General features: G+C 45.3%; 54 protein-coding genes (1 of these 54 running past the window's edge). 10 read left to right on the plus strand and 44 right to left on the minus strand.

Going from position 1 to position 57,671, the window contains the following annotated elements:
* Positions 1–59 precede the first annotated feature (59 nt).
* Positions 60–347 carry a hypothetical protein gene (locus AC58QT_RS20105; RefSeq protein WP_497410577.1) on the plus strand — a complete coding sequence of 96 codons (288 nt, stop codon included), beginning with the start codon at positions 60–62 and terminating at the stop codon, positions 345–347.
* A 46-nt stretch (positions 348–393) separates the two neighbouring features.
* Here AC58QT_RS20105 and AC58QT_RS20110 read toward each other — a convergent pair whose 3' ends face one another.
* The gene (locus AC58QT_RS20110; protein ID WP_497410578.1) at positions 394–1,182 is read right to left on the minus strand and encodes a TetR/AcrR family transcriptional regulator; all 789 of its coding nucleotides are present in this window, start codon (positions 1,180–1,182) and stop codon (positions 394–396) included.
* 217 nt (positions 1,183–1,399) lie between these two features.
* Between AC58QT_RS20110 and AC58QT_RS20115 the strand changes: the two genes are divergently transcribed.
* The gene (locus AC58QT_RS20115; RefSeq protein WP_497410579.1) at positions 1,400–2,857 is read left to right on the plus strand and encodes an esterase-like activity of phytase family protein; all 1,458 of its coding nucleotides are present in this window, start codon (positions 1,400–1,402) and stop codon (positions 2,855–2,857) included.
* A 62-nt stretch (positions 2,858–2,919) separates the two neighbouring features.
* Here AC58QT_RS20115 and AC58QT_RS20120 read toward each other — a convergent pair whose 3' ends face one another.
* From AC58QT_RS20120 to AC58QT_RS20165, 10 genes are all read right to left on the minus strand, one after another.
* Complete coding sequence (locus tag AC58QT_RS20120) at positions 2,920–5,283, minus strand: helix-turn-helix domain-containing protein (protein ID WP_497410580.1); 2,364 nt, start codon at positions 5,281–5,283, stop codon at positions 2,920–2,922.
* Positions 5,284–5,440: 157 nt separating this feature from the next.
* Complete coding sequence (locus AC58QT_RS20125) at positions 5,441–6,220, minus strand: ABC transporter ATP-binding protein (RefSeq protein WP_497410581.1); 780 nt, start codon at positions 6,218–6,220, stop codon at positions 5,441–5,443.
* A 33-nt stretch (positions 6,221–6,253) separates the two neighbouring features.
* Positions 6,254–7,429 carry an MFS transporter gene (locus AC58QT_RS20130; RefSeq protein ID WP_497410582.1) on the minus strand — a complete coding sequence of 392 codons (1,176 nt, stop codon included), beginning with the start codon at positions 7,427–7,429 and terminating at the stop codon, positions 6,254–6,256.
* Entirely contained in the window at positions 7,426–8,637 is a 1,212-nt protein-coding gene (locus AC58QT_RS20135) for an ROK family transcriptional regulator (protein ID WP_497410583.1), read from the minus strand. The genes AC58QT_RS20130 and AC58QT_RS20135 overlap by 4 nt, the downstream gene beginning before the upstream one ends.
* A 58-nt stretch (positions 8,638–8,695) precedes the next feature.
* Positions 8,696–9,430, minus strand: a complete 735-nt coding sequence (locus tag AC58QT_RS20140) for a glycerophosphodiester phosphodiesterase (protein ID WP_497410584.1) — start codon at positions 9,428–9,430, stop codon at positions 8,696–8,698.
* A gap of 105 nt (positions 9,431–9,535) precedes the next feature.
* Positions 9,536–10,849, minus strand: coding sequence for an ABC transporter substrate-binding protein (locus AC58QT_RS20145; protein ID WP_497410585.1), 1,314 nt, complete (start codon positions 10,847–10,849; stop codon positions 9,536–9,538).
* A gap of 65 nt (positions 10,850–10,914) precedes the next feature.
* Positions 10,915–11,799, minus strand: a complete 885-nt coding sequence (locus AC58QT_RS20150) for a carbohydrate ABC transporter permease (protein ID WP_497410586.1) — start codon at positions 11,797–11,799, stop codon at positions 10,915–10,917.
* A gap of 18 nt (positions 11,800–11,817) precedes the next feature.
* Positions 11,818–12,702 (minus strand): carbohydrate ABC transporter permease, encoded by an 885-nt coding sequence (locus AC58QT_RS20155; RefSeq protein WP_497284686.1) that lies wholly within the window; start codon positions 12,700–12,702, stop codon positions 11,818–11,820.
* A gap of 285 nt (positions 12,703–12,987) precedes the next feature.
* Entirely contained in the window at positions 12,988–13,758 is a 771-nt protein-coding gene (locus AC58QT_RS20160) for an anti-sigma factor (protein ID WP_497410587.1), read from the minus strand.
* Positions 13,755–14,333: an RNA polymerase sigma factor gene (locus AC58QT_RS20165; protein WP_497410588.1), complete on the minus strand. Its 579-nt coding sequence runs from the start codon at positions 14,331–14,333 to the stop codon at positions 13,755–13,757. Before AC58QT_RS20165 ends, AC58QT_RS20160 begins: the two co-directional genes overlap by 4 nt.
* A gap of 167 nt (positions 14,334–14,500) precedes the next feature.
* Here AC58QT_RS20165 and AC58QT_RS20170 point away from each other — a divergent pair, with 167 nt between their 5' ends.
* On the plus strand, positions 14,501–16,117 hold the full coding sequence (locus AC58QT_RS20170; RefSeq protein WP_497410589.1) for a copper amine oxidase N-terminal domain-containing protein: 1,617 nt from the start codon (positions 14,501–14,503) through the stop codon (positions 16,115–16,117).
* Positions 16,118–16,168: 51 nt separating this feature from the next.
* Here the strand turns inward: AC58QT_RS20170 and AC58QT_RS20175 are convergent, their stop codons facing one another.
* The 10 genes from AC58QT_RS20175 to AC58QT_RS20220 all read right to left on the minus strand — a co-directional run bounded on the left by AC58QT_RS20175 (position 16,169) and on the right by AC58QT_RS20220 (position 30,035).
* Positions 16,169–17,590: an ADP-ribosylglycohydrolase family protein gene (locus AC58QT_RS20175; RefSeq protein ID WP_497410590.1), complete on the minus strand. Its 1,422-nt coding sequence runs from the start codon at positions 17,588–17,590 to the stop codon at positions 16,169–16,171.
* An 83-nt stretch (positions 17,591–17,673) separates the two neighbouring features.
* Entirely contained in the window at positions 17,674–18,528 is an 855-nt protein-coding gene (locus tag AC58QT_RS20180; protein WP_497410591.1) for a helix-turn-helix domain-containing protein, read from the minus strand.
* Between the two features lie 71 nt (positions 18,529–18,599).
* A complete protein-coding gene (locus tag AC58QT_RS20185; protein WP_497410592.1) occupies positions 18,600–20,198 on the minus strand; it encodes a response regulator transcription factor in 1,599 nt (532 codons plus the stop codon).
* Between the two features lie 33 nt (positions 20,199–20,231).
* A complete protein-coding gene (locus AC58QT_RS20190) occupies positions 20,232–21,962 on the minus strand; it encodes a sensor histidine kinase (RefSeq protein ID WP_497410593.1) in 1,731 nt (576 codons plus the stop codon).
* A 75-nt stretch (positions 21,963–22,037) separates the two neighbouring features.
* Entirely contained in the window at positions 22,038–23,057 is a 1,020-nt protein-coding gene (locus tag AC58QT_RS20195; RefSeq protein ID WP_497410594.1) for a zinc-dependent alcohol dehydrogenase, read from the minus strand.
* 18 nt (positions 23,058–23,075) lie between these two features.
* Positions 23,076–23,963, minus strand: coding sequence for a carbohydrate ABC transporter permease (locus AC58QT_RS20200; RefSeq protein WP_497410595.1), 888 nt, complete (start codon positions 23,961–23,963; stop codon positions 23,076–23,078).
* 36 nt (positions 23,964–23,999) lie between these two features.
* A complete protein-coding gene (locus tag AC58QT_RS20205) occupies positions 24,000–24,959 on the minus strand; it encodes an ABC transporter permease (RefSeq protein ID WP_497410596.1) in 960 nt (319 codons plus the stop codon).
* Positions 24,960–25,048: 89 nt separating this feature from the next.
* A complete protein-coding gene (locus AC58QT_RS20210) occupies positions 25,049–26,650 on the minus strand; it encodes a type 2 periplasmic-binding domain-containing protein (RefSeq protein WP_497410597.1) in 1,602 nt (533 codons plus the stop codon).
* Between the two features lie 1,357 nt (positions 26,651–28,007).
* Positions 28,008–29,030, minus strand: a complete 1,023-nt coding sequence (locus tag AC58QT_RS20215; RefSeq protein WP_497410598.1) for a LacI family DNA-binding transcriptional regulator — start codon at positions 29,028–29,030, stop codon at positions 28,008–28,010.
* Positions 29,031–29,225: 195 nt separating this feature from the next.
* Positions 29,226–30,035 carry a phytanoyl-CoA dioxygenase family protein gene (locus AC58QT_RS20220; RefSeq protein ID WP_497410599.1) on the minus strand — a complete coding sequence of 270 codons (810 nt, stop codon included), beginning with the start codon at positions 30,033–30,035 and terminating at the stop codon, positions 29,226–29,228.
* A gap of 158 nt (positions 30,036–30,193) precedes the next feature.
* Here AC58QT_RS20220 and AC58QT_RS20225 point away from each other — a divergent pair, with 158 nt between their 5' ends.
* The gene (locus AC58QT_RS20225; RefSeq protein WP_497410600.1) at positions 30,194–30,970 is read left to right on the plus strand and encodes a helix-turn-helix domain-containing protein; all 777 of its coding nucleotides are present in this window, start codon (positions 30,194–30,196) and stop codon (positions 30,968–30,970) included.
* An 87-nt stretch (positions 30,971–31,057) separates the two neighbouring features.
* A complete protein-coding gene (locus AC58QT_RS20230) occupies positions 31,058–31,504 on the plus strand; it encodes a DUF4395 domain-containing protein (protein WP_497410601.1) in 447 nt (148 codons plus the stop codon).
* Positions 31,505–31,567: 63 nt separating this feature from the next.
* On the opposite strand, the gene AC58QT_RS20235 is transcribed toward AC58QT_RS20230, so the two are convergent.
* The 5 genes from AC58QT_RS20235 to AC58QT_RS20255 all read right to left on the minus strand — a co-directional run bounded on the left by AC58QT_RS20235 (position 31,568) and on the right by AC58QT_RS20255 (position 35,606).
* A complete protein-coding gene (locus AC58QT_RS20235) occupies positions 31,568–32,107 on the minus strand; it encodes a QcrA and Rieske domain-containing protein (protein WP_497410602.1) in 540 nt (179 codons plus the stop codon).
* Between the two features lie 298 nt (positions 32,108–32,405).
* Entirely contained in the window at positions 32,406–32,936 is a 531-nt protein-coding gene (locus tag AC58QT_RS20240; protein ID WP_497410603.1) for a GNAT family N-acetyltransferase, read from the minus strand.
* 60 nt (positions 32,937–32,996) lie between these two features.
* The gene (locus AC58QT_RS20245) at positions 32,997–33,524 is read right to left on the minus strand and encodes a GNAT family N-acetyltransferase (protein WP_497410604.1); all 528 of its coding nucleotides are present in this window, start codon (positions 33,522–33,524) and stop codon (positions 32,997–32,999) included.
* Positions 33,525–33,550: 26 nt separating this feature from the next.
* The gene (locus AC58QT_RS20250; RefSeq protein ID WP_497410605.1) at positions 33,551–34,597 is read right to left on the minus strand and encodes a YkvI family membrane protein; all 1,047 of its coding nucleotides are present in this window, start codon (positions 34,595–34,597) and stop codon (positions 33,551–33,553) included.
* A 91-nt stretch (positions 34,598–34,688) separates the two neighbouring features.
* Complete coding sequence (locus AC58QT_RS20255; protein WP_497410606.1) at positions 34,689–35,606, minus strand: aminoglycoside phosphotransferase family protein; 918 nt, start codon at positions 35,604–35,606, stop codon at positions 34,689–34,691.
* A 154-nt stretch (positions 35,607–35,760) separates the two neighbouring features.
* Between AC58QT_RS20255 and AC58QT_RS20260 the strand changes: the two genes are divergently transcribed.
* Positions 35,761–37,173: a discoidin domain-containing protein gene (locus tag AC58QT_RS20260; protein WP_497410607.1), complete on the plus strand. Its 1,413-nt coding sequence runs from the start codon at positions 35,761–35,763 to the stop codon at positions 37,171–37,173.
* Positions 37,174–37,249: 76 nt separating this feature from the next.
* Here the strand turns inward: AC58QT_RS20260 and AC58QT_RS20265 are convergent, their stop codons facing one another.
* Positions 37,250–37,705 carry a protein-tyrosine phosphatase family protein gene (locus AC58QT_RS20265; protein WP_497410608.1) on the minus strand — a complete coding sequence of 152 codons (456 nt, stop codon included), beginning with the start codon at positions 37,703–37,705 and terminating at the stop codon, positions 37,250–37,252.
* Between the two features lie 143 nt (positions 37,706–37,848).
* Between AC58QT_RS20265 and mraY the strand changes: the two genes are divergently transcribed.
* Complete coding sequence (mraY, locus tag AC58QT_RS20270; protein WP_497410609.1) at positions 37,849–38,802, plus strand: phospho-N-acetylmuramoyl-pentapeptide-transferase; 954 nt, start codon at positions 37,849–37,851, stop codon at positions 38,800–38,802.
* A gap of 598 nt (positions 38,803–39,400) precedes the next feature.
* On the opposite strand, the gene AC58QT_RS20275 is transcribed toward mraY, so the two are convergent.
* The 11 genes from AC58QT_RS20275 to AC58QT_RS20325 all read right to left on the minus strand — a co-directional run bounded on the left by AC58QT_RS20275 (position 39,401) and on the right by AC58QT_RS20325 (position 47,968).
* Entirely contained in the window at positions 39,401–39,685 is a 285-nt protein-coding gene (locus tag AC58QT_RS20275) for a hypothetical protein (protein WP_497410610.1), read from the minus strand.
* 38 nt (positions 39,686–39,723) lie between these two features.
* Complete coding sequence (locus AC58QT_RS20280) at positions 39,724–40,737, minus strand: S41 family peptidase (RefSeq protein WP_497410611.1); 1,014 nt, start codon at positions 40,735–40,737, stop codon at positions 39,724–39,726.
* A gap of 193 nt (positions 40,738–40,930) precedes the next feature.
* A complete protein-coding gene (locus AC58QT_RS20285) occupies positions 40,931–41,419 on the minus strand; it encodes an NUDIX domain-containing protein (RefSeq protein WP_497410612.1) in 489 nt (162 codons plus the stop codon).
* A gap of 25 nt (positions 41,420–41,444) precedes the next feature.
* Positions 41,445–42,023, minus strand: coding sequence for a TetR/AcrR family transcriptional regulator (locus tag AC58QT_RS20290; protein WP_497410613.1), 579 nt, complete (start codon positions 42,021–42,023; stop codon positions 41,445–41,447).
* 100 nt (positions 42,024–42,123) lie between these two features.
* Positions 42,124–42,942, minus strand: a complete 819-nt coding sequence (locus tag AC58QT_RS20295; protein WP_497410614.1) for an SDR family oxidoreductase — start codon at positions 42,940–42,942, stop codon at positions 42,124–42,126.
* 159 nt (positions 42,943–43,101) lie between these two features.
* Entirely contained in the window at positions 43,102–43,911 is an 810-nt protein-coding gene (locus AC58QT_RS20300) for a class I SAM-dependent methyltransferase (RefSeq protein ID WP_497410615.1), read from the minus strand.
* Between the two features lie 75 nt (positions 43,912–43,986).
* Positions 43,987–44,754, minus strand: coding sequence for an AAA family ATPase (locus AC58QT_RS20305; protein ID WP_497410616.1), 768 nt, complete (start codon positions 44,752–44,754; stop codon positions 43,987–43,989).
* Positions 44,755–44,786: 32 nt separating this feature from the next.
* Positions 44,787–45,245 carry an NUDIX hydrolase gene (locus AC58QT_RS20310; RefSeq protein WP_497410617.1) on the minus strand — a complete coding sequence of 153 codons (459 nt, stop codon included), beginning with the start codon at positions 45,243–45,245 and terminating at the stop codon, positions 44,787–44,789.
* A gap of 78 nt (positions 45,246–45,323) precedes the next feature.
* A complete protein-coding gene (locus tag AC58QT_RS20315) occupies positions 45,324–45,839 on the minus strand; it encodes a nucleotidyltransferase family protein (RefSeq protein ID WP_497410814.1) in 516 nt (171 codons plus the stop codon).
* Between the two features lie 116 nt (positions 45,840–45,955).
* Positions 45,956–47,188 (minus strand): MFS transporter, encoded by a 1,233-nt coding sequence (locus AC58QT_RS20320; RefSeq protein ID WP_497410618.1) that lies wholly within the window; start codon positions 47,186–47,188, stop codon positions 45,956–45,958.
* 45 nt (positions 47,189–47,233) lie between these two features.
* Entirely contained in the window at positions 47,234–47,968 is a 735-nt protein-coding gene (locus AC58QT_RS20325; protein WP_497410619.1) for an SDR family NAD(P)-dependent oxidoreductase, read from the minus strand.
* Between the two features lie 365 nt (positions 47,969–48,333).
* On the opposite strand from AC58QT_RS20325, the gene AC58QT_RS20330 reads away from it, so the two are divergent.
* Positions 48,334–48,585, plus strand: a complete 252-nt coding sequence (locus AC58QT_RS20330; RefSeq protein WP_310499557.1) for a hypothetical protein — start codon at positions 48,334–48,336, stop codon at positions 48,583–48,585.
* 34 nt (positions 48,586–48,619) lie between these two features.
* Here AC58QT_RS20330 and AC58QT_RS20335 read toward each other — a convergent pair whose 3' ends face one another.
* Genes AC58QT_RS20335 through AC58QT_RS20345 form a run of 3 tightly spaced genes read right to left on the minus strand, consistent with a single transcriptional unit; the run spans position 48,620 to position 51,794 of the window.
* Positions 48,620–50,164: an AMP-binding protein gene (locus AC58QT_RS20335; RefSeq protein WP_497410620.1), complete on the minus strand. Its 1,545-nt coding sequence runs from the start codon at positions 50,162–50,164 to the stop codon at positions 48,620–48,622.
* Positions 50,151–51,017, minus strand: a complete 867-nt coding sequence (locus AC58QT_RS20340; RefSeq protein ID WP_497410621.1) for an SDR family NAD(P)-dependent oxidoreductase — start codon at positions 51,015–51,017, stop codon at positions 50,151–50,153. The genes AC58QT_RS20335 and AC58QT_RS20340 overlap by 14 nt, the downstream gene beginning before the upstream one ends.
* A 39-nt stretch (positions 51,018–51,056) precedes the next feature.
* Positions 51,057–51,794 (minus strand): metallophosphoesterase, encoded by a 738-nt coding sequence (locus AC58QT_RS20345; protein WP_497410622.1) that lies wholly within the window; start codon positions 51,792–51,794, stop codon positions 51,057–51,059.
* A 296-nt stretch (positions 51,795–52,090) separates the two neighbouring features.
* Between AC58QT_RS20345 and AC58QT_RS20350 the strand changes: the two genes are divergently transcribed.
* A complete protein-coding gene (locus tag AC58QT_RS20350; protein ID WP_497410623.1) occupies positions 52,091–54,412 on the plus strand; it encodes a beta-propeller domain-containing protein in 2,322 nt (773 codons plus the stop codon).
* Positions 54,413–54,469: 57 nt separating this feature from the next.
* On the opposite strand, the gene AC58QT_RS20355 is transcribed toward AC58QT_RS20350, so the two are convergent.
* A complete protein-coding gene (locus AC58QT_RS20355) occupies positions 54,470–55,126 on the minus strand; it encodes a hypothetical protein (protein ID WP_497410624.1) in 657 nt (218 codons plus the stop codon).
* Positions 55,123–56,400, minus strand: a complete 1,278-nt coding sequence (locus tag AC58QT_RS20360) for an FAD-binding protein (RefSeq protein ID WP_497410625.1) — start codon at positions 56,398–56,400, stop codon at positions 55,123–55,125. Before AC58QT_RS20360 ends, AC58QT_RS20355 begins: the two co-directional genes overlap by 4 nt.
* Before the next feature lie 182 nt (positions 56,401–56,582).
* Between AC58QT_RS20360 and AC58QT_RS20365 the strand changes: the two genes are divergently transcribed.
* The gene (locus AC58QT_RS20365) at positions 56,583–57,068 is read left to right on the plus strand and encodes a LysM peptidoglycan-binding domain-containing protein (RefSeq protein ID WP_497410626.1); all 486 of its coding nucleotides are present in this window, start codon (positions 56,583–56,585) and stop codon (positions 57,066–57,068) included.
* Between the two features lie 74 nt (positions 57,069–57,142).
* On the opposite strand, the gene murQ is transcribed toward AC58QT_RS20365, so the two are convergent.
* Positions 57,143–57,671, minus strand: the 3' portion of a protein-coding gene (murQ, locus tag AC58QT_RS20370) for an N-acetylmuramic acid 6-phosphate etherase (RefSeq protein ID WP_497410627.1). It continues 383 nt past the right edge of the window; 529 of the gene's 912 nt are visible here — the last part of the coding sequence; its start codon lies beyond the right edge, outside the window — the gene reads right to left on this strand; its stop codon occupies positions 57,143–57,145.

The following is a 57,671-nucleotide window of genomic DNA, read 5'->3' on the forward strand; positions in this document are numbered from 1 at the left end:
CAAGGCGCAAACTAATTTTTTTCGGAAAAAGTTAGTTTTTCAGGTAGTGGGACTTTTTTTTGCCTATACGCATCATTATATCCAATTTGCAACATTTTATTTTCGTATTAATTCGAGTTACAGCAGTGAAAGGCGAGCTTCGGCGTGCTGTAAGTCGAAAAATTCGAGTTACAGAAGTGAAAAGCGAGCTGCTGCGTGCTGTAAGTCAAGGCATAACGCTATTCCCAGTGATAGCCTACAAACAAGCTTCGAGGTTGGGGTGGCTTCGGGGGTCGGGTCGCTTCGAGGTTGGGCTTGGGCTTGGGCTTGGGCTCTGGCTTGGGCTCTGGCTTGGGCTTTGGCTTTAGCTTTGCCTTTGCCTTTGCCTTTGCCTTTGCCTTTGGGGTCGAGGGACTATTCCCCCTGCCCCACTCCCTTCTCCCGCAAATAATGCGCAATCCCATCCAAGATTCGCTCGAGTCCGAAGGCCAGATCATTGCCGATCGGATTCTCCGCCTCATCCGTGTAAGCACCCGCCATTAAGATGGGATGGAGATGGGGAAAACGATCCGGCTTCACCAGCTGTTTGAGTGCTGCCCCATACGTGATGCCGCCAAATGTCTCCGGGCTCGCACCATCACGGATCGCCTTATCCATGTCGCGCGCGATCAGACCGCATGCTCTAGAATAGCTGCTAACGAGCAATAGAAATGACATTTTCTCAAAATCATTCAATGGAAAATCCCGCATGATTCGCAACATCCAGTCGATGACCTGCAGATTATTAGGCGCGAGTGGCACGCTCGTAATCGGAATATCCCCATACCACGCATGTTTGCGGAACACATCTACGCATGCCCAGACGTATTCCCCCATCTCTTCGCGCCACGGCTTTCCTGGCACCTCCGGTGGAATGGGAATATCACAGACTGCATCTTGCATCAGCACGAGCAAGTCTTCTTTGCTTGTGATGTAGCGATAGAGCGACATCGTCGTGTACCCCAACGATTGGGCCACTCTGCTCATGGACACCGCCGCAAGTCCATCGTTGTCTGCAATGTCTATCGCCGCGTCAACGATTTTTTTGATGCTAAGTTCACCTTTTGGCCCTCTGCGGGATGGCTTAATAATTCCCCAACTAAGCGCTACACCTGATGGTAAGCTCTGTATGATTTCATCATCGATCTCGTCGCCGATTTCCATGTTGCTCAATCCTCCATTATCCTTGCAGTTCCGAAAATGTATACATCATATACAGTATATCACACTCGCATCTGGATATATGAGCGGAAGCAACTCCAGATAACGATCTCAAAATTTACATTCCCGTAATATTCAATTTACACAACCCTTACATTGATTTGCTATAACTAAGAAGTCAAACATAAATGCGGACAATAGTGAGGGGAGAATGCTACAAATGAAACGTAAATGGATCGTATTAACTTCTTTACTACTTGCTCTTCCGGTGGCAGTTTCGGGAACAGTAACGGCTCAACAAGTAAGTGGGGAAACTTCCGAGAATGTCATATACTCGAGTAATGGACAAGTGATTAAGCCATCAGCACCTGCTGTCAATTTGGATGGCAGCTTATACATGCCAGTTCGTGCTCTCTCTGAATCTTTGGGTAAATATGTCGATTGGGATGAGTTCCGCAGCAGTGTGTCCTTAACGGACAAGCCTGTTTTAACTGGTAAATACGAGCTCAAAGCACCCAATCTGGCAGAAGGTATCAAAATGGGAGTTGGTTCATCCTTAACGCACATTCCAGGAGACCCTGATAATGTATTCTATACAACGGCTGATCGCGGGCCAAACGGTCAACCTACCATCAACGGTAAAACAGTGCGCACATTCCCGCTTCCAGACTACGTACCGACGATTTATAAAATCGAAGTTACTAAAGGCGAAATCAACATTTTGGACAAATTCCCGTTGAAGCTGTCAGGTACTGACCCTGTATCAGGTAAAGTTACGATTACTGGGCTGCCGAATATTAAAGGACGCGATGAAGAGCCGTATGATGCAAAAGGCGAGAAAGTGTTAGCCTACGACCCGTATGGACTTGATATCGAAGGCTTGGCTTACAATCCGAAAGATGACTCTTTCTGGATTTCCGATGAATATGGTCCATCCATTGTTCATGTGAAGCGTGACGGTACGATTATTGAGCGTATTGTTCCTAAAGGTTGGGCAAGTCAGGCGTCCGCTCCGCTTGTGCCATCCCGTGAGACACTGCCAGACGTGTACAACAAACTTCGCCAGAACCGTGGAGCTGAAGCTGTTGGCATTACGCCTGATGGCAAATATATGTTTATGGCTATGCAAAATGCACTTCGCAATCCAGATAAAGCCATGGATAATTCCCGTCAGGTCCGGATTATTAAATTTGACCTAGCGACACTTAACCCTGTTGGTGAGTTTGTATACGTCCTAGAGGATGCGAAGCAATTTAAAGATCTAGCTCAAGGAGATATCGTTATCTCTGATATGGTTGTCGTGAACGAGAACACACTGTTAATCGATGAGCGGGATAAATTCTCTGGCGATAAAGCACAATTGAAGCGCATCTATGCCATTGACCTTTCAACAGCTACTAATATTAGTGGCAAGTACGACAGTGCGACTGCGGCAGGTAAAACGCTTGAGCAAATGACGATAGCAGATTTGAAAGCAAATGGAATTCTGCCTACGACGAAGAGAACTGTACTGGATGCCGTTCAATTCAAGTTCCCTTATGAAAAAATTGAAGGTGTTTCGCTTATTAATGGTGATACACTTGCTATCACGAACGATAACGATTTTGGCATTGACAGCACGACGCCAGAAAATGGAACACTTCTTTGGACGTTTAAACTGCCGTATACAATTAAATAGGCACACATCAAACAGACCCCGAAGTCCATCATGGACAACTGGGTCTGTTTTCAATTTCAATATCATCGAACCCGCTTCGCCATATACTCCCTGGGCGTCATTCCAAACTTAGCTTTGAACAATTTATAAAAGTAACTCTCATTCTCAACGCCCACACGCTGCATAATCTCTTGGATGCTGAGCTTTGAATTCTCCATCCATTCCACCGCTTTATGAAGCTTGACCTGATTAATATATTCGGGAATTGACATCCCGAGGTGAATCTTGGCTATTTTGCTCAACTTATAAGCGGGCAGTCTCATCATGTCAGAAATACTTGCGGCAGAAAGGGATGAGTCAAAGTAGTTGGAATCGATGATCTCCTTCATCGTATCGGCAACAACTTGGTTGCCTTGGATGCCCTTTTCTTCGCCCTCACTATGGATGGTGCGTACCGCTTCCAACAAGAGCCCCTCGAATTGATCAATCGTTTCCTCCTCATACAGTTCACGACTCATCAGTCTGGCTGGAACAGCAATGGGCTCCTTACTCGTGCGGTTCATCTCAAAAATCGTCATCTTCAAATGGTGAACGACCTGCATACTCAACAGCATGATGCTGCCATAGTCCAATTTGCGAATCTGACTGAATACTTCGCGCAGTCTTTCTTCTGTTTTGGCTGCATGTCCCTTAGGCACTGCATCTGTAAATTTGCTTACTAGCTCCAACACTTGCTCGACATCCACACTCCCCATATTCTCGTCAATTCGTACCTGTCTAATCACAGACTTCGTTCCAAACACGTACCGATAAGAGCTATTCGCTAAGGTTTCGTTGTAGGCAGCAGCGATTGCTGTATACTCCTTAATGCTATTGCTGACGGTTGCCGTGAATGTGATATGGTAATGCTTCTCCATGTAGTTCTGCGCTTCTCGAATCGCTTGTTCCACTTGTTCCACGGCGTTCTCTTGACTATCTACGGTGTTCAAAAGGATCGTGAACGTGTCATCTTTCATATCCACGGTTTGGGCGACACTTATCTGGGATATAGCATCCGTCGTGACATTAGCGATCGCGAAGCGCAGCAACTCCCGTTCTGCTAGGCTTTTGTGGCTTAGGAACTTTTTGTACTCATCGATGCGGAGAACACAAATGATGAAAGGTTTATCTTTGGTTAAGGCATCATTCAACTGCCTCAATACGTCTTCAAATTCAGCTGCATTCATGCTGTAGCTATCGGCTATTAGCTTTTTCAAAAAGTAAATCTTCATGATGCTCGTATTATTGTTCTTCTCGAGGTTGTACTCATAGAGCTGTTCTCGCGACTTCTGATACACCTCGGTCAAATAGGAAAACTCGTCTTTCACACCAGGCTTCAGGAAGCCCTCTTTTCCAGCCCCTCCGGGCGATGTCTGTTCGATTAACCTTCTCACCGGCTTATAAATACCTCGAGAAACCGATAACGTTAACAGCAGCGCACCTACAAAAACAGCTCCCGTGATGATCACAATCGTATCCATCAACTGCTTCAGATTAGCGTACACTTCTTTGTACGGCTTTGCTTCCAACAGGGTCCATCCCGTTTTTTCCAAATAGATATAAGACACGATGAGCTTGTCACCATTCACTTCAGTTTCGTAAAATCCAGCCGACTCTCCCGCATGCATCCGCTCTTGGGAAACCGACGATTCGAAGGCTCGCTTGATTGTTACCGCCGAAGGATTTTCAGCGATCATCTGGTTAGTATCGGTCTCTATGAACTGATTCTTGTTGTCTAAAATGTATAAATCGCTTTGCGTGCGCGCATCAAACTGGTTAATCGTTCGAATGTTATCGACGAGCCAATCTAATTTCACATTGAGAATGATGGCTCCGTCCATTACCCCTTTTGCATCTACATTTTCAAACATGACATAACTCAATACAGTATCGTAGGTAGGACTAGCGGTAGTGCCACCGGTTTGCATTTTCCGCACAATCGCCTTTAACGGGATAACCGGAGCGTTCTGTGCAAGAACCTTATCTAACTCAGCATCCTTATGGTACAACTCACCGAATGTGGAGTAGTACATTTTCTTATGGTTGTTATAGACATAAACGGATTGAACGAACGGATAGTTTGCGACCACCGTCGCATTCAATTTGTTAATCGTATTCATATGATCATACGTCTCTTCGTCATTCAAATACATAAGTGCCTTCACATCATTATTGCCGTATGTAGAAAAAGTCAGTTTACTGATCATCGTGTCCAAATAATCGATATTGTACTTCATTTGAGACAGGAGCTTTTGGCTTCCCTCGTATTCGCTTTGGAACATATTTTTCTCCACATTCACATAGATCAGGCTTGAAAATGGAAGTAAAATGAGCAGGATCATGCAGTTGATCCATAGAAAAATGCGTAGCAAATATTTCTTCTCCCGAACGATTCGCCAAAGTTTCATGCCAGTTCCCCCTTGTGTTCAAACTATAATAGGCACGAATCCCATGTCTCTTATTATAACGCTTTCAACACGAACAGTCCCTACTGATTTGTATTGTGGGGACTTCCTCAGAACGTACAAAGAGACCCTCAGCAAAAGACTGAGGGTCTCCGTTTGTTTAGGGAATGGAAATCCATGCCCGCTGATTCTGCCAATTCACTTCTACAGAGGTTTCAAAGAAAGCGGACAAACTGTCACTAGTCAGTACTTCGCGCGAGTCTCCTTTGGCAAATACACCGCCGCGACGAATGAGTAAAGTTTTGCCAAACACAGGAAGAATCTCTTCAATATGATGGGTGACAAATAGGAGCGTCGGGGCATTCGGACTCTTGACTAGTTCACTAATACTGGATAATAAAGCTTCTCTAGAAAGAAAATCCAGACCGTTTGTAGCTTCATCCAAAATTAACAGCTTCGGTGATGCCATTAATGCTCTAGCAATGAGCAGCTTTTGTTTCTCTCCCTGCGAGCAGGATTGATACGTACGATCATACAAATGCAAGCAAGACAACTGCTGCATATACGCCCTTGCACGGTCGTAATCTTCTTCACTCGGTTTATCATATAACCCTATAGAGGCATGTTTGCCACTGATTACGACATGCTGTGTTCTATCTGAAGCATACAACTTCTCCTGCAAGGATGAACTGACCCACCCAATTGACTTGCGCAATTCTCTTATATCAACGCTTCCAAAAGGATGCCCCAACACGGACAATTGCCCTTTCGTTGGCCAAATGTAGCCATTAATCATGTTGAGCAGGGTTGTTTTGCCTGAGCCGTTTAGTCCAAGAATAGCCCAATGCTCGCCCTTGGCAACTTGCCAAGTTATATCTTCCAAGATGATCTTGTTATCTCTATTCCAACCTATTTCGTTCATTTCAATCACATGAGTCATACATTCGCCACTCCTTTCCGAGTTTCATTCCTCCTACATTCCTGGACGTGTATGAACGAGCCGTGGGCTTTTATTCCGGTGTACACCTGCTAATAGCAGGACAAAAGCTGCTCCCGCAAGTAAGACACAGACGGCAAATAATTCCAAGGAGTAACCCTTATTCATCAGCCATCCCCCCATGCCACTGCCTAACACACCTGCGAGACTGAACATCCACATCGAAAGCAGCATTTGTCCTGTTGATCGCAACGCTGTTGGGACAATAGATCGCACGTAATACATGGCCGCGACGTACATCAATGCAAATGTTGCGCCCTGGAGCGCTTGACTTATCATAAGTCCTGCTAAGTTCCCAGTTGTCCAAATGAGCAGCCATTTGACTCCATAACAAGCTGCAGCTGTGCAAAGAACACGGATTGGACCGTATTTGTCGACCCACGCTGCCGCTCGGTAAAAAAAGGGGATTTCACAAAGTGCAGCAACAGACCAGCAGAGTCCTACAAACAATTCCGTGCCGCCGATATCTTGTGCATAGATGCCTGTGAAATTATCTGCTGCTCGGGAAGCACAACCTAGCAATAATAGTGCACCCATGATGAACCATAATCCCGGCTTTCCACTCCATATCGTCATTATAGACCAATTCGACTTGGTACTCGAGGTGTGGCGAGGCTCATCCGGCAGTGGCAGCAGACAGATCAACGAAAGTACTAGACCTCCTGAATAAAGTACATATAAAACTACAGGACCCGTTTGCTGTGAAATCCATCCCATACAAGGCGCGGCACAAGCAAAACCCAAGCTCCCCCAAATGCGATAAGCCCCATAAGGCCGCCCCCCTGTTTCGCTGAGTGACATGTTCCACGAATCAACCAAGGGAATGACCGGAGAAGAAAAAATGACAAATATCAAATACCCTATCAACAATAGCAAGCGATCTTCCGAAGCAAACAGGATGCCAAGACCGACCGTCATCCCTACTAAACAACATAGGATAATTCTTTTCACTCCGCCGACTCTGTCACTTACCGCGCCCCAGGACGGTTGAGCCACCGCGCCTGCTATAAGTCCCGCAGACAGAAACGCACCAATCTCCAAGAGCGAGAGGCCTTTCTCTTTAAGAACCAAAGGCAGGTAGATAATATTCATCGCTGTCGTGCCGTAATAAATAAAATAGAATGCCATAAGCCATCGTGCTGTTGAAATCATGATCCAGAGCCTTCTTTTCCTGAAATCGTATTCAATAAACCTTGATGAAAAACAAGTGAAGCAGCCCCAATAGATCCGTTATTTTGGTGAAAATCAGAATAAATAATCGCTGTATTCCGATTGCTTAATCGAATCGTCTGTTCCATCGCTAAGTTCATAGACGAGGCAAACCAGGACACAGCGGTTATTAACTCACCTCCTAGGATCACCGCTTGCGGATTTATTAGGTTAATCGTATTTCCCAATACAAACCCTAATCGATCTCCAACGTCCTGAAGCTCCTTTACAGCTCGAGTATCCTGCTTCTTCAGCAGTGTCACTATTTCACCGAAGCCGCCGTCCAGACCCATTTTTTTCACCAGATTCTGAACGGATACATAGGGTTCTAGACACCCCCGTTGACCGCAGTAGCACAACTCGCCGTTTAGTTCAATCTTCACATGGCCGATTTCCCCTGCTTGGTATTGATAGCCGGAATAGATCTCATGATTGATGACTATTGCGCTTCCGACACCTTCATCCAAATAGACGCAAAGGGCATGCCCCAAATCCTCCTCCGGACGGGACCACACCTCACCAATGGCAAAGGCTCTAACATTATTATCAATGAAAACAGGCAGGCTGAACCTGCCTTCCAAAAGTGAACGAACAGGAACCTGAAACCAGCCCAGATAAGGAGAATGGATAACAATACCTTCATGGGAATTAACGATACCTTGGACACCTACCCCAATACCGGTGAAAATAGAGGCTTCAGGTACCTTCGCTAAAAGTATTTCGATGATCTGAATCAGCATGTTCAGCAATTGTTCAGCCGCATGCTGGGCTTGGACCGAGTTCGTATCCCTTATTGGCGTTAAAGAAAGTGACCGCTTCTCCTGATGCAACAGCATACGGTTGTAATCCATAAGCACGCCGGCAACATGACTTTTGGTCACCTCTACGCCAATTGAAACCAGTCGCTCCCTGTTTAACCGCAGCTGCGTAGGTCGTCTCCCGGCTCCCCTTAAAGATAACGTCTCCTCTTCTACAACCAAGCCTTGATGCAGTAAATCCCCAATAATATTCGTGACGGTTTGCTTTTGAATCCCTGATTTCCGAGAAATTTCAATACGCGAGATGAGCCTCTCACGGTGCAGCAGCTTTAGAACCTTGCCCTGATTATTCATCTTCATCCACTGAAAGCTGTTACCTTGCTCGGTTTTCAAACCTCATCCCCCTCACCCATTTCTTTCCTACAAAGGGCTTAGGCAGCTACGCCCAGATTTACTCGACGGAAATGGTGCTGTTTTCTTTACTGGCTAGAGCCATTGACAACTTATCCGGAAAATTAATCGTCATTCCGTCCACTCCGCACGACAAACCTTTGTGCATAAGTGCTTCACTAAATGCTCCCCATGCTCTGACCTCTAATCCATGTGCTTTCGCTAGTGCAACACCTTCTGCAGTAATGAACTCTGTGGCTGGGCAAATCTGTTGACAATTAATCTCTTTCACTTGCTCGATCGAAGAAAGATCAATGTGTCGGACCAAATGTCCCATTTTGATGGTCGCATCTTTTGCTCGTACGGCACGAAGATTATCGTATGAAAAGGAAGTAACCGTTACTTGCTCACGGACATCATATTTCTCAATATAGTAGAGCGCTTGCTCCTCTATAAACTTATCTTTTAATTCTAACGCAAACAGCAACGGTTTTCTCCCAAAATAATGAAGAAACTGCTCATAGGAAACTAAGCGTTCCCCTGCATAGCGCGGTGAGTACCACCCTCCCGCATCCAACTGCTGCAGCTCATCCCACGTATAATCAGAAGGAAGTCCTGTACCATTCGTCGTTCTATTCAACTCATTATCGTGAAACAGAATGACTACGCCATCTTTCGTTATCTTGAGATCCGTTTCGATACCGTTAGCTCCCATCTCGATTCCCTTATAGAATGACGCTAACGTATTCTCCGGAGCATATTCGGAAGCCCCTCTATGTGCAAGATTCATAAACATCTAATAGCACTCCTTTAACCTAATTTTTGATCATGATGTCCTTAAATGGTTGAAAAAGGGAATGCTCGCCAATAGGCAGGCACTCCCCAAACCAGTAATTGGCTTTTACTTGTAACTTTTCATAAATACGTCAACATCCTGCTGTAACTTATCAAGCAACTTTTGCGGATCTGCCTTGCTGTCACCTTCCACAGTTTCCAGAGCGGTTACTAACCCAGACCAAATCAAGGAGTCAGCTGGATGAATAGCTTGTCCATACAAATACTCAATTTGTCCCATATTTGCCTTGAAGCCATCATTTTCCTTCAGCAACTTTTGGAATTCCGGCAGATCTGTGGATGTCTTGCGAATCGGTACATACCCTGATTTCATGCTTGTTTTTGCAGCATTCTCCGTATTCGTCAAGTAAGAAACAAAGGTCCATGAAGCCTTTTGCAATTCATCATTGGACTTGAAGATACCTAAGCTGTTACCGCCAATCGGCGTTGTCCGAGATTGAATCATCGGAAGAGGAGCGACGCCTACTGCAAATTTGTCACCTACTTGCTTTTGAGTAGCAGCTAAGGCGGAACCTGATTTGAATAAAATCGCTACTTTACCTGAATTGAAATCTTCTTCAGCTGTCTTGTGCTGATTTGGCGCCATTGCTTTTTGCACATTAACGAGATCTTGGAACGATTTTAATGTCTCTACGGATTCTTTGCTGTTGACAGTAATCTTATTTGCTACAGAATCTACTATTTTCCCACCACGGTTCCAAGTCATTGGCTGTAAGTACCATGGCGTGTCTGCTGCTGTATTAAAGCCCCAAATGTCCGTCTTGCCATCACCGTTTGTGTCCTGTGTCAGCTTCTTGGCCGCTTCCACTAATTCATTCCAATTATCTGGCGGTTTAATTCCCGCTTTATCCAGCATCGTTTTGTTATAGTACATCACAGGTGTCGAACTGTTAAAAGGAATCGTCCACAATTTTTCCTTGTATCGGAATCGGTTCCAGAAGGCCGGATAAATATCGTCGATATCTTTTTTATCCATAAATTGCTCGATCGGAATTAGCTTGCCACTGTCGGCAACTTGCGGTATCCCGTGTCTTTGACCCAGCTGCACGACATTAGGTAATGAATTAGCTACTACACCCGCCATGACCTTCTTCGCCATTTCATCGTAGTCACCCATAAATTCAGCTTTTATTTTAATGTTCGGATATTTGGATTCAAACTGCTTAATGTCATCCGCATAAAGGTCCTTATTCGTTGACCAAAAGGTTAACGTCACTTCCTTAGCTGCCGCAGTTGTAGCCGATGCAGCCGTTGCCTGCTGACCAGATGAGTTGCCTTGATTCACATCCTCTTTCGAAGCACAACCTGCCGCTGTGATAACTGTTACTGCACTCATGATTGTAAGTAGTGTTTTTTTCATAATCTTGTATATACCTCCTAAGAATATGGAATTCGATAGTTTCATGCTCATCACTGTCAAACTGGTTATTTCACTCCGGAATGCATCACCCCTCGAATGAAATACTTTTGAGCCATCATGAACACGACCATGACAGGTAAAATGATGAATGTGGATGCTGCCATCAGCTGCGGCCATTGGGTGCCAAGCTCCTTATCCACCATGTAACGAAGACCGATCTGTACGGTTCTCATGTCTGCAGAATTCGTAATTAATAGGGGCCACAGATAGCTGTTCCACGCCCCAAGGAATGCGAACAGACTTAATGTTGCAAGCACTGTGCCCGATAGCGGCAAAACGATTTGAAACAGAATTCGTAGGTGAGAACAGCCGTCCATTCGCGCAGCTTCCATGAAATCCTTTGGAATCGTGAGAAAGAACTGACGAAGCAAAAATATGCCAAAAACACTGCATATGCTTGGTATGATGAGTCCAGCATAACTGTTCATCCAACCTAGCTCTTTAATGACTAAATAGGAAGGGATCATCGTTGCTTCAAATGGAATAATGGTTGTAGCTACGATGGCGATGAACATCACCTTTTTGCCCCGAAACTCAATCCACGAAAAGGCATAAGCCGCTAGACTGCTTGTGATAATTTGTCCTACAACAGTGCCTATAGACATCACGAAACTGTTTAGAAAGAACCGGCCAAATGGCGCACTTTTCCACGCCTTTATATAGTTATCCCAGTGCCATTCCTTTGGCAATGAGAGGAATGAGCCCGTGAAGATTTGATCGATTTCCTTAAAGGAGGAAAGAACCATCCATAGGAACGGGATCATCATAACAACAGCACCAAGCACGAGAATGAAATATGTGATTAGTACGGAAATGTGATCAGATTGTAGTCCCTTCATCATCGAATAGCTTTTCATTTTTGGTGCCACTAATCTGGTTTGAGAAAACATTATCTTACCTTCCTTCTCTTATTGATAGTGTACTTTCTTGCCTAACAGCAGCATTTGCAACAGGACAAGAAGCAGTACAATCCCGAATATGACCATAGAAATAGCTGACGCATACCCCATCTGGAACAATTCAAAGGCGTAGTGGTACAACTGCACAACAATGAGTTCACTGCTTTTAGCCGGTCCGCCCTGTGTCATGACATCAACTTGGGAAAACGTCTGAAATTGCTCAATCGTTTGCAGAATCAACAACAGGAAAATCGAAGGCGTCAGCAGAGGCAGCTTGATCTTGATAACCGTCTGCCATTTCGTAGCACCGTCTACCTTGGCAGCTTCCATGACTTGATTATCGATCGATTGAAGACCTGCCAGAAAAATAATGACGCAGTAGCCGATACTCTTCCAAATCGACATGATGGATATCGACAACAACGAAGTTTTGGTATCGTTCAGCCAGCTTAGCGGCTCGACACCGAACCAGCCCAGAAACTGATTCATCAATCCGTAATCCGGATGGAAGATGAACATCCATACAACAGAGATCGCTACCGTCGAGGTGACCATCGGCATAAAAAACATGGACCGAATCAATATGATTAATTTCTTAGACCCACGATCTAACAGCAGTGCAAAGAATAGAGCTATTATCAATGACCCTGGAACTGTGATGAAAGCAAACAAAAACGTCAGTTTTAATGAGTGATAAAACTCATCGTTCGTAAACATTCTTTCGTAATTATCCAAGCCTACAAAGGTAGGATTAGGCCGCAGCATATCCCAGGAAAAGAAACTTAATCCAGCACTATAGAAGATAGGGATCATGACAAACACAATAAGAACAAGAAGCGAAGGCGCGAGAAACAAGTACCCTGCTAAGTTGTTTTTCCATTTTTCCAGTGTCAAAAACGACCATCCTCTCAACTAACCATAATTAGTAAAATTATTTGACTTATTACTTTTTAAGTTTACGAGAGGTTTGTCATCGCGATATTATCGTCCATTTAATTATTTGTAAAAGATGAAAGAAGCTTATCATGCATGAAAAGTCGTAGTCCTTGCCTCTGGGCACAAAAAAAAGGGATATCCAACAAGATCATAATCTTGTTGGATATCCCTTTGGGTTAGGGCTCATCATGCTAAGAAACAACTGAAATAACTGTACATTTTCCATCTGAATGGATAAATCCATCAGCTTTTCAGTAAAGCTGCCGCTAAAACCGGCGTTCCTCTTGGCTTATCCCCATGAGCATCAGGTTCTAATGTAATAGCAATGGTATCGTAACTGTTCGGGTCAAAGGTGTAGTAAAGGCCGCCAGTACCATTATGCGTCATGAACGTACCTGCATTAACTGGCGCTTCTTTCCCTTTGATCAGCCAAACTTGGTAGGCTTCGCTATTCTTAAGCTCTGGCAGTTGCTCCGCTTGCACAAGTAAATGTGTGCCTTTGGCGTCAATCACAATCGTTGCAAGCCCTTTAGCGACAATTTCTTTGGCCGTTGCGCTCAAAGCCACAACATTATTTACTTGAACCGCTTCTGCGGGCTGGTCTAACAGCGCTAGTCGCGATTTTAAATCGCTGTTATTCTGCTGCAACAGATAGCTGTACACACCTAAGATGAGCACTGCCGCTGATAAGCCACCATACAGCCATGGGCGGACTCGGCTTCCAGTCATGTTGCTTTGTTTTTGAACAACTTCGTAGATTTCGAATGGTGCTTGCGGTGGTTCAGCTTCCTCACCCAAAACATGATTAAGCACACGCGCCTTCATTCCTGCAGGAATGGGTACAGGGTCGGATGCCATTGGCAGAAAATCAACAAGTGCGAGAAGCTCAACAAGTTCCGCAGCACACGCAGGGCAGTCTTTGAGATGCGCTTCAAACTCAGCACGTTCCTCCAAATCTAGTCCACCAACTGCATACATTTCCAGATTATCACAGCCATTTGTTGGCTTATTCATCCTTGAATTTCCTCCTTCCCCACACCTGCAAGCCGTCCTCTTAATTGCTTTAGCGCTAGCCGCACCCTGCTTTTTACTGTACCTAGCGGGATCGCCTGCTGATCAGACACTTCTTGTTGGGTGTAGCCCTGGTAGTAAATTAAATCAACAACTTGCTTCTGATCCGGGCTTAGTCCATGTAAAGCCTCTCGAATCTCTCGGCCTCTCAAACCGTCCAAAACAACATCTTCCGTGCTCTTGCTGCTATCCGGTATGCGATTCAATTGTTCGCTTTCTGAGGTTTGACCCGACGTTCTATTCTGCTTTTTACGGAGAATATCGATCGCAATATTACGTGTCAGCGCGAACATCCAGCTCGTTAGTTTTCCATGACCCGCGTCATAGCGTTCGGCAGCATTCCATATCCGCAGGAACAATTCCTGCACAACTTCCTCAGCCATCATCGTGTCTTGAACGATGCGATAAGCAAAGGCATATATCGGCTTTTCGTATTTGTCATATAGAAATTTAAGCGTATCGGCATCTTTATGAATAATTCGCATCATAAGTTCTTGGTCGGTACTTGTACCCTGCATGAAGGATCTCCTCTCCAAAGTCTCCTCCCTAGTATATACTTCGCAAAAACTTTTGTATTGGATGATAGGCAAAAAAAAGATTGTCATCCCTGTGATCCAAATTTCATTCTTCCACGTTCTATTAACCGAGAGCACACAAAAAACCATTATAGAGGAGCGCGATACCTATGAAACCCATGACCAAAACATTAGCTACAGCAGCACTCGGACTTACACTTATTTTCCCAGCAATGGCAAGCGCACATACGTATTCGATTAAAAGCGGATCATCTGACTTACGCATCACACTCGAAAGCTTGTTAGGCGAGCATGCCGAGCTAGCTGTCATCACGATGCAAAAAGGCATTGACGGCGCTGCTGATTACAACGATGTAGCCGCTGCGTTGCTCGCCAATGGCGATGACTTGTCGAAAGCCATCGGTTCTGTATACGGTGCAGATGCCGAGAAGGCCTTCAAAGCACTTTGGCGCACACACATCGGATTCTTCGTAGATTATGTAACTGCTACTAGCAAGAAAGACGAGGCTGGACGCAAAGTAGCACTCGATAAATTAGATAAATACGGTCCTGATTTTGGCGCTTTCTTGGAAAGTGCGAACCCGAATCTGAAAGGGGCTGACGTCGCTGAAGGATTGAAGGCACACGTTAGTCAACTGATCGAAGCTTTCAACGACTATGTTAATAAAGACTATACAGGTGCGTACAAAGCAGAGCGTGAGGCCTATTCACACATGATGCACTTTGGTCATACCTTAGCTGATGCGATTGTGAAGCAATATCCCGATAAATTCACCAATGATGGTGCTTCTGTTGCTTCCGTAGATCTTCGCTCTGCACTAGATGGTCTGTTAAGCGAACATGGCGGTTTAGCTGTCTTAGCGATGCAAAAGGGAATTAACGGCGCGCCTGACTTTGATGCTGCGGCACGTGCTCTCCTAGCAAATAGCGATGACCTAACGGCTGCTATCGTCTCCGTCTATGGTGCAGATGCAGGCAAAGCCTTCAAAGGACTGTGGAATACACACATTGGCTTCTTTGTGGATTATGTCAAAGCGACGGCTGCGAAGGATGAGACGAAACGGAAGGAAGTCTTAGATAAGTTAAATCAATATGGAACAGATTTCGGAGCTTTCTTGGAAGGAGCAAATCCGAATAACTTCAAAACCGAGGATATCGCAGCGGCATTGAAGCCGCACGTTGCCCAGTTAATCAGTGCTTTTGACAGCTATGTGGGAAAAGATTATAAGGTGACCTATGCGAGTACTCGCGAAGCTTACGCACATATGTTGCATACGGGTGATTACTTAGCATCTGGTATTGTTGCTCAATTTCAAGAGAAATTTCATGACCCGAAAGCACCTAGTACGACATCTACGATGAAGATCTGGATGAAAATCGGTAGCAGCAACATAACAATCGATGATAAATCGATGATGATGGATACCGCTCCGTTCATGTGGGGAGGAAGCACTTACGTTCCTCTTCGTTTCTTGGCAGAAGGCATCGGTGCGAATGTCACATGGGATCAAGCTACTCAAACCGCTTGGGTCAAAGCTGGCAATGACACGCTAACGTTCTGGGTAGGCAAAAATGTGATGGAAGTAAACGGTATGAAGAAGGACATCGGGGCTCCCGTCGTACTCAAAGATGGCCGCACGCAAGTTCCCTTGCGTTTCATCACGGAATTGCTGGGTTGGGATGTTAAATGGAATGAGGCGGACTGGTCCATTACCTTAAGCAAAGCCATGCAAATGAGCATGGACATGGGGACTCATATGCATTAAGACATAAAAAAACAGCTGAGCATTTTTTTCAAATGCCAGCTGTTTTTCCGATTATGGAATTAGTGTCATATCCGTCAATTGGCCAGCAGCATACTCCGCCGAAATCTTCTTGAACACCTCATAGCTGCGATTGGCACATTCCGAAATCGCAATCGGATGGAATCCTGTCACCTCTGCATATAATGTATCGTTAAGCGGTTCCGCCCATGACGCAGGAAGCCGATCCGCTCCTAGTTTTGCCCCCATAATCGATCCAACGGTAGCGCCATTGCAGTCGGTATCCCAGCCCCCTAGCACAGATGTCGTAACGGCTAATTCAAAATCGTCCTTCGCGAAAATCAGCGAGGCAGCAACTAAAGCTGCATTATTATTCGTATGGACACAATGATAGTGCTCGAACGCATTCCAAATCCGCTCGACTACTTCTAATTGATCGACCGACGTACGTGCAATTTCCACCGCTTGTCGAATATCATGAGCTAACCGGCTATTGCTAGGAATTTCGCTGAGTCCAATTTCCACAATGCGTTCATTGTCACTTTCGTTAAACGCCGCTGCAATCATCGCAGCCACAAACATTTCCCCATAAATACCGTTCTTTACATGGGAGAACGAAGCATCCCGCCAAGCTAAATCAGCTGCCAGTTCCGGATTCCCTGCAGCGCCGTAAGCTAGCCCATCGGCTCTAATCTGAGCACCAATCCACTCCCGATACGGATTCAACCATGTTCGTACCCAGTCACTCTTCTCTGCCCAGTCCTCCGTTTTTTCACCTTGCATATGGGAGGTCACCTGAGCAAAGTTCAAATAAGATTGTGTCTCTGCCGTACATACTTGCTGGTAGCTGAGGTACTTATGCCACAGCTTGCCAATATCCCAGCTGCCGAAATTCAATCCTTTTTCCTCCAATAGAATCAAGCCTAGCACGGTATAACGGATATCATCGTCTGTTTCCATAAACTGAATGTTTTCTTTCCAGCTTTTCTTACACCAGTCATTTATTTTCAAATCATACTCCGTTGACGCTCGCGAACTCCCTGGGACATAGCCACGAATCGGCCAAGCATCTGCGCCCTTGAACCATAACTCAATATTCTTCCATCCGTTTCTTCCACCACTGCCATACATAAATTGACCATTCTCAAACGGTTTACCCAGTGCACACCCGATACTTCGGCCGAGCCACGCACCTTGAAATTGATTGCGCCATTCAGCTTCCGATTTATCCGCCGGTAATTGCCGAGGCCCTTCAGGCCGCAGCGCACGAATACCAGCCAAATCGGAAGGTTCCTCAAAAGGGAAATCAGCGCGAATTTCAAGCGACATCAACTGACCATAAACCGTCATCAGCTTCGCTTCGTCATCCCCGGCTTCAGCCCACTTGTCCTGAAACCCGCTGACATCGCAGCCCTCTTCTCGCCTTTGTACGATTTCTAAACGCACAATATCCTTTAACTTCTCCCAGCCAGCCATCGTAAAACCACCTTTTATGTAAGAATGTAAGCTGATTATACGAATTTACGCCTGCCGAATCTTCTCAATTTCTTTCACACTTCTCAAAATAATTGCTTAACGCCAAATTGTTTACGATATTCCTGAGGGGATAGTCCGGCATCCAGGTTAAAAGCACGATAAAACGAAGCTAAACTCTGGAAGCCACTGGAAAAACTAATATCTGCGATACTATCAAGGTTCGTGACGAGCTGCTTCTTCGCATCGCTGATCCGCAGCTGTGTCATATACGTCAAGAAGCTGATGCCCGTATGCTCTTTAAAAAAGCGACCTGTCCGTGCTGCGCTCCAACCTAAATGAGCGGCAACATCCGTCAGCTGAAGAGGCTCACGAAAGCGTTCTTTGACAAAGAGCATCATTTCTTTGATCTCACGCTGTGAACTGGACATTTTAGCCCATTCCTCTTTACTAAATGAACTCCTGTAGTGACGAAGCAAAATAACACCAAGCTCCAGCAATTTGCAACGAGAAAATGTCAGATAACCCTCCGCTTTCGCGTTCAGCTCCTCATAGATCTGTTGAATGAGCACGCCGATTTGCTGTGCGAGCGGTGTTCCCGCTGCAATGTGATTCTCAAATCTCTCTGACCGATAGGCAAATGGCAGCAATAATTTCTCATCTTCTTCAAGGAATAGACTCGGATCAAAATTCAGAAAAATATATCGGCTCGGATCCTGTTGTGTAGACTGAGCAATATGCAGCTCTGTATTGTTGACAATAAAGACATCACCTTTGCGTACTTCATACTGCTTATTTTCAAAAATAAACTGCCCTTTGCCCCCCTTACAATAACCAATTTCCAAGCTAGAATGGAAATGAAGGGGCTGTGGATACGGCTTCGGACACCAAAGAAAAGCATTTATGGGAATGAGATTGTCATATTCTATTTTCTGCTTCATTTGGTTTACATCCACCTTCTTCCTTGATAACGTTTCCTAATAAAACGAGATAAGGCAACCGCATGCTGCGATTACCCCATTTTACTCTTATATTGTGTCGGTGTAACCCCTGTATGGCTCTTAAACAATTTGCAGAAATAACGGTAGTCGGAGATGCCGACTGCGCCGGATACTTCGTATATTTTCATCGTAGTCCGCTCCAGCATCTCGCTTGCTTTCTCCATACGAACCCGGTTCACGTATTCCAAAAAGTTCTCGCCGATCTCTTGTTTGAACATCTGCCCCGCGTACGAGGGATGCATATGAACGAGCTTGGCGATCTCTGCTAGCTGCAAATCCGCTTGATAGTGCTCGCGAATGTAGCGGCACATCCATTGGATCTCTTTGCGCACAGTCACTGGAGGCTGATCTTGCTGATTCCACCATTCGCAGATGGCATCCATAGTTGCCAACCACCACTCACAGTAGGTGTCCCACGTCGTCAACCGATCGATGCCACTTAACCTAGCAACGACGTTGTCTGGCAGTCGCACAAGTTCAGGTTGCAGCATTTGTCTCGTCAGACGGAGTAAGTCCCCTGGGTGAATCGGTGGCACGCCGAGCGTAATCATTACGGCTACAGCTTCCCTGAAAGCCTCCACATTCTCACGCTGCAAAGCCTTGATGACAGCCGCCGTCCACTCCCTCGACTGCTGCGCATCGAGTCGACGAAGCACGATCGAGGGTTTCTCACCCTCCGCATAGAAATACGCCGCCAGCCCATCCTTGCCTTTGCGTATAAGATCGGCGAGCCCTTTCTCCGTCCATCTTAGCTTGCCTAACTCTTCTACAGATCCGATGTGAGCGAGGCTTTTTACAGGAGCAAAGCTATTGACCGCATCTTGCGATATTCTGGCCAATCGGTCCAATTGAAAGGCAGGCATCTCTCGCTTCGACCCGATTAGCAGTAGTAATTGGCTATGTTGCAGCGGCAAGATAGCCACCCCGTTACCATCGCCTACTAGCTGCGCATCCAGTTTGGCTTCAAGCACTTCGGCTAGTTGGGTTTGCAGCTGCAAGACGTCTTCAAGCGATGTTTCACCTTGCTCAGCAATCCCCTTTACACGCCAGCCTAACGTTATTCCCACCATATAACTCGCGGATTCCACACCTGCCAGCCACTCACCCGGCACGGGAAGCTCTTGCATACTCCCATCGCCCGTCAGCCGCTCTGTCCATTGGCGCTTCTTGGCCCACTCTTTCTCCCTCTCGAGCTTCAGCCGCATCTCCAGCTTGAGATCAATATCGAGCTCTTGCTCCAGATCCTCCGCTACTTTTCGGCAAGCTTCAAGGATTTGCTCCGGGGTTTGCGCCAGCTTAATTAAGTAGTTATCCACGCCTAACTCAATCGCTTGCCTCGCATATTCGAACTCACCGTAAGCCGTCAAAATAACGATTCGGACGCGCGGCCACCTTTTCCGCACATAGGCAGCTAACTCCAGTCCATTCATATTCGGCATTGTAATATCCGTAAGCAACAAATGGGGCACTTCCCGCTCGATCATGCTGATTGCTTCTTTGGCACTGGAAGCTGCGCCCATGAACGTAAATCCCCCGTCTGACCAAGGAATACGCTGCGCAAAGCGCTCCCTTACCCACTTCTCGTCATCTACCATCAGTATTTTCAGCATGATCGTCTCGTCCCCTCTTCCCCGACGCTATCCTTACTCTCTCGGCTCTCCAGCCGGCAGATGAATCGTCACCGTTAACCCCTCATCCGGTTCATTGGCAAAATGCAGGCCATACGGGTATCCGAATGTCATCCGCAGTCGCTCTTGGACATTCCGCATGCCCAAATTGTTTAACCCTTTGTTCCCATTAGCTCCACCAGTTTCCTCTAGCATCAGCTTCAGCTTATCCGGCGCAATCCCCGGTCCTGTATCAGAGACCTCCAGCATCACACCAGCTCGCTCATGCTCTTTGCCACACACGATAATATGATTGACCCCTTCTTTACTGAGCCCATAGAATATGCTGTTCTCCACCAACGTAATCAACGTCAGTTTCGGGATTGGCGTCGCATTATAGATGTCTGGTACGGCAATATCCATGACAAAAACGTCCCCATACCTAAGGTTCATAATCTGCACGTAATTGTCTAATTGCGCTAATTCATCCTCGACCGTTACAATGTCCCCTACCTTGTCTGTCGAGTATTGCAGCAGGCCCATCAACGAGCGAATCATCTCGCACATCTCCTGCGTTTGCCCTGTTTCCCCCAAACAGTAGATCGCGTTGAGCGTATTATTTAAAAAATGAGGATGAATCTGCGATTGCAGCACCTTAAGCTCGTGATGCCGCTTCTTTTCTTCCGCTACGCGCAAATCGTCAAACAAGGACTGGATGTCATCCATCATGCCGTTAAAACCATTGGCAATATGCGTAAACTCATCATTGCGTTTGAGCTTAATGCGAGCCTCTAGCTCCCCGCGCGCCGCTGCCTTGAATTGCCTTGTAATCGCCGTCACTGGCTTGCGAATATAGTTCGTGATCCAGACGGATAGGATGAACGCAAGGATAATGGCCATAAACAACACAAATACCAATTGCTCCTTGAGTGATTCTAGTAAAGGAAAAGCTTGCGACTCCTCAATAACGGAGAAAACGAACCAATCCCAGCGGTTTTGATTTGAACTAAGGACCATATAGTTGCCAAATGAGGTATGAACCGTGTTAAAAGAAGTACCACTTTGTTGCGTAAGTACCTGTAACGCCTCTTTCATTTCCAAATGATTAAGATATGTCTTCGGGTACGCTAGGTACGTGTTCGTGGAGAGGTAATCGCCTTGGCCCGTAAACAAATAGATACGCCGCTGAATGTCCGGATCGTCTTGGATAATTTGCGGTCCCGTCAGCGCATTTAAGTTGACATCCATGGCTACCACTCGCCGGTTGTCGATCTGCTTAGCGACTGTGAGGACAAAGTGGTCATTGATCGTATGAGGAGGGCTCCACCAGAAGCCCGTTTTACTCGTTTGGTTGGTGATTTCCGCTATACGTTCCTCTGGGACGTATACACGATAACCATAAGGAGAAGAGATCCGTACCGTGTTATCTTCGATGACATAAATACTGGCGATCTCCTCTTGATGGTAGGACAACACATTTTCCATGAGTTGGACGAAATCTTTTTCCCCCATATTAGAGAGGACCGGCGTGGAGAGGAAAATCAATTGCGTTTGAATATTATTCATTAAGGTTTTAATATAATTTTCGACTTGAACGACGGAGCCTTGCAGTACTTTTTCGTTGTTTTGCTTGATGGGCTCGAACAGCCGTTGATAGCTGAACACGCCGATCACCAGAAACAGCACGATAACCGACATGAAGGTAAGAATAAAAAGCTTGGTGGAGACGCTGGAGATGAAGTTAGTTCTTCTAAGCCGACGAAACATGCCAGATCCCCCCATACCCTACAATCCCAGATTTGAAACTCCTATATGTAGTATAGAAAAATAATAGCCATTTAACTAGCATTCATTGCTAGAATCGCCATAACGGACAACAACGCCCAGCACTTGCTGTGGCGCATTACGGTATAAGTCATAAGCCTCTCTAATACGCTCCAAGGGCAAAATGTGCGAGATCAAAGGCGCGATGCTCAACTTCTTCTCAGCCAAAAGACGAATATACTCCGCCATGTTGCGTCCCTCGGTCCAACGCACAAGTCCAATTGGATAGTCGATGCCTTTCTTCTCGTAATCTTCCAGATATCTGCCAGGTCCCCCTGCACGGGAGATGAGGATTTGCGCTTCCTTTTGAAACATCAGCTCCCGATTGAACGTCATGCTGACATCACCAACGATAACAATCTTGCCCTTGTCGCAAATCCAGCTCAACGCTTTATCGATCATCTCGCTGTTGCCGCCACCGACACACAGAATGACAGCATCTACACCGGCTCCTCCGGTAATGTTCGGAAGATTACGTATCATGTCATCTTCGTTGTTGTAAACCAGCGGTGTGCCGAAGGCTGTAAACTTCTCCGCACGCTCAGCTACACGATCGATGCCGATCACGATATTTGCCGACGCTTGGGCAATTTGGCACACCATCTGCCCCAGTATGCCTAAGCCAACAACGAGAACGGACTCACCGAATCGTAGATCGGCCTGCCGTAGGGCATGAATAGCGATAGCGCCGAGCCCCACATGAGCGGCTTCTTGGGCATCCACTTGCTGGGGCAAGGGGACCACCAGATGCTTCGGGACTTTGAGAAGCTCGGCATGACGGACAAACGGCGAACCGTAGCAGGCGACGCGGTCCCCTTTTTTCACATGCGTAATACCTGCTCCAACTTCCATAACCTGACCCATGGCACTATAGCCTAAGGGAATCGGCTCGTTCGATTGGATATCCTTCAGCATCATTTCGGTGCCTGGACTGATCGCAGAATATGCAGTTTCCACTAACACGTAGTTGGCTTCTAACGTTGGCTCCTCCATCTCAATGACTTCCACGCTGCCTGCTCGTGCAATGACTGCTCTCATAGCTGTAACAATCCTCCATTACCCCTTAATTGAACCCAGCAATGCGCCTTTCACAAAATACTTTTGCAAGAAAGGATAAATAATTAATAGCGGCAATGTTGCCACAACAACGACGGCCATTTTAATCGTTTCTGGCGGCAGGGCGTCCAGTACGAGTGAATTAATCGACAGTTCTGTCGAAACATTCGGCGTTTGAATCATACTGCGGAGCACGACTTGCATCGGCATGAGCGATTTGTCAGAGAGATAGAAGATCCCTTTGAAATATTCATTCCAATGGGTAACACCGTAGAACAAGCCAATCGTCGCCATAATCGGCGCAGACAACGGGAGGACAATGCGGAACAAGGTTGCCAGTTCACCACATCCATCAACACGTGCAGCCTCCTCTACTTCAGCAGGGAGATTTTCGAAGTAGGTTTTGACAATCAACAAATTAAAGGTAGATACCATACCGGGTATCACGAGTGCCCAGACCGAATCATATAGGCCAAGGCTGCGCACCAAAATGTAAAGTGGGATAATTCCCCCGCTGAAAATCATCGTAAATACGAGCCCCATTAGAATAAAATTGCGGCCTGGCACCGACTTTTTGGATAAGGGATAGGCTAGCAGGGTCGTCACAATCAGATTCAGCGTCGTCCCTACGACCGTGATGAATACCGTAATTTTCAAGGCTTGCGGGATCCGTGGTGAACCGAATATTTCTTTGTACGCTTGTAAAGTGATATGCTCAGGCAAGATGACGAAACCGCCGTTTTTCATGACTTCCACGTAAGGTGTAATGGAGACGATAGCCACATAGTAGAGTGGGAATAACGTAATCAAGGCGAAAAAGCCCAGAACTGTATAAATCGCCACATCTACTGCATGATCTCCCTTGGTTTTATGACTCACAAAAGACATGCAAATCGCCTCCTACTCCGTCTTTGTCGGATACCGTTACCATATGCCAGAGCCTCCCATTTTCTTAGCAAGTCTGTTTGCGCCAATCACGAGCACCAGTCCAATGACCGATTTGAACACGCCCATGGCTGCAGCCACACCAAACTCGAGACGCTCAAAACCGTAGCGATACACCCACGTATCCACAATATCTCCAACATCATAGACACGCGCATTTAAAAAGATGAAAACCTGATCGAAGCCTGCATCCAAGATGCCACCGATACGAATAATCAGCAGAAGCACGAAAACATCACGGATACCCGGCAACGTAATATGCCAGAGCTGACGCCAGCGTCCTGCACCATCCACGACGGCAGCTTCATAAAGTTCCTGGTTGATGGATGCTAGAGCCGCTAAGTAAATAATCGCTCCGAATCCGGTATTTTTCCAAATTTCTGTAAGTACTAGCAAAGGTCTGAAGAAGTCCTTATTCGTTAATAAATCAATGGATCCCCAACCCATATCGCGTACGGAGGTACTGATTAAACCAGAGCCTGGGGCGAGGAAGGAGAATGCCAAACCATACACAATAACCCACGACAGAAAATAGGGCCCGTACGTAATCGTTTGTACAGCGCGCTTAAACCATCTGACCCGGACTTCATTCAACATCAGGGCAAGGATCACATCCGGCACCATACTGCCGACGATTTTATATACACTAATCAATAAGGTGTTTCTCATAATGCGTACAAATTCAGGATTGTCAAAAATGACACGAAAATTATCAAAACCCACCCACGGACTTCCCCAGATGCCCTTCATAAGGTTATAGTCTTGAAAGGCAATCAAAGCTCCTACCATCGGGGCGTAGTGAAACAGTGCATAATAGACCAACCCAGGGATCATCATGAGGTAAAACCATCTGCTCAGATATAGGCTGCGTAGCTTACCCTGCCTCATCGGGCGTGTAACGGTAGGTTTCTCTTGTCTTGCAGCTATGGTTTCCGCCATCGCCATCTCCTCCTAGTTGTCTAATCTAGTTAGAAGGCAGAAGGAAACCCCAGAACATGCCTAGGGTCCCCCTCGATGCCTGATTGAGCTTATTTGAAATCGTTCAGCTTTTTATCTTTCAGTGCCGCGTTAATTTGCTTCGTATACTCTGTGAAAATTTCTCTTCCTTTGAATTTCGTCATCAGCTCTTCACGGTATTGCGGCCAGTTTTTACCGCTCTTGTCTTCCAGTACCGCTTTGATGTGATATTTACTCATTTCTTTGCGGAAATCTCCGATATTAATGCCAGCAGGAGGAACTAAGCTCACAGGAGGCAAGGCGTTATGCTTCGGAAAGCTTTCAACGGTTTTCAAAATCGCACGGTCGTGCTCAGAAATACGGGAATCGATCAGCTCAAATCCAAGAATATTCGGCTCATCTGGTGTAAAGGCAGCGTACACGTTCAACCAGTTACCAGCTTTCGCAATATCCGCTTCAAAGTTGGCTACGTTCAACGTAATCTTGTTGCCTGCTTTGGTATAGTGTTTGCCTTCTTGACCATAATGCGTCAGCAGGAAGCCTTCTTCACCTGTTAACCAGTTGAGAATTTCCAAGGATCGTTTCACTTTGTCAGGCGTTTTGTCTGCCGTTGTTTTGCTAATTAGGATCGTAGCTTCTGGTACGTTATATTTCCAAATGATCGGCTTATCCAGCGGGAAAATCGGCTGCCAATTGGCTTTAGGATCCAGCGCCTTCGAGCGGTTTTGTACGCTAGTTGCTAAGCTGTCTAAGGCGACGCTTTTATCGCCGCTGAAGAACATGCCCACCTTGCCTTGCGCTGCTTTATCTAACTGAGCAGGTGCCTTATTCAGGAACCAATCCGGATCTACAATTCCTGCATTGTTCCATTCCACGACTTGCTCAAGGACACCTTGCACTTTCAGATCCGTGCGGTTATCCACGTAGCTGTTATCCGTAATTTGGAAATCGGCAACAAAGCCATTATTTAGCCATTGTGGGAAGTCAAAAGGTAAAGTTACACCACTGCCTGCTGCCGAGAAGCCGTACGTATCTTGCTTGCCGTTGCCATCAGGATCACCTTTGGTAAATTGCGTCATGACGTTGGTCAATTCGGCGTAATTTTTCGGCGATTTGAGCCCCAGCTTATCTAGCCAATCCTGACGGATGTACCAAGCCGCATACGAGTTACGTTGAAAAGGATCAATCGCCCGCGTGAATTCCCCTTGCTTGAGCTGGAACGCGTCGACTTCATCTTTGGACACCCATTTGAAGTAGTTCGGTAAAGCTTCTTTGGTGAAGTAAGGAGTTAAATTAGCCGTGATACCATCCGTGATGTATTTCTGTGACTCTGCACCGCCTGCGATGAAAAGATCAGGAGCTGCCCCTCCAGCCAATGTAGCATTGAGCTTGTCATGGTACTCTTTGCCCATCACCATATAATCAATTTTCAAATCTACGTTGAATTTCTCTTCGATGGCCTTCTTCACGAAATCTTTGTCTCCGGAAGGTAGGGTCACATTCGCTAAGTACCCACTGGCTACAGACCAGTTCAACGCGAGCTTTGCTGGCTTCGCCGTTCCCGTCGCATTGGGTGAACCCGTTGTGGTTGACGGCGTTTCTGTCACTTTGTTATCTGAGCATCCTGTAAGCGCAAACATGGCGGCGAGTCCTAAAAGAGTCCATTTTTTCATTGTACAAACACCCCTCCTATTTATACTTTGTGAGCTGTGGAGCGTGGAGCATACGCAGCAAACTACGAACTGCAAACTGCAAACTGTAAACCGTAAAACGTAAACCACAAAACGCAAAACGCAAAACGCAACAATTAAACCATAACCCTATCAAACTACAAACCCTTCAAACTACAAACCGCTTAGACTACAAACCCATCAAACTACAGACCACTTAGACTAAACATTTCATTCTGATCTACTGGGTTATCTATTTGGTAACGTTTACTTGTTCTAAGTATAGGTCGGTTACATGGTCGAAACTAGCAGACGATTTCAAGAAATAGTGGAGATATTGCAGAACTACACATTCCACATTGACCCTGTCGGGCACACGCAAGTCGATTAAATCCACTTACACACTCCAATTGACCCTACCACGCAAACGCAACTCGAAATTTTCGACTTACACACCCCAGTTGACCCTGTCGCGCACACGCAACTCGAATAAATCGACTTACACACCCCAATTGACCCTGCCGTGCACACGCAACTCGAAATTTTCGACTTACACACCCCAATTGACCCTGCCGCGCACACGCAACTCGAAATTTTCGACTTACATACTCCAATTGACCCTGCCGCACACACGCAACTCGAAATTTTCGACTTACAAACTACAATTGACCCTGTCGCACACACGTAACTCGAAAATTTCGACTTACACACTCCAATTGACCCTATCGCGCACACGCAACTCGAAATTTTCGACTTACACACTCCAATTGACCCTGCCGCACACACGCAACTCGAATAAATCGACTTACACACTACAGTTGACCCTGTCGCACACACGCAACTCGAATAAATCGACTTACACACTACATTTGACCCTGCCGCACACACGCAACTCGAAATATTCGACTTACACACTCCAATTGACTCTGTCGCGCACGCAACTCGGCCAAATACCCTTTTCTCCCTCGAGATAGTCGAAATATTCGACTATCTCGCCTCCACATGCCAGGTAGGATTCCTCCCAGCTTCCATTAGTCCGAAATTGCCGAATTAATCTCACCTTCCGCCTCATCAATTCTTAATTAGTCCTAATTAACCCAACTATTTCGCCCCAAACACGCCCGAAACGAGGAATACGAGCAAATAGTTCGGCAGAATCTGACTATTCATCCTTTTTCAAATGGAAACCTCGTTTTAATTCGGAAATATCGGACTACACGCACGTTGCCCACAAATTTTAGGATCGAGCATTGTCCTAGCTGGTTGTCATACCTGTTGCGTCGACCCCTCCACGCACGCCACCCTCTCCCATTTAAAAAACGCCGCAACCTCCCACAAAAGGAGGCTGCGACGTATTTTTTCACTCATCTAACCGAGATGTTTCTCGTTCTATAAAAATAAGCGGGACTTCAAATTCTCGCTCCTCGCTTGCCTCTACTGTATGCCCAAACTTATGCAGGAGTTTGCTAATCGCTTTTTGAGCTTGAAGCTCATAAGGAATGTCCCAGCTGGAAATGCCCGGGTAACTCTGCTTAGCCATATAGTCGTTATTAATACTGATCATTTGTAGTCGGTTCGGGAAGTCAATCTTTTGCCTATTGGCAGCCGATAGCAGCTTTAGTGCAACATGATCATCAAACGCGATAATCCCCGTTCGCTTTGCTGGCCCTGCCACCACATCTTGGAGAAATGTGTCCACGTCCAGTTCCTTCATTTCAACGATGCGATGAGCTATCTTCACGGTAAGTTCCCCTAAACCCTGATGGAAGCCATTCCGCCGCTGTTCATCAATGACATTGGAATATCTGCTGCCCACGTAGATGAGTTCATCACAGCCACGATCTACAAGCAACTTCGTTGATTGTCTGCAAGCCTCAGCAAAGCCTAAATTTACAGCACCAACGGCAATATCCTCAGGCCAACCCCAGCCGTTAATGAGTACTAAAGGCGTTCCGCTGTTGACAATCGCGCGTGTGGAATCTTTCCCCATCGCTAATCCATGACAGATGAGTCCATCCACCCTTCGCTGCAGCAACACTTCTAAGTTCCTTCGTTCAATCGTCGGATCGAATCCTCCTGATGAAAAAACCGATAAATGATAGCCCGCATGATGGGCTTCCATCTGTAAAACCTCCGCTAACCGCCCGTAATAGCTCGTCAACCCGGGAACAATCAGGCCGATTTCAAAGGTTTTGTTACGACTCAACCCTGCTGCCATCGTATTGCGTCGATACCCCAATTGCTCTGCCGCCAATTCAACTTTGCGAATCGTCTCCTTAGACGAACGGATTCCACCTCTATTCAGCACATTGGAGACCGTGGCAATCGATACACCTGCTGCTGCTGCCACTTCTACAATGGTCACTTGTTTGGGTCTGCTCATATATGTTTCAACTCCATCGGTTAAACGTTTAACTAGCTCCTTTAGATTAAATTGAAGTATTTAAGCTGTCAAGCGAAATCCAATGGAATCCCCTTACCATTGCAAAAAAAGAATCGCTCTCAGGACATGAAGCTGCCCTAGTAGCGATTCCTATTTCTCCATCTGCATCTATATTTGTGCCATCTGCTCCCCCAATTAATGCGGGTACACGGTCTTGAACTCATCGCCGCAAGGCCCGCCACTAGGGTTAATCTCTAAGGAAACCGGCTCCCCATTTGCTCGATACAAAGGCCGATAATGATTGCTAATATGCGTCGCCGAAGCATTGGCATAATGGCAAATGAACGCGCGGCGGAAGCGATCCTTGGTCTTATTTCGATAAGAACCATGAATCAAATTTCCATTGAAAAAGAGAACGTCGCCGCGCTCCATAACCACTGGCATGGCCTTTTCATCCTTCGGCGGCTTCACATAGTGGGTCGTAAAAGATTCCTTCTCATCTGCGATGTCCGGACATGAAATGTCGAGCGCATTCGTTTTCGGAACAACGAGCAATCCACCGTTTTCCTCATCGGCCGCGTCGATCGCTGTCCAAGCCGCAATACAATTGCCGGGCTCAACTTGCAGATAGAAGTTATCCTGATGCAGCGCCTGTCCGCGGGAGCCCGGTGGCTTGTAATAAAACATGCTTTGCGCAGCCAGCGCCTCCTCCTCATACAAATCTGCTAGTACATCCAATACGGGCTGATGCAACATATAAGTCTTGGCTGTCTCATTAAACCGATGCGGGTGCATGACGCGCGGGTAGCGTTTCAGCGGATCGATGACCTCCGATGACAGATCAGGTTCAAAATATCCTGGAACCTTCTGCTTACTGATCGTTTCAAAAGTTTCATCTATTTCAGCTAAATCACTTTCCGAAAACAGACCCTTCACAATCACATAACCCTCTGTTTCAAAATGCTGTTTCTGTTCCCTCGTCAGTTTAACTAGTGTTTTCGTCATCGCTCTTACCTCCGTAATCAACTTGTATTTCTATGTCTTTAGCATAACGAAATATTCGATTACTTAGAAGTATTAATCATGCTAATGATTCCTATAATCCTGCTATTCCATGGTATACTAGAATCGATCTTAAACAGGAAAAGAAGGGGTTTCCCATCATGATATTAGATACAAATGGATTATTCGCTGGCCATTTCCTAGAACCTGATTCCTATTTTATGAAGCGTCCTCACGGTCGGGATGATTGGTTATTGATGTTTACCTTAGAGGGAGCAGGCTTCGTTAATTACCAAGGAGCTGAACAAATCTGCAAGAAAGGAGCCCTCATTTTGTTGGCACCAGGTACACCCCATGATTATGGCACGATGAAAAACCATACCTGGCAATTCGTATGGGTGCATTTCCCCTCCACACTAACAGAAACGAACTTGCTCCCACAGGAAGGGCAGCTCCTCGTCAACATAGAGAACGAATCCATCCAAGAGCGAATTTACCTAGCTTTTGCCCGCATATTGGCAGACTCCCGTGAACGCGGCGAATATTGGTTCGAGCTCTGTTGCAGTTCCCTACGGGAAATCATCTTGATTATGGCGCAGAAAAGCTTACGTAAAATCGACCCCCGCATCGAAGAAGTGCTCCGCTTGCTTTCACAACAGATGCGCGAAGAAATTCGCTTGGATAGTCTTGCTCAGACAGTCGGACTTTCTCCGTCGAGATTATCTCACCTTTTTAAAGCGAGCACTGGCTACTCCATCATTGATACACTGAATCGTATGCGGATTCAACAAGCAGTTATGATGCTAGCCCACAAAGGACGCAGCGCTTCGGAAGTGTGTTATGATGTTGGTTTTCAGAACTATAACCATTTCACGAATCAGTTTCGTAAATGGCAAGGCATGACCCCGAGTATGTTTATGAGAAACTCACAGCCATAAATAATTTATTTAAATCCTACCCGAATACTATGAATTAGTGTATAATAGTGATACTAACATTTCATTGTAAACGGAGGATGACCAGACATGACGAACCAACTTTTACGGGGCGATTATGATTGTGTAGATGAGGTTCCCTTGCATCGTGTACGGGGTAATCAACTCGGTATTCTGTTAAGTATAGTTGCCAGTGTTCTCAGTCAGCAGCTTTGGATTCTTGTCGTTCCTTTGATCATTCAGCTCATTAGTCGTTCCTACGGCGTAAAATACAATCTATTCGTCCGGCTGTTCTCCCCACTCTTTCCTGTCAGTTCACGAACCGAAAGCCGCGAGTTGCTGCGTTTCAACAACCTGTTAGCGATCCTTTTTCTGGCTGTTACCCTAACAGCTGTACTCTTCAGTAGCATGACTTTGGCTTACATCACACTAAGCATGCTGACCATAGCAGTCGTGCTTGCCTTAAGCGGATTTTGCTTCGGATGCTTCGTATATTTTCAATGGAAACAATTCTGGGCACGAAGAAGAAATGCCTAAGTCTATATGCTGAAAACCACAACCGTGAAGGTTGTGGTTTTTTATCTGTTTCTCGAGCCCTATTCACTTCATCGGCGTCGCAATATCCACGTATACATGCCCCTCGATAATGTAGGGTTCATACGTTTCCAATCTCGGCAGCCCCATAAAAACATCATTCCCTACGATATCGAATTCTGCTCCGTGACAGGGGCACCAGAAGAAAAGCTCCTTTTTGCGGCTTCGCTGCGCTTCGGTTGCCGGCTCCACCGTACAACCCAGATGCGTACAGGCTGGGGAAAGGATCACGAGCGCGCCGCGCTCATCTTTCGTCACATACACGAAGCCTTGTTTAGGCGTCTTAACCCACGCATCTACAATCGTAGCGGTATAGTAGACCCGCTCGAAACCAGTTAAAGCCTTCAGCCGCTCCACTTCACCGATCTTCACGAAACTACTGGGAATTTCTTTCGTAGTCCGATCTTCCTGCTTTTGCCCGTGGGCTGCTCCGTAATAAAACAAAGCCGTATTTCCTAATATGAGGCCAGACACGCCTAGCACTACTTTACTTGATGAGCTCAAAAAGGATCTTCTTGTGATCTTGCGCGGTAACCGTGCAGTCATACGAACAGTCAACTCCTTCTTAAACCTATTGTAACTGAATAATAATATTCCTTATTTTAACATATACACAATAAAAAAGAAGCCAGATCATAGATCCGGCCTCTTCCTACTTGCGTCTTACCCGAAAAGAGAAATGAAACATATTGCAGGCAATACTTTATTCAATTTCAATTCCAATATGGATACATTTATTATTCGAACATTATCCGGTAAACAGGTTTACTTCTTTTTTCATTTTTAACGCAGTAATACCTAGTATGGCCAAAGTCATCATCATTTATACATGGGCTCCAACATTTTATTTGGCATGGATGTGATATAACACATGTTTATAAAGCGGACTATCCTTCTCCACTTTCGAATGGTTGAACTCGTTGACGAAACGCATGCCTATCTTCATCATGACGCTTTGTGATGGTTTATTTACTTCGGCTGTGAAACTATACACTTCGTCCAATCCTAATTCGTCAAATCCATAGCGCAAGCAGGCTTCGGCCCCCTCCGTTGCGTAGCCTTTTCCCCAAGCTTCCTTCTTAAGCCGCCATCCAATTTCTATACAGGGGGTAAATTCAGCTTTAAATATAGCCCTATGAAAGCCAATAAATCCGATAAACTCATTATTTTCTTTGGTCTCCACCGCATAAAAGCCAAATCCGCATTCTTTAAATTCCGCTTGAATGGCATGATAGAACGCACGCGTTTCATCCTTCGATAAGGTTTTCGGGAAAAATCTCATGACCTCTTCATCCGCATTTAATTGGCAAAATGGTTCAAGGTCCGCTTCTTCCCAGTCGCGTAAGCGCAATCTCGTTGTTTCCACGTAGTTCACGGTCACACCTCCCTAAGGTCAAGTACATCTTCTATGGAATAGAACTATTGCGCCTGCTCTTTATTGTAAGTGCTTGGCATAACAATGCCTTAGCTTGCCATTGTACATGAGGCGGGTGAATTGATGCGTAAACCCATCTGCTTCTAGATTATTTTTGCTTACAACATTCTGGGGATGAACCGTCGCATATACGTACCGGTAGCCATTTTCACGAGCGCGCTCTTCGCGCAAGGCATGGAAATAACGCTGTAGCCCTTGACCACGAACCGATTCATGAACAATGGTAGCATCTAGGACGGCAACGTAGGTTAATTCGGACTCGGGTACTCCAAATTCCCTGGCAAGATTACTTTCACTTGAACCAGGGAACGCCAATACGGAATAAGCAACAAGCTCCTCATTTTGAAAAGCGCCGTATATCTCCCCTTTTCCTTCTATGTGATCTTCCAAATAATTCTCATCATCCATAGCAAAAAGGTCCGGCGAAGAAAGTCGAGATACGACATCAACCATAAGAGCTCGAATCGCTGGAACATCAGCACGACTCAAGCGTCGAATTTCCACGTTTTTAATTGTAGTAACGAACATACCAAGTGCTCCTTCAAAGCATAGATTTATTTAGTAGGGACGGGTCTGACGATTAGAAAAATGAGAAGAATCATCCCCATATACCCAAAGACGGGATACAAATACGTGAGAAGTGATGTAAAGCCAACTTGACTGATTAGTAAACATGCCACTAATGTAGCCAAAACTACCCAGTTCCGTGGGAGTGGATAGATTCGCCCAATATGTCGCGTGATTCCAAATACATTGCCAATCAACGTCGTTAATATTTCCCCGTAAATAACGAGGATGAATAGGACATGGACGAATTGCCCAAATCCGCGGATAATTTCAGCCATCGGAATATCGAAATTCAAAATCTCTGGCATCCGTGTCTGTATCGCAAAATGGCTAATGAGCAGCATAACACCAAGCCCAATGCCTCCCCATAAGCCTCCCCATTTCAGGATGCTCTCATCCTTCACCTCACTGCCTAGTGGCACCATTACCGCTTGTGCAAAGGCAAAATTTAAAGCCACATACGTAAACGGACTTAGGATCCATTTCAAATGCGTCATGACTTGCAGTTCTTGCCAATTCCCAGCTCCATGCATACCATCTATACCAACAACTCGGGTGATCACAAGCACCATGAAAAAAAGCATCAACGGCATGACAAGGGAATTGATAGCTAGAATCCCATGCATCTCTTTGCTCATGACCAAGTAGCACAATAATATACTAATGATAATGCCAAATTGATAAGGCAATCCCAGCTGCTCCTCGAAAATAGACCCCGTACCGGACATCATCACAGCGGTTACACCAAATAGGATGATAAACGTTAAGGCATTGGCAACTTTTCCAAACAAACGCCCGAATAGATAATGGTTCAACTCCTGGTAGGAGGACGCCTTCAGTCTATGAGAGAGGATCATCATTTTCGTACCGATCCATATGAAAAAGGCCGTTGCAATCCCGATGCCAACTCCGCCATACGCTCCGTAGATGGTAAAGAAGTGCATAATGGACTGTCCAGAGGCAAATCCTGCCCCCACCACAGTCCCCATATACGTAGCGGCAATTTGTAAAATCATGAGCGTTTTTGACTTCATAGCTCCCCCATAGTCAAGCAGTATCTTGTACATCTCCATTGTATGTAAGACATGCTTGCATATGCCAAAAATTAGGAGATATATGATAATGCTAATTGGAAGGAGTAAACCAATGGGGTATACATCTCTCAAAGTTGTGATGATCCTCTAAAACAACACGAATTCTATCTAACATAGATGCCAACTGTTCAGGAACCACCTGCAGCGTCCACGTAATTGTCGGGAAAATAATCATCGCCGTATAGAGTGCATACAATCGCCAGAATTCATCTGGCACCGTGCCATCAAAGTAGCCGAGTATTTGCCCCCTGCAGAACGGGATACTAACCTCGCGGCTAAAGTAGGCAATTTTCAGAAAATCATGATAAGGGTCTCCCCAGTCATATCGGTTATAATCAATAGCTCCCGCGTAGCTGCGTTTATGAATAAGAAGATTGCTCGTGTGAAAATCATCATGCTGGAAGCGGTTAGGACGATTTTGCATGTCGTTTACGTGCTTATGTATAAAAGAGAGGACCGCCTCTTCTTCTGGAAGCTTAACGCCACAATTGCGATAGTTATCGTATTGACGAAGATGCTTTGAGAATCGCTTCTCATACCAGTCTTCTGCGTGCGGAGCAGGTAGGTCATGCATAAGTCGCAGCTCACGACCAGCCTCCAACCCAATGTGGTATTGCTCGTCATCCGTTAAGGAAGGTAATATGTCAAAGGCATCCTCTCCTTCCACATAACTCAGCAGCATATAACAAATATCTAATGTAGGTATGGATCCAACTGCAATAGGCTCGGAAGTTTTTACTCCCTTCGCATACACGTTAGCAACAACGTCGAATTCCGCTCTTTTTTTTTGTATTTGATCCAAAGGTGATGTGCGTAATACATACGTGGGAGTTGGACTACTCTCATACAAAAAATATTTCCCATCAAAGGAGAATCCTTTCGTAATCCGCGTCATTTCGGTCACATTGTTCAGTGATGGCAGATACTGATGAAGATCATTTAAGTTCATCGGAATACTCCTTTTCATGAAAAAATCGCAATATGATTATTTTATTCGGTTTCCAAAAATTACACAATCCGATATAAAGATAGCCACTACCTTTTATGCTTGGCACGTTCTACGATTATGTTTGTAAGCGTTATCACAAATGAGGAGGTATTTTATGTCCACGTTCATGAAACTTCCAACTAGATCTACGCAGTTACACGTCGTCGTACTCATGGTGCTGTTCATTTTTACAATGATTGTTCCGGGGCGCAGCTATGCGGCTACTACGAATTGTAGTACAGCTTCCTGCCTTACGAGTGCGCTAGCGAGCGCAGCAGCCGGAGATACCATTATTCTCGCATCAGGTACTTATACTGGAAATTTCGTTGTTGCTGCTAATGGCACCTCATCTAACCCAATTGTCCTTAAGAGCGCAAGTGCTTCTTCCAAAGCCATCTTAAATGGAGGCGGCACCTCAAGCGGTTATACGTTATACATCACAGGTGATTATGTTCAAATCAAAGACTTGAAAATAACAAATGCGAAAAAAGGCATCATGCAAGATAACGCTAACAATGGTCTGATTGATGGCGTTGAAGTCTACAATATCGGTGAAGAAGGCGTCCATTATCGTGATGGAAGCTCGAATAATACGATCCAGAATTCCTCCGTCCATGATACGGGCACGCTTACCCCTGATTACGGTGAGGGTGTGTATGTGGGATCTGATGTAGGCAAATGGGGAACTTATAATGCGGCGACGAACAATAACAAAATAAGCAATGTAACCATCGGCCCTAACGTTAGAGCTGAATCTGTCGACATTAAGGAAGGTACGACTGGGACCATTGTGGAGAACAGTACATTTAACGGTACAGGGATTAGCGGAGCGAATTACTCTGACAGCTTTATGGATGTTAAAGGGAATAATTCAATCATTCGAAATAACACGGTGAATCGAAATGGGAATTCCGTCATTGTGGATGCTTTCCAGGTACACGAACGTTCCACAGGCTGGGGCTTTAATAATGACTTCTATAACAATATAGCCAATATGGATAATAGCACGCCTTATGTTGTTAATGTGGATGGCGGGTCTGCAAAAGCATGCGGAAATACACGCAGTCCTTCCGGCAACATGTATACAGGCAGTGTTACTACCTACACAAGCTGTTCGGGAGGTGGCGGTACAAACCCTGTCATTCTGAGCGTATCCGCAGTGACGGATAGTGGTAATGATGGCAATGTTGCATCGAATACCATCGACAACAGTTTGAGCACGCGTTGGTCCTCACAAGGTGATGGACATTGGATCAGGTATGATCTAGGCTCCAGCAAAACAATTGCTTACTTGTCCATAGCTTTTCATCAAGGGGATGTGCGTACTACAACGTTCGATATCCAAGTATCCGCAGATGGCTCGGCTTGGTCAACGGTCGTGAGTAATAAAGTGAGTACGCAGACGCTCTCTCAGGTCCAATACGACTTCACTGACACCGCTGGTCGCTACGTAAGAATTGTTGGCCATGGCAACTCATCCGGCAATGGATGGAATAGCATTACCGAGGTAGATATTTACGGGAATTAGTTGATTTTGGAACACACGAAAGAGCTTCCGTGAGGCAAGCTCTTTTTTGATCGAGTTCGTGAAGGGACAACCACATTTATGTGTTATTTTTAAGGCTTCCACTTCCATAGATTTTCTCAAGAGCTTCACGCTGCGGAGGCTTTATGTTTACTTTGGGACGTATGCTTTTTGCCATTGCCTCGGCTTCGTCAAGACTCTTCGCTATGCCTAAGGTAATTAGGGTTCCAGCAGCTACTGCACCGGCTCGACCACCGCCGCCACCACAGTGAAAGCCCACTTTCTTACCACTTTTGTACGCCTCGACCACATGGCCAATCGCCTTCTGGAATAGCTCATCTTGAGGACCCTCTGCATTGTCTCCCAAGGGGACTTTGATCCATTCTACCTTTGCGTTTGGATCAGCACATTCCGTCGCTTCACCACGTAGATCTACAATCACTTCCACATTTTCGTTGTTCACCATGTCTGTCACATCCGCGGCTCCGCCGAAGAAAATCTTATCGTCAATGAGATTCTGATAATTTTTTTGCATATTGTTCTCCTCCACTGCTGGACTATGGTTATTTAACTCAAGTAAAATATTGGAAACAAGCTTTTTAAAGGGACTATTTGTCCATATAGGTGTCGTATACTATCTTATACGAATTTAAATGATTTCGTTAGGGGAGAACCACGATGGAGAGTTCATTATTAAGTGCTTTAAGTGTCTCATTTCTACTTGTCGCTATGTTAACACCTTTTTTAATATGGACATTGCGCAGTTTAAAGCTGACGCAACCCATCCGAGTCGAGTTGCCACCTGACCATCAGGCCAAACGTGGTACCCCACTAATGGCAGGAATTATCCTTCTTATCGGGGTAATTACTTCAACATACTTCCACCCGCTGCCACTGGTCCTTTTCCTTGGCGCAACATTTGTTTTATTTGGCTTACTGGGATTCATGGACGACTTTAAAAAGGCTGCTTTCCAGGACCCCTCAGGTATTTCAGGAAAAACGAAACTCGTTTTTCAATTTTCATTTACTATTGTCTTGTTATTTGTTTTACTTTATCAGTTCGACTTGAGTTCAGATGTAACCCTATTTAGAGGTTTCAACCTCCACTTGCCAATTTTCGTATACCTCATTGTCATGATCTTATTTATTGTTGGTTCAGCCAATGCGATCAATTTTACGGATGGGCTGGATGGACTTCTAATCAACGTTGCCATACCAACGTTCTTTTTCTTTTTTGTCATCTCCGAAAGAATTGAAGTACAGACTTTTTCGTTAGTTATGATTGGCTGCTTACTGGGTTTATTTATTTACAATATTTATCCGGCAAAAGCGTTTATGGGGGACACGGGCTCCCTTGCGATTGGTGGTTCACTAGCTTTCCTAGCTGTCATCGAAAAGGTTGAAATTTTGATCCCCCTCTTATTTTTTGTTTATATCGCAGAGCAACTATCCGTCATTTTGCAAGTGTGGTACTACAAGAAAACCAAATTGCGAATATTCCGAATGGCACCTATTCATTACCACTTTAGTCTAAAGTATGGCTGGAGTGAGAATAAAATTGTGATGATCTTCGGATTCGTCTCATGGATATCTGCTTTCATTTCTTGGGTGATTTGGAAATACATCCTTTAATTAAAAATCCCCGATGGACGGGGATTTAACGTACTCAGCATTTTATGCCGCCAAGCCCGGGCTAAAATGCTTTTCTTGTGCCGTAACTCGAATTTTTCGAGTTACGGGAGCTAAGGCGCCTCTTTTTTGGGCCGTAACTCGAATTTTTCGAGTTACGGGAGCTTTGGCGCCTCTTTCTTGCGCTGTAACTCGAATTTTTCGAGTTACGGGAGCCAAGGCGCCTCTTTTTGGGGCTGTAACTCGAATTTTTCGAGTTACGGGAGCCAAGGCGCCTCTTTTTGGGGCCGTAACTCGAATTTTTCGAGTTACGGGAGCCAAGGCGCCTCTTTCTTGCGCTGTAACTCGAATTTTTCGAGTTACGGGAGCTTTGGCGCCTCTTTCTTGCGCTGTAACTCGAATTTTTCGAGTTACGGGAGCTTTGGCGCCTCTTTTTTGTACCGTAACTCGAATTTTTCGAGTTACGGGAGCTTTGGCGCCTCTTTTTCGTGCCGTAACTCGAATTTTTCGAGTTACGGCAGCTAAGGCGCCTCTTTTTTGGGCCGTAACTCGAATTTTTCGAGTTACGGGAGTTAAATGACATCTATATCAGTAAACCACCTCACAAATAGGCAGATATTGCCCAAGCGCATAACACGACAATCACGACGCACGCCCAAAAAAGGCCGTAAGTTCGAAAAGAACGATTTGCGAACGCTTTTCGCAGCAATTTCTCGTTCACGATGATAAGGATGAGTCCGATAAGCGGATACCCACCCCAAATCGCAAGCAGTCTGTACGCTGGCTCACTGGTATCGTTGAATAGAAAAGCGAGACCGAGTAACATTAGCGCGCCGAGCGTTGCGAGTACTAAGATCGTGCGTGTAAAGTAGGCCAATAGCTTCATGTTTTCCTCCACATACATCTGACGATGCTTCTATTGAGTTATTTCTTTGTAAAATTTTCTAAAGTTGTCCTTATTTCCTTACTAAGTTTCTCTTGTCCAGGAATGGGATGATCCATCATTTGCTCTAGGCCTTGTTTGAGAAGAGTTACATAAGCAGCCTCGAATGCATCTTCCTGTGATACTTCAATATCCGGAGTAACACCTTTGCCTTCCCAACTGTCCTTTGTTATCGGATTAATAGCATGTGCGTTTGGAATAAACACTTCAAAATGGTCATTGATTCGATGCATCCAACCAGGGTTAGCACCACCACCCGTAGTTTCACCAATAACCAAAGCTCTTTTGAGTGCTTGGAGGCTATACGCAAATTCTTCGGCCCCTGAAAATGTTTGCTCACTAGTTAAGATGCATACCGGTTTCTTACCCCCAAATCTTTTACCTGAAACATAGGGCATATTCCAAAAAGATTGGGTGATTTTGTAATGTCTCCAGTAGTATTCACTAATGGCAACTGCATGCGTGCTCTCCAATAAATAACTTGCAAGGAGAACGACCATAAAGGATGACCCGCCCCGATTTTTCCGAAGATCAATCATTAAACCACTCGTATTGGCCAAAAAATTCATCGCGCTGACAGCTGTTTCACCAGCAAATTCCGGAGGAACAAAACTATGTAACTCAAGATATCCAATATTCCCAGGGAGTCGTTCCACTTTAGCAAAACCATAGTTATCCAGCATAAACTGCGTTTTTAAGCTCTCTGGAAAATCGGCTGTACTTTCTTCTACCTTCCTTGGAGGAAGCACCTCTTTACTCCAACAGACATTCAAATGCTTATCTTTGCTTATGGCTTGCAAATCTTTGGTAACAAGCTCGCAGAAAGCGGATGCCGTCGTGACCTCATGATAGCTGCCATTTACTAGTTTTTGACTAAACTCTGTACGGATGTTGTTTGCAACATCTGGGAACACGTAGAAATCATCCAGAAGCTGTAAGAGAGATTCCAGTGTTTCTGTTTTCATTTCTATACTAAGTTTGACATCATGAAGCAAAATTAAAACCTCCCCGTCAGATCTTGGTTGTTTTACCCATTACGACTATATCACTATCAAGAATCCTGGTCGATTAAAAAAGAGACCCACAGCAAGGGCTGCGGGTCCACATTCATATTTTAAAGGGGGGTCATGTTTTATTATAAGCTTGGTTTATTAACTCAGTGTGAAATTAAGATTTCAATTGTGTTACTTAACTAAATATAAATTTTGAATAGGGTTCAACCCTACCCCCTACATAATATTCTTGCAAAAAATGTTTGAGTGTTTGAGGAAACTGGGGACCGTTTATCGGGCTGTCTTGTTGTAGAGACTCTATGATTGTTGAAATATCCAACCACTCAAATCCAATCTGAGCAACATCATTTTGTAAATGAGTCATCTCCTCTTCAACTTCTATGGAACAACGAAAGACGAATTCAATGGCGTGCACCTGTTTAACTAAAAAAGAGTACTCATGATGATTAGATATATATTCCCTAACGCAAACCAGTTCTTTGACATTTGCCTTAACATTCAATTCCTCTTTGCACTCGCGTAGAATCGTATCTTCAATTGTCTCGCCTGTTTCTTGCCCGCCACCTGGTAAGGTATAATAAATGCCGACATCATCAAGTTTTTTCTTAATAAAAAGAAGCTTATTATCATGCTCGATTATCGCTTTTGCCGTATTTCTAACCATCAAGTAGTACCCTCCCATTGCCCGACTATTTTTTCACGGCACTCCAACAGGAACAGATGGCATCATGGATGCTGTCATTCGTTAACTCAAAAACACCATGCAGATGGCCTTTCAACATGTAGACGAAAGTTCCGTAATGCATTTGGACCATCATTTTTGGATTCAGAGGGTTAAACAACTTTTGCTCAATGGCTTCTTCGTATAAATGGTTCATGGGTCCACACCAACCACCTGTGTAGACCTCTTTTTTCACTTCCTCATAAATGTAAGGCGAGAACGAATACTGCTCAATAAATTGAAATCCCTGCGGATACTTTTGACCTAACGCAATGACCCGCTTCCATCCCAACTCAAACTTCTCACGGATCGTTATACCCTTATCGATACCTTCACGCACATAATCTCCATTAAACGTCACAATCGCTTTATATAACTCGTTAACAATATCTTCTTTGCTTTTAAAATAGTGATAAATGTTACCCGTCGAGACGCCGGACTCTTTGGCGATTAGCGCCATTGAAGTTGCCTGTAATTCCTTCTGAATAATGATGTTAAGTGTCGTTTCTAGTACAGCTCGCTGTACCTTATTATACGCAACAAACATACTGTTCCTCCCTCCCCATTAATAAATTGAACGCTCGTTCTAGTCAGTCTAAAATACAACTCAAATTCACATTCGTCAAGTCAGCATCATTGGACAAACGTTACATGTAACTCTTAGCTATTGTGTCCAAATATTCTTCAATAGGTACAGAATTTCTCATGGCTAAAAGATTGTTGCCGCTGGCTCCGATGACAGTACGGAATTTGGTGCTTTCTCCTGTTGCTTGAGCTACAATAGCGTCCACAATGATTTGTGGGTCATCCAATTGGCTAGGATCCGAGTTATTGATGCGCTCTTCTACTTTTGTCATCAGATCATCGTAGTCTTTAATCGCGGCGTCTTTGTTCCACGTAATATTTCCTTTAAAATTATTCCCTGTCGATCCACCTTGTTCGATTAGTCTTAGTTCGATATTCAACGGCTTCAGCTCGTAATAGAGACCCTCCGTCAATCCTTCCAATGCAAACTTGGACATGTTATAAAGCGATCCTAGCGGCACAGCAGTTGTAACCCCCATGAATGAACTAATATTGATAAACATGCCGCCGCCAGTCGTTCTGTAATGTGGTAAAAATCCACGAATAACATTAATGGGGCCACGCGCATTCACGGCAAACTGCCAATCGATAGCTTCCTCCTTTGCCAATTCCAATGCACCGTAAGTCCCCATACCTGCGTTGTTAACGACCACGTCAATCTTTCCGAAAGCAGCAATCGCTTGCTCTACCGCGGTATGAACTTGCTCCACATTGGTTACGTCCAGTTTGAAAATTTTTATATTTTCGTAAGCTGTAAGTTCCGTCTCCAACTCCGGCGTACGCATAGTAGCAGCTACATTCCAGCCCATTTGAGCAAATCGAATCGCAGTTAATTTACCCAACCCTGAACTTGTTCCTGTAATAAAGACTGTTTTACTCATGTTAAAAACCTCCCAGTTTATCTTTTCCGTTTTCACTAATAAGCATCATCACAATTATTAGATCGAACGTTCATTCTAATTATTGCGCAACAAGATGATCCTGTCAAATTTGATGAATGGAAGGTATACCTTTTATTTCCTTGCCAGTGTACAACCCCCTTACCCCTTGGTCGCCTGAAGCGAAAACGTGAGTGGAATATCATTAGTTGCGTCGTTCCATCGCCACCAACCGTCTTTGCCCTGCGTCATGAACGGGAAGCGTCGATTGCTCCCATAGTTAAACTCGTGGAGATAATCTAAGCGCAGACCCGCAGCAATTAGGGCGTTCAGGATATCACTAAAACTGTAACTCCACGTGTATTCGACACCCCGCTGATTAGCCGCGGGATCAGAATGTGGCAAGAGACCTTCGATTCGTAGGGGTTGCTCTGTATGAAAGTAAGGGTAGCGTATGTCCAAATCCGTCACATCCGCAGTATCATCAAAGACATTAAGAAACGGATGCTCATCCAGTAAATACAAGATGCCGCCTGGTTTGAGGAAATGTGAGATGACCTTTGCCCACCGATCAAGATCGGAGAGCCAACACAAGACGCCTCCCGATGTAAAAACGATATCAAACTTCTCATCAAGTACCTGAGGCAGCTTGTAAATGTCCGTGCAGATGAATCGTGCATCTAGCCCTGTTTCCTGACGTAATTGCTCAGCGAGGGCAATCGCATCCTCGGAAAAATCCACCCCCGTAACGTTCGCACCGAGACGAGCCCAAGAGAGTGTATCCATACCAAAATGGCACTGCAGGTGCAGCATCGACTTCCCCGCCACATCGCACAGTTCCTCCAGTTCAATCGGAGTCAAGGAGGATTTGCCTGCTTTGAACCCCGCGATGTCATATCTAGCTGCGCTGGCAGCATTGACGGCGGTACGGGCGTTCCAATGCTCGCGGTTACTCTCCGTATAATCAGTCATGGATGCTCCCCCTCTGATGAACTTTCTTTGAGAGATACGCTTGTCGAAGTGAAAGTATGCCAGTACGACAGAAGTTTAATTTTTATCCTCTTGATTTTCAAATAACTGCTTGAGCATGTTGTCTTTGTTATTCAGAAACTGCCTCATAATGAGGTAATGATCCGTTTCCTCTAATGTCTTCACTTCAATTCCATCCGGCTTGAGATTATAAATAATCGAATCGGGATAAGCCATAAGAATCGGTGAGTGAGTTGAGATGATAAATTGTGAATTTTGTTGAACCAGCTCATGAATCCGAGCAAGCATGGCCATTTGACGGAGTGGGGACAACGCGGCCTCAGGCTCGTCCAATATATATAAGCCATTGCCTCCAAAACGATGAACAAATGTTGAGAAAAAAGACTCACCATGTGACTGCTCATGAAGGGACTTCCCGCCATAAGAGTCTTTGATGGGACGACCGAATGAAAATTCATTATCGAGATCATCTATATTTGTAGCAAAATTATAGTAACTTTCAGCTCGAAAGAAGAAACCATCTTTAGGTCGATGAGGACCTTTTACCAATTGCATATATTCATACAAGTTCGAATGCGATGCTCTCGTTGAGAAAGAAAAGTTGATAGTCCCACCTTCTGGATTAAATCCCCATGCTACTGCGATTGACTCCATAAGCGTTGATTTTCCCATGCCATTTTCTCCAACGATATAGGTCACTTTGGGGTGGAAATCAAGCGAAGTGAGACTTTTTATAACACCTAGATTAAAAGGATAGTCATTGTAGGAGGAAATACGTTGTCTCTTCATCTGAATTTGCCTTAAAAAGGATGATGGTGATTTCATATTGGAACACTCCATTTATAGTTCGTCTTCCTTTAGGTCAACATAGCCATATACTTCGTTATCATTTCTCTATGACTTTTTACCATGTTCTCAGGTAGCTCATTCAACTTCCTAAATTCTAAACTCATAGATTCTGCATCATTAATTTTCAAATCACCCTTATACGCCTTGGTCCAATAAGCTGTAACAACTACATAAAACTCATCACCATTAGGCGTTTTGATAAAATGTTCTTTACCCGAGAATACATCAATTAATTGGAGGTCCCTCACTGTAAGTCCTGTTTCTTCATACACCTCCCTCTGAGCAGTCTCGATCGTAGACTCCCCCAATTCCATTAATCCGCCAGGTAAGCCATAGCGTCCTACAGGATGACTATTTCGTTTTTGCAATAAAATGTTATTATGTTCATCCACAATAATAACCACCGCACCGACTAGAATAAGTGGAATCGTCCCTACAATTTTTCTTAAGTCTTCTACATAGCCCATTATGCTTCCCCTATCTATTGTAAAAATAAAAATAGCCGCAACTGCGCGGCACCGCCAACATCTGATCTTGGCTTCCTTCTATTGGTGAATTACGGTCACCTTACTCCACTTACTTTTAAAATCCTTCTGCACGAGGCGCCTTTCAAAGATAGTTACAAGATCTTTATTCTCTCTGAAATAAGGGGTTGGCCTAATGATGATTTGAAGAACATCGTCAATTCCACAGGGGGCAGCCAACTGTACCTGCTCCTGATCATCTAACGTCAACCCTAAAGCAGTTGCTGTCTCAGGGAACTTGGACATGGCATCCACCGAAGACGAATAGGGAGGAATATGATTAACAACATGCATTCTTGCTTGATTTTTCACGGACCAAGGTAGATGTGGCATGATTTGTTGTAACTGCTCTTCGAACATTTTTTCACTAGCCTCACTCGTATTGGAAGCATCATAGTAGATGACATCGATATCAGCGAGCGGTGTTCTTTCTTCAAGTTCATGAAGGACATCCCAGATCTTCGAACGAACAAAGCCCGCACAGACCCACCAATCGGGAAGTTGTAAGGATCGAGCCACTCTGAGAATATCCATCATCCACGCATCCTTACCTACAAGCGCAATAATATCCTCTCTACTTTTCAGCAATTTGAAATCCCTCCACTAAGAACATATATTCCCATATTATAAAAGAATACGTTGTCATTGTAAAGTTATTCCAGACCGTTGCTATTCCTTTGCACGAGATCCATTGTCATACGTTTGAACGCAATGAATAAGATGACACCGGTTACTATCACAATAATACCTGACCAGAAGAACCACATTTGAACACCATATTTATCTACAGTCGGCCCCGCTAGCATGAGTCCAATTGGTGAGGAAAGCATCATGACACTGGTAACAAGTGAAATAACACGTCCCAACATTGCTGGTTCATACGCTCTCTGAATCATCGCCATGAAAGGGCCGTTGTAAAAAGGAGCAGCCGATCCCATAAAAAACGAAAGAATCACGAATAGCAGGAAGGCTTCTTTACTAAGAACACCACTTATCAGACAAGTTAGGCCAATGAGGACCAAACTTAAACTCATATAAGTAATGTCCTTCCATTTCGAAGCGATTACCGATAATATAACACCACCCAAGACCATACCAATACTGAAAACGGCCTCTATGAGGCTCGCACTATATCCCCCACGTCCAAAATGCGACAATGTCATAAAAGGAAACAACGTTGCAAGTGGCATGAATGCTATGCCGAAAATGGTTGTAGCCAACGTGATCACAACGATCGGTTTTACTTGAACAAAAGCCTCCCAGCCAAGCTTAAATTCCTTTAAGAATGAAGGCGTATGTATAGACTCTGCTTTGGGTTGACGAATCTTAACAAATGACAGCATGATATTTGCGATCAAAGCACCAACCACATCTAGAAACAATACCGCTCCGAGGGAAGTAGCTGAGTAAACAGCAATTCCAAGCGCAGGCCCAATAACCGTTGAGAAAGAGAAGACCATTTGATGCCAACCCGCGACGCGCGTTAACTGATCTTCAGGAGCTATGAGCGGAATTGCCGCTTGAAATGCTGGCGCATGAAAGGCAGAAGCCGTCGAACGTATCATTAAAATCACATAAACAAATCCCAAGCTGGGTTCACCAAAGAAGAAGTAGATCCCTAAAATCAAGCTAAAAAACGCAATTGCACTATCAGCTATAATCATCGTTTTTTTTCGGTTCCATCGATCAAGCCAGACGCCTATAAATGGACCCAGAATCGCTTGTGGTAAAAAAGCAGCAAGTCCAGCAATCATCAATACCGCGGCTGAACCCGTCGTCTCCGTCAAGTGCCAAATAATAGCGAATTGGACCATAGATGAGGTTAATATTGAAAAGATTTGCCCGCTGAAAATAATAGCGAACGTTTTTCTCCATTGAAGTTCCATTGCGAACTCTCCTATTCTCGGTACACGCCTATATTTCTTTATCACTCACACGCGATGAATATCGCCATTCTTTATCAGTGGAGCGTTGATCAAGGTTAAAATCTTATGGGCTACATCAACCGGGTCGGCAAGGTTGCCTTCTTCTTTCTGTTTTGTAAAATAACCCGTTAATGGAAAATCAGAATCACGCGCTTTTTTCTGCATCTCGGTATCCATCATGCCTGGGTCGACTGCAAAGACTTGAACCGCATGGGGTTCAAGTCCTTGCTCGAGTCCCACACATTGCGAGAACATATTCAGCGCCGATTTCGTGGAACAATACAGACTCATGCTTGGGGCTGGATACTTAGCTGATCCAGAAGTGATGTTAACAAGCCTTCTTTTTACATTCCAACCGGACGTTAAGCTGATAAAACTGGAGCTAAGCAGCACAGGTGCGGTTAAGTTCAATTGGATATGCAGCATGATTTCTTCCTGGGTACACGCCTCAATATCTTTGATCGGAGATACCATAGCCGCATTATTAATGAGTGTTATTGAATCAACATGGCTCGGATCTATTGTTAAAATCATTTCTTGTATCCTATCATTTAACGTCTCTACACGAGTGAGATCAATAGCGAAGAACTGATACCTATATCCGGACGCTTCCCTTACAATATCTGTATTTTCAGTACGTGATAAGCAATACACAACGTTTTCTTCTGCTAAAAGCTGTCTAGTCAATTCGGCACCAAGCCCGCTTGATGCTCCTGTAATGATGTATATATGATTCGACAAACGATCACCTCCTAGGAATTTGATTTTTTATCAAGTCGCGTACTCTTACTCTTACTCTTACTCTTACTCTTACTCTTACTCTTACTCTTACTCTTACTCTTACTCTTACTCTTACTCTTACTCTTACTCTTACTCTTACTCCTACTATTACTAGACTGCCTAACACATAGCCCCTAACCTTCACTAACAAATTACGAGTGACAAATTCTGAAATTTGTCACTCGCGATAATATAAAAAAGTAGTATGATGCCCGCCTCGCCTCGCCTCGGCTCAACCAAACAGGAATAATTATGTAACACACACACTTGTTCTATGGGACGAACATATACTAGATTAATAAAGCTAGAAAGGAGGTATTCCTTTGATGCGATCAGATTCCTATTTGATTTGTAAAAAGTACCTCAATCGCGAAGTGATGATACAAACAACACATGGCACTTACAAAGGGACCATCGTGAAAGTGGACGGGCAACAGGTCTATTTAAAACAAAAACGTACTGGAAAGAAAGCTCACATCTCATTCCTGCCCTTTCTCATTCCTTTAGTTTTATTTGATCTCTTAGCTATTTTTCTTGTGGACACCGCAAGACCCTTTTCACCCTGCCGACTATTCTAATCAAAATGACTGCCACAATCAGCGCATGTGGTGGTCATTTTTCATTTTCCATCGCTTTTTTATCCCGTTTCCCTAATGGGGTATAGGGTACATGCTCGACGAAGCTGATCTCTTTGGGCAGCTGATATCGTGCCAATCTAGTGCGCAGCCAGTTTAAGAGTTCCTCTTCTGATAATTCTGCACCCGGCACCAACTGAACCAACGCTTTCAAACGCTGACCGAAATGCTCATCCGAAATTCCCATGACAGCGGCATCCTCGATGAAAGGGTGCGTGTGTAGCATTTGTTCCACTTCAAGCGGATACACATTTTCCCCCGCCGAAACAATCATACTGTCCACTCTGCCACGCAAAAAGTAATAGCCCTTCTCATCCCGATAGCCCAAATCGCCGGTTTCGATCCATGCATCCCCTTTGTTGCTCATTGACCATCTATTTCGGATACAAAATTGACCTACGCTTCCGATTGCGACTTCTTGTAGTTGATCATCCATTATTCTGAGATGGACACCGCTTATCTTTCTGCCGATTGTATGTGCGGAGTAAGATAGATCTTGCGGAACGGCTATGATATTCAAACCTGCTTCTGACGTGCCATACAAATTGTATAACACGTCTCCCAATTGACTTAGCGTCTCTCGGACCAGTTTGGGATTAAGCTCGGCACCGCCTGAAGCTATACAAGACAGCGATTTCAAATCGCTCGCATTGGTTTTTAACATTTTATGTAGCATTAGAGGTACTACCGTTACGATATCTACCTGATGCTCCCGAATTAATCGGCAGGCTTTCTCTGCATCGAATCCCCGATGAATGACTACTTTTTTTCCTAATGCGCAGAAAAGGAGCAGCACCGCTACCCCATAACCGTGATAAATCGGAGTCCCGATGTAGGCTGTATGCCTTTTCAAGATTTGCAACCGCTTAAGGAAACCCGCGAAGGGGTCTAAATAATTGAATAGCGAGGGTTGATGTGCCGCTTCTTTGGCCTTGCCTGTGGTTCCGCCTGTCAGCAGCACTAGTTTCCCTGAGGAAGCTCGATGTTGTTTGATCTTTTCGTAACTTGTGGAGTCAGCAATATTGGATATTGCAGGATTTGTATCATGATAGCTCAACAGCTTGGCGTTCGTATATGTCGTTTGCACAAGTATGGCGCTTAGTTCGTCGTCATAGATCACCAGATGAAAGTCTTTGCTCTCTAGAATGCGCTGCAATTGCCCCTTGCTCATTTCCGCATTCAGCAAATAGATATCTGCCCCCGCAAACGAAACCGCATAGATGGCTTTCACCAGCGAAGCATGGTTTTTGCACAAAAAGCCTACTTTTTGACCGCCTAAAAGTCCGTATTTCATCTTCAGCTCGCTCGATAACGTCACGGATTGTAAGTATAACTGGCGGTAGGTAAGGGTTTCCCGCTCATCAACGAGAGCGATTCGATCTCCATACGTTTTAGCTGCAAAATGAAGCAAAGACATCAGATTGATGCCTGAGATGTACATAGCAGAAGCTAGTCGAAATAACGCGAACAGCGAGAGGAGTCTAATTCGATATAAAACATAAATCAGCTTAACGATTCTCATGGCTGTTCCCCTTGTTCCTGAGCAGCATCCTTGGCATTGCGTACGCCCAATATCCTCGGAGAAATACGCTAGCCAGCTGTCCGAAAATCAACCACCATGGTTGAAGTGTCTTTCGCTGCGTATAGATCGCTTTGCCGATCATCTTGGCCACCTGCTCTGGGGACATTGCGGGAACCTTACGATACGCAGCGGTTGGCAGAATCATGGGTGTTCGAACTAACGGTAGATAGACCGCCGTCATGGCGATGCCCATCATGTTCAGCTCTGGCGAGGCGGACTGGAACCAGGTGTCAAACGCAGACTTGGATGCTTGGTAAGCAGCCCAATATGGCAAGGGGAGCAGTAGGGCATTAATTGTAGACGTATGGATGACGTGCCCTTGCTTTTTTTCAAGCAGTGGAAGGGTAGACAACACTAATTGAACCGGGGCGAAATAATTAATCGCCATCGTCCGGGTGAAATCATGATAGCGATCTACGGAGTGCTGAATAGAACGTTTAATCGAATGACCTGCATTGCTGATGAGAATGTCCAATCCATCTGGCAGCTGATGAAGGAAGGTCAGTAATCTCTCCATGTCTTGTGGATCTCGAAGATCCGCAGGGAACACGCTAACTCGGGCTGCTGCTTTGGCTTCGATTTGGCTTTTTATAGCTAAGAGTTGCTCACTCCGTCTTGCCACCAAGATCAAGTGAACCTTAATCTCAGAGAACAGATAAGCGAGTTGTTCGCCTATGCCGGAGCTGGCGCCCGTTATAAGAACCGTTTTGCCCATCAGCTGCTTCTCCAACTTCTGTTGATTCAAGTTCGTCGGTGGAAACAAGAACAATTCGAGGAGACTATTTGTCCGCATTTGGACTCCTCCTTTCTAGCCTATTGTAAAGCCAACTCTTTAAGTCAATGTGAAAACCGTTATCTCTGGACGGCACATGAATCGAATGGGTTGCACGGACACACCGATACCTCGATTGGTATAGAGAGTAAGCGACTTATTAGTCCCGACCTGGTAGAGTCCGGATGGATATTTAACACCAAAGGGAACCGAAGCCAACGGACCTATGATCGGCAATCTCACTTGTCCACCGTGGGAATGGCCCGAGAGCTGCAAATGGACAGCTTCGCTAGCAGCCACATCGGCGTAATCCGGTGCGTGGGACAAGAGGAGTACCCATTCCTCTTTTTTCGCCGATTGCAGCGCTGTTTTCAGATTAGGAACGCCCTCCCACATATCTTCTACACCAGCAATCCAAATGGATTGGTTGCCTCTCTGCAGCCTAGTCCCCTTATTGCGCAGACAGTGAAATCCCCCTTCCTCTAGAACGTCTGCTACTTCTTCTACATCTCCATAGTAATCATGATTGCCAAGTACGGCATAGCAGCCGTATGTTGCAGTAATCGTACGCAGCACATTGCCGATTTCTTGACCTTGCCCACCAATCGCATAATCGACGAGATCACCTGTAAAGCATACGATATCTGGTTTTTCTGCTTGGATCGTCTGGGCGACCTTGGTTAATTGCTTGATATCCATATGAAATCCAAAGTGAAGATCACTAAATTGCACAACCCGCAGCCCCTTGAAAGCTTCCGGAAGTGCCCGGAAAGAGAGCGAAATTCGCTCGACCTGCAACCAACGGGGCTCCACCCACGTGGCATACCCGTAACTTATTGGGGGGACGGATAGTAGACCTCCACCCAGTAGTAAACCCTTTTTCAAAAAGGAACGACGACTCATTTTATCCATATTTTTCATATCACTATCATATATCAAAATGGGGCTGTCAGGCTATTTTCAACCACCGAATGTCGTTAAGAATGTACATAAAAATATTTCCAAAAAAGTGAAACAAATCGCCGCTACTATCCGTTAAGTGGATACAGATAAAAATAATGGAAACTTACAATATGAAGCAAAGGATGAGATACATGAAGAATAAGGTTTTAGCCGCCGGCCTCCTAACGACCGCGATCCTCTTAACCTCAGCTTTTACCCCCGTCTCTACGAATGCTGGTCAGGAAACTATTGTTAAGCTTGAGGGCCAACCGATCACTTTTGCTAGTCAACCTCGGATGATTGATGGAGTTTTGATGGCCTCTGTTCGCGATCTTGCAAACGCTTTAGAGATGGAAGTGACCTGGAATGACGCTGAACGGGTTGCCGTCGTTACACGTAACGGATACGAATTGAAGCTGCCCGTGCATTCCGACCACGCTTACGTAAATGGGCAGGCAACCACTATGAAAGGCATTACACAAATTGTAGATGACTCCCTCTATGTCCCACTGCGTTTCTTCATGGAAAGCGCCGATCAAATTGTACGTTGGGATTCCGCAACCAGTTCCGTTAGCGTCACCAAGCCAGCTGACAGCTTGCCAGTTGTAGGTACCTATGACCACTTGGTTACCCTATTGACGCAGAATGAAAGCAAAGGAATCGTCGTTGATTCTCTCATGGGCACATCAGCCATAGCTAAATCTTCCACGACTTCCTCAGCGCCAGCTGTTGCCGGCAGTGCAGGTGTCGCGGTTCAAGATTCAGCCAGATCCGTGTCGCCCGAGTATTCTGGCACGAACGTACAAGTGCAAGGCGTCGATGAGTCGGACGTCGTTAAGTCAGATGGAACGTACATTTACACCGTCAATAAGCAGCGCATCGTTGTCACCCAGGCTTATCCCGCGGACCAGATGAAGGTACTGAGTATCCTTGATTTCCCCAAAACACAAAACACGCAGTTCCAACCCAGTGAAATCTACGTAGATGATAAGCATCTCATCGTGCTGGGGCAATCCTATCAGAATTTCAAGCCAGTTCCTTATAATGAGGCCGCTAGCAGCAGTACAAGTGTCGGAATTACAGGCAAGAGGTTGATCTCACCTATACGCTCGCAGGCAACTACAAAGGTCATGGTTTACGATCTCACAGATCGCAGTAACCTGAAGCTGGTTAAAGACGCAGAACTTGAAGGAAACTATATTTCCTCTCGCAAAATCGGATCCTCCCTCTATTTTATCGCCAATAAATATGTGAATTACTATCAATACCGCGAACTTCCGGATATGGAAGGCATGAAAAAAGAGCTGGCTCCTAGTTATCGAGATTCTTCAGCAGGTGATTCCTTTACTTCGGTTCCCTTGGATCAGATCTACTATTTGCCTAAAGCATTGGAACCTAACTATGTCCTCATTGGAGGCATGAACCTAGATCATCTGACCGAAACCATGAATGTGACCTCCTACCTCGGCTCAGGGCAAAACGTGTACGCCTCCGAAGAGAACCTATATGTGGCCGCAACGAAATATGAGGAGCAACAACAGGAAACGATTCTATATCAATTCGGGCTGAACAATGGCAAAGCTGTGTATCAACATACAGGCAAGGTGCCTGGCCATCTACTCAATCAATTCTCCATGGATGAGCATAACGGTTATCTTCGTCTGGCTACAACCACAGGTGAAATCTGGCGGACAGATGAAGGAACGTCGAAAAATCATGTCTATATTCTCGATGAGAGCCTGAAAGAGGTCGGCAACATCTTAAACATCGCGCCAGGTGAGCGCATTTATTCCACTCGCTTCATGGGTGACCGCGCCTACATGGTTACTTTTAAAAACACCGACCCACTGTTCGTCTTGGATTTGAAACAACCTGATAAGCCCAAATTGTTAGGGGCTTTGAAGATCCCTGGATACAGCAACTATCTGCATCCTTATGATGAAAACCATATTATTGGCTTCGGAAAAGATACCATTGAGGTCGAGAACAAAAACGTGCTTGGATCACAATCCATCGCCTATTACCAAGGTATGAAAGTCGCATTGTTCGATGTATCTGATGTGAATCATCCGAAGGAGAAATTCACGGAAATGATCGGTGATCGGGGAACGGATTCCGAGTTGCTGTACAATCACCGTGCGTTGCTCTTCTCCAAAGAGAAAAATCTACTCTCCTTCCCTGTTACCGTAATGAAAATCGATCCGAAAAATGTGGCTAGTGCTTATGGAAGCTTTGCTTTCCAAGGGGCGTATGTTTACAACCTTGATTTGGAAAAAGGTTTCCAGTTGCGCGGAGGCATCTCGCATCTCTCGAAGGAGGAGCTGCAAAAAGCAGGGCAGCACTTTTATGCAGGTGACAAACAAGTGGAGCGCGTTCTCTATATTGGTGACACCCTGTATACCATCTCGAACGGATTTATTAAAGCGAACGACCTCACTACATTGCAAGAAAAGAACACGGTAGCCATTCCTTAAAAAACGAAAAAAGCCTCGTATCCTATACGGATCGGGGCTTTCCTCATGTAAAGCGAATTACAAGGCCAAAACGTCCTTTACATACGTGGCTAACGACACGAGTTGGTTGCCAACGGCACGATTGGTTTCCTTTTCAGCAGCCAGAGCAGCAGGAACCATAGAGAGCTGGGCTGCAACCACGCGCTTCCCGGGGTTTTCCTCAATAAGTTGAGTCAAACCTTGGGAGACCGCTTGGATGTACTCACGCTTTTTCCCTTGCATGATGAGTTGAAAGGTATTCTCCAAAAGAACAGGCACTGCATCTAGTGCTTTCCTCTTCTTTTGAGCATAAGCGGCTAGTTGATTCATAGTTCCTTGAACGGTGTTCGGATTCGTGAACGCAACGACCGCAGGTTGATTCGTCTCGCAGATTTCTTCAAACAGCGGATCATCAATTTTGATAATCGGGATTGCATAGCGCTGCAAGTCTTCCTGATAAATGGCAGTAAAAAAGGTACACGTGATTAATATCGCATCCACGTGGCAATTCGCTATCCAGTCTAGGGTTTCAAGCACTTTCTTTTGGGCCGTTGCCGTCGTGAAATCGGCATCCGACTTGATCCGATCCAGACCAGGATCTACAAAATGAATGAGTTCCACACCTAGACCAAGCAGGGCGTTGTCGATATGTTCAATATTGGAATGATGAGCATGGAAGCAACCAATTCTTTTCATCGTTGGTCTCCCATAATATAAGTTCTCAAATAGTCATTGCGGAATTTCCCCTGCGGGTCACATTGAAGAAGCAGTTGCTGGAAGTCCGGCAGCTTCGCATAAAGCGACTGCACGCGTGCCGGTGGCATCGTGAACAGCTTGGCCCAATGAGGCCGAGCCTCGAAGGGTTCGAGGAGCTGCTCGATCATGGGCAACACGCGGCTAACAGCCTCCCAATTGGGCTTCCACGTAAAATGGAAAGCCACCGACGCCTGGCGGTAACAAGGGCTCATCCACAAATCATCTTCGTCTATTGTACGTACCTCAGAAACATATAAGAGTGGCGATATATGCTCTTTGATACGGTCGAGTGAACATAATGCCGCATAGGCATGTTGACGAGGCACGTAGTACTCGCTTTGTAATTCCTCCCCTGCACTTGGGGTGAAGTCCATTCGGAAATGCGGCATCCGCTCATGCCATGGTCCTGGTATCCCCATCTGTTCACTGCAATTCTCGGCTGTGTGACCTGGCACCGGATGACGAGGCATGTCGGCTAATCTTGCTCCAAAGAACTCGGATTCCACCTTCTCGATGGCAGAGGCTGGTTCCTCCACTTTGCGCTTCACCCATACTTGATTGAACATGGCTTCCTGCCAGTTCGTGAACAAGCTGACACTATAACCGCTAGAGAAAATATCGTCGAAGTGCTCTTCAAGCTGTGCCAATGGCAAGTTGTCGTAGACATACTGGTTCATCTGGAAAGATGGGACGATATCTAAGGTGATTGTCGTGACAACACCTAGTCCACCTAATCCAACGGCAGCTCCAGCAAGGAGCCCATCTTGATGATCACGGGAGAACACAGCGATACTCCCGTCTGCTTTAACGACTTCCATCGCATGTACCGCTGTCGCCAAGTTGCCGTTGCGATCCCCGGAACCGTGTGTGGCTGTCGCACATGCCCCTGCAACGGTAATATGCGGCAACGATGCCAAGTTGTGCAGAGCATACCCATTCGCATGGAGAAATTGGCCTAGCTCACCATAGCGAATGCCAGCCTCAACCGTTACCTTATTGTACGTTCGGTCAAGTGCAATCACGCGATTCAGATTCTGAAGCGAGATCAAGCTTTCCGTACTGTCGGCAATGCCATTAAACGAATGACGGGTGCCCAGCACCTTAATTTGATTGCTGCGAGCCACCAATTCTTGAATCTCTTCCACATTCACCGGAACATGATAGTTCGAGGCGCTGAATGTATAATTGCCAGCCCAGTTTCGATTGTTCATCATCGACATCCTCCAGCCTCTCATAAATTGCTTACATTTTATCATAATCAGGTACCGATAACCTACTTGTACGATCCGTTTCGCTCGAACAAGCCTATCTTAGCTCTCAGCAAGAACCTATTGTGACAAACGCCCATAGGATACAAGGTAGATGGACGATATCATCATAAACGGAGGCATCACATATGAGTTTTGGAACGTTTGGACCTGGATTTGGTGGATACGGTGGATTCGGGGGATTTGGATACCCGCAATATGGATTTGGAGGACCTTTTTACAACCCTTACTTCCCGCGTCGTAGATTGCTCCCTTACTTCTTCCTTTCTCCTTTCGCTTTTCCTTTCTTTATTCGGGGAGAAGATGATCGGGATGGCACCTATTATGCGCAGCATCAGTGTGTTGAAGGAGATTCCATGGTGAAGTTGGCTCAGAAATACAATGTCCCTCAGCCGATTCTAGAAGCCATGAACCCACACATTCAACAGCCAGAAAGTCTGACGCCCGGGAATATCACTTATATCCCTCGCTTGTATAAAATGCATTGTCACAAAATGTACTTGGAACATGAAGTACCTGAAGGAGCCTCAGTTCCCATGTACACTGCACCACAAATGGCAGCTCCAATGCATCAAGGACCACAAGTGACCCCAAATCCTTATACAGGGCAATAATGAGCTGATTGGAACAAAAAGACTGAGCCACGAAGAAAGTACTTCTTCTGGGCTCAGCCTTTTTGGTATTTGTATTAACTTTGTTGAAGGTGCTTCACGGCATCACCGAAATGGTTTCGGACTTGTAGGAGTACATCCAAAGCCCGCTCCTGACTAACACTGAACATCAGCATTAAGATAGCCACTCTTGCATCGCCATTAGCATCAATGCCAGCTTGACGTGCTGTTTCTTCATCAGTGCCAGTTGCTTCTTGTATGATTCCAACTGTACGTTCTCTTAGCTTGTGATTGGTAGCCTGAACATTAACCATCAGATTGCCATAGACCTTCCCCATTCGAATCATGATTGTGGAGGACAACATGTTCAGCACCATTTTTTGCGCTGTCCCTGCTTTTAAGCGTGTCGACCCCGTAATGATTTCTGGCCCGACAGGTACTTCAATCGGATAGTTTACAACGCTACTGAGCGATGTATCTCGATTGCAGCTAATACCAACCGTCGTTAATCCAAGTCGATTCGCTTCACGAATGGCACCAATCACATAGCGGGCAGTGCCGCTGGCTGTAATCCCAACAACAACATCACCTGGTCTGACTACCTCA

Source organism: Paenibacillus sp. J31R109 (assembly GCF_059692055.1).

Excerpts from the sequence above, each read along its gene's own strand:
- AC58QT_RS20110 (WP_497410578.1), bottom strand. The coding sequence starts at position 1,182 with ATGGAAATCGGCGACGAGATCGATGATGAAATCATACAGAGCTTACCA.
- AC58QT_RS20115 (WP_497410579.1), top strand. The coding sequence starts at position 1,400 with ATGAAACGTAAATGGATCGTATTAACTTCTTTACTACTTGCTCTTCCG.
- AC58QT_RS20120 (WP_497410580.1), bottom strand. The coding sequence starts at position 5,283 with ATGAAACTTTGGCGAATCGTTCGGGAGAAGAAATATTTGCTACGCATT.
- AC58QT_RS20125 (WP_497410581.1), bottom strand. The coding sequence starts at position 6,220 with ATGACTCATGTGATTGAAATGAACGAAATAGGTTGGAATAGAGATAAC.
- AC58QT_RS20130 (WP_497410582.1), bottom strand. The coding sequence starts at position 7,429 with ATGATTTCAACAGCACGATGGCTTATGGCATTCTATTTTATTTATTAC.
- AC58QT_RS20140 (WP_497410584.1), bottom strand. The coding sequence starts at position 9,430 with ATGTTTATGAATCTTGCACATAGAGGGGCTTCCGAATATGCTCCGGAG.
- AC58QT_RS20145 (WP_497410585.1), bottom strand. The coding sequence starts at position 10,849 with ATGAAAAAAACACTACTTACAATCATGAGTGCAGTAACAGTTATCACA.
- AC58QT_RS20150 (WP_497410586.1), bottom strand. The coding sequence starts at position 11,799 with ATGTTTTCTCAAACCAGATTAGTGGCACCAAAAATGAAAAGCTATTCG.
- AC58QT_RS20160 (WP_497410587.1), bottom strand. The coding sequence starts at position 13,758 with ATGAATAAGCCAACAAATGGCTGTGATAATCTGGAAATGTATGCAGTT.
- AC58QT_RS20165 (WP_497410588.1), bottom strand. The coding sequence starts at position 14,333 with ATGCAGGGTACAAGTACCGACCAAGAACTTATGATGCGAATTATTCAT.
- AC58QT_RS20170 (WP_497410589.1), top strand. The coding sequence starts at position 14,501 with ATGAAACCCATGACCAAAACATTAGCTACAGCAGCACTCGGACTTACA.
- AC58QT_RS20175 (WP_497410590.1), bottom strand. The coding sequence starts at position 17,590 with ATGGCTGGCTGGGAGAAGTTAAAGGATATTGTGCGTTTAGAAATCGTA.
- AC58QT_RS20180 (WP_497410591.1), bottom strand. The coding sequence starts at position 18,528 with ATGAAGCAGAAAATAGAATATGACAATCTCATTCCCATAAATGCTTTT.
- AC58QT_RS20185 (WP_497410592.1), bottom strand. The coding sequence starts at position 20,198 with ATGCTGAAAATACTGATGGTAGATGACGAGAAGTGGGTAAGGGAGCGC.
- AC58QT_RS20190 (WP_497410593.1), bottom strand. The coding sequence starts at position 21,962 with ATGTTTCGTCGGCTTAGAAGAACTAACTTCATCTCCAGCGTCTCCACC.
- AC58QT_RS20195 (WP_497410594.1), bottom strand. The coding sequence starts at position 23,057 with ATGAGAGCAGTCATTGCACGAGCAGGCAGCGTGGAAGTCATTGAGATG.
- AC58QT_RS20200 (WP_497410595.1), bottom strand. The coding sequence starts at position 23,963 with ATGTCTTTTGTGAGTCATAAAACCAAGGGAGATCATGCAGTAGATGTG.
- AC58QT_RS20205 (WP_497410596.1), bottom strand. The coding sequence starts at position 24,959 with ATGGCGGAAACCATAGCTGCAAGACAAGAGAAACCTACCGTTACACGC.
- AC58QT_RS20210 (WP_497410597.1), bottom strand. The coding sequence starts at position 26,650 with ATGAAAAAATGGACTCTTTTAGGACTCGCCGCCATGTTTGCGCTTACA.
- AC58QT_RS20215 (WP_497410598.1), bottom strand. The coding sequence starts at position 29,030 with ATGAGCAGACCCAAACAAGTGACCATTGTAGAAGTGGCAGCAGCAGCA.
- AC58QT_RS20220 (WP_497410599.1), bottom strand. The coding sequence starts at position 30,035 with ATGACGAAAACACTAGTTAAACTGACGAGGGAACAGAAACAGCATTTT.
- AC58QT_RS20225 (WP_497410600.1), top strand. The coding sequence starts at position 30,194 with ATGATATTAGATACAAATGGATTATTCGCTGGCCATTTCCTAGAACCT.
- AC58QT_RS20230 (WP_497410601.1), top strand. The coding sequence starts at position 31,058 with ATGACGAACCAACTTTTACGGGGCGATTATGATTGTGTAGATGAGGTT.
- AC58QT_RS20235 (WP_497410602.1), bottom strand. The coding sequence starts at position 32,107 with ATGACTGCACGGTTACCGCGCAAGATCACAAGAAGATCCTTTTTGAGC.
- AC58QT_RS20245 (WP_497410604.1), bottom strand. The coding sequence starts at position 33,524 with ATGTTCGTTACTACAATTAAAAACGTGGAAATTCGACGCTTGAGTCGT.
- AC58QT_RS20250 (WP_497410605.1), bottom strand. The coding sequence starts at position 34,597 with ATGAAGTCAAAAACGCTCATGATTTTACAAATTGCCGCTACGTATATG.
- AC58QT_RS20255 (WP_497410606.1), bottom strand. The coding sequence starts at position 35,606 with ATGAACTTAAATGATCTTCATCAGTATCTGCCATCACTGAACAATGTG.
- AC58QT_RS20260 (WP_497410607.1), top strand. The coding sequence starts at position 35,761 with ATGTCCACGTTCATGAAACTTCCAACTAGATCTACGCAGTTACACGTC.
- AC58QT_RS20265 (WP_497410608.1), bottom strand. The coding sequence starts at position 37,705 with ATGCAAAAAAATTATCAGAATCTCATTGACGATAAGATTTTCTTCGGC.
- mraY (WP_497410609.1), top strand. The coding sequence starts at position 37,849 with ATGGAGAGTTCATTATTAAGTGCTTTAAGTGTCTCATTTCTACTTGTC.
- AC58QT_RS20275 (WP_497410610.1), bottom strand. The coding sequence starts at position 39,685 with ATGAAGCTATTGGCCTACTTTACACGCACGATCTTAGTACTCGCAACG.
- AC58QT_RS20285 (WP_497410612.1), bottom strand. The coding sequence starts at position 41,419 with ATGGTTAGAAATACGGCAAAAGCGATAATCGAGCATGATAATAAGCTT.
- AC58QT_RS20290 (WP_497410613.1), bottom strand. The coding sequence starts at position 42,023 with ATGTTTGTTGCGTATAATAAGGTACAGCGAGCTGTACTAGAAACGACA.
- AC58QT_RS20295 (WP_497410614.1), bottom strand. The coding sequence starts at position 42,942 with ATGAGTAAAACAGTCTTTATTACAGGAACAAGTTCAGGGTTGGGTAAA.
- AC58QT_RS20300 (WP_497410615.1), bottom strand. The coding sequence starts at position 43,911 with ATGACTGATTATACGGAGAGTAACCGCGAGCATTGGAACGCCCGTACC.
- AC58QT_RS20305 (WP_497410616.1), bottom strand. The coding sequence starts at position 44,754 with ATGAAATCACCATCATCCTTTTTAAGGCAAATTCAGATGAAGAGACAA.
- AC58QT_RS20310 (WP_497410617.1), bottom strand. The coding sequence starts at position 45,245 with ATGGGCTATGTAGAAGACTTAAGAAAAATTGTAGGGACGATTCCACTT.
- AC58QT_RS20315 (WP_497410814.1), bottom strand. The coding sequence starts at position 45,839 with ATGATGGATATTCTCAGAGTGGCTCGATCCTTACAACTTCCCGATTGG.
- AC58QT_RS20320 (WP_497410618.1), bottom strand. The coding sequence starts at position 47,188 with ATGGAACTTCAATGGAGAAAAACGTTCGCTATTATTTTCAGCGGGCAA.
- AC58QT_RS20330 (WP_310499557.1), top strand. The coding sequence starts at position 48,334 with ATGCGATCAGATTCCTATTTGATTTGTAAAAAGTACCTCAATCGCGAA.
- AC58QT_RS20335 (WP_497410620.1), bottom strand. The coding sequence starts at position 50,164 with ATGAGAATCGTTAAGCTGATTTATGTTTTATATCGAATTAGACTCCTC.
- AC58QT_RS20340 (WP_497410621.1), bottom strand. The coding sequence starts at position 51,017 with ATGCGGACAAATAGTCTCCTCGAATTGTTCTTGTTTCCACCGACGAAC.
- AC58QT_RS20350 (WP_497410623.1), top strand. The coding sequence starts at position 52,091 with ATGAAGAATAAGGTTTTAGCCGCCGGCCTCCTAACGACCGCGATCCTC.
- AC58QT_RS20355 (WP_497410624.1), bottom strand. The coding sequence starts at position 55,126 with ATGAAAAGAATTGGTTGCTTCCATGCTCATCATTCCAATATTGAACAT.
- AC58QT_RS20360 (WP_497410625.1), bottom strand. The coding sequence starts at position 56,400 with ATGATGAACAATCGAAACTGGGCTGGCAATTATACATTCAGCGCCTCG.
- AC58QT_RS20365 (WP_497410626.1), top strand. The coding sequence starts at position 56,583 with ATGAGTTTTGGAACGTTTGGACCTGGATTTGGTGGATACGGTGGATTC.